Here is a 56,144-nt window from a genome sequence, read left to right on the forward strand (position 1 = left end):
CCGATACCAGGAGGCTGGTATCGGATTTTCTAGAAACCCCGACTTGGACTCAAATGCTTAAGTGAACAGCATTACGCCAAGTGGCGGGGTTTTGTTTGCGCGATCAGCGACTGCGGATCTTCTCGACGATGGCCGTGGTCGAGCTGTTCTCGACCAGCCCCAGCACCCGCACTTCGCCGCCGTAGGCCAGCACGATATCGGAACCGACAACCTGGTCGATACCATAATCGCCGCCCTTGACCAGCACATCGGGCTGCACCTGCTTGAGCAGGCGCTCGGGCGTGTCTTCGCTGAAGCTCACCACCCAGTCCACGGCGCCAAGACCGGCCAGCACCGCCATACGGCGATCCACGGCATTGATCGGCCGGCCCGGGCCCTTGAGACGGCTCACCGACGCGTCGTCATTGATCGCCACGATCAGACGGTCGCCCTGCGCCCGCGCCTGCTCGAGGTAGGTCACGTGGCCGGCATGCAGGATATCGAAGCAGCCGTTGGTAAAGACGATCTTCTCGCCATGGGCGCGCGCATCCTCGGTGGCCAGCAGCAGTTGCTCCAGGCTCAGCACACCACGCTCGGAGCCCTCTTCACGCTGGACCGCACGACGCAGCTCAGGCGTGCTGATGGCCGCGGTGCCCAGCTTGCCCACCACGATACCGGCAGCCAGATTGGCCAGCGCCACGGCCTGGGGTAGCTCCTCGCCTGCCGCGATGGAGGCCGCCAGCGTGGAAATCACCGTATCGCCCGCGCCCGTCACATCGAACACCTCGCGCGCACGCGCCGGCAGGTGCAGCGGCGCATGATCAGGGCGCAGCAGCGTCATGCCATGCTCGCCACGGGTAACCAGCAAGGCGCCCAGGTCGAGTTCACGCATCAGGCGCGCGCCACGGCTGACCAACTCGGCTTCATCCTCACAGCGACCGACGATCAACTCGAACTCACTGAGGTTCGGGGTGATCAGGCTGGCGCCGCGGTAAATGGAGAAATCCTTGCCTTTCGGGTCGGCCAGCACCGGAATGCCACGCTTGCGCGCCGCCTTGATCAAGGCCTGATGATTCTGCAGCGCGCCTTTGCCGTAATCGGACAACACCAGCACCTTGACCTGATCGAGCAACTGCTCGACCTGCCGGGCCAACGCCTCGGCGTCGGTCTGGAAGGGCTCTTCGAAATCCATGCGCAACAGCTGCTGATGACGGCTCATGACCCGCAGCTTGACGATGGTCGGCTGGTTTTCGATGCGCTGGAAGTAGGTTTTCACGCCAATGGCTTCCAGGCTCTGCTGCAAACTCTGTGCAGCCTCGTCCTCGCCGGTAACGCCGACCAGAACGGCTGGCGCACCAAGGGCGGCGATATTCAGCGCGACGTTGGCCGCACCGCCGGGGCGATCCTCGATCTGTTCGACCTTGACCACCGGCACCGGAGCCTCGGGCGATATACGCGAGGTAGCGCCGTGCCAATACCGGTCGAGCATGACATCACCCACCACCAAGACGGGTGCCTGATCGAAACGGGGCATGGATAACTTCATGCGGAAACTCCGGAATTGCAAAATCGCCGCGGAGAATAGCACATCAGCTATTGCGAACCGCCGCCGCGCGCTTCAGCACGGCTTAGCGGTCGAACGGGCGAACCCAGAACAGCTCATGGCGACGCACCGCCTTGCGGAAGAATTCGTCCTCTCCCGCCTGCGGCCAGCGGCGTGCAGCCAGGCACCATTGAATGAAACGACGCAGACGCTTCTTGAAGGGTAGCGGCGTTTGCAGATCGTGCTGCATCGCCAACGCCTGACTCTTGTCGAGCAATATATTGTCATCAAGTTGCAGACACCACAGCCGATCGGCCGGCAAGGGCTCGATACACGGCGGCAACGCCACGCCATTGCCTGCCGGCCCCATGGGCCAGCGGTCATTGTCAGCCAGGTGATTGGCGTAGAGCAGTTGCACGTCTGGCTGCCAGCCACTTTGCTCGATGGCCTGACGCAGCGCGCGCCCGGTCTGGATATGGTCGGGATGCGGATCGAGCTCGGGGTGCGGAAGCACGATGACTTCCGGTTTGAAATGCTGCAACAACGCCGCGAGATCGGCGATCAGGTTATTCCACGTTGGCGCTCCGTCCACATCGCCGGGGAGTTTCAAGGCATTGAAACGACGAACACTGCGGATATCGGAGTCGCCCGACTCACGCGACCCACAAGCCACGGCTGGCTCGGCCTCCATCTGCCGCAGTTGCATGCAGTAATAGCCAAGCTGCACACATCGACTGGGCTCGACTCCGCCCCACAAGGGTACCGTCTGGCTGCTCCAACTGCGCAGCCGCCCCTTGAGGCGCGCGGCGGCAGCATCGCTAAGACCAAGACGCCGATAGAAGTCGGCTTCGATCTCGCCCTGAGTCAAGGTGACGATAGACACCTCTTGGCTGCGGCTATAGAGACCGAATGCGGCAAGCTCGGCATCATCCGCGTGGGGAGCGAGCACCATCACGCGCTTGCGTGAGTAGTCGGGATTGCTGAAGCCATACAGGGTTGCTTCGCGCCCGAGCTTGCAGAACCGCCCGCGCAGCCTCAGTTGCCCACCACGCAATAATGGCAGGCAACCTGACAGGTTGAGAAACCGTACGCCATTGACGCCACGCTCGAAGTCCTGGCGGTCGAGACCTTCGCCCTCGCCGATCAGGACGTGGGGGTCGAGACAACGTCCCAGCCAACTGCTGCGTACATGCAAGGCCAGCACCAGTGTTTCAGCCTCCTCGGGCCACGCCCCACCATGAGGAGAAACCCTCCCGTCACGGTCGAGCATTACCGATAGGCTGAAGCTATCCGAAGGGAAGGCGTGGCGATAATCGTCACGGGGCGAGTAGAAAAGGTGGTCGGAAAACCAGGCTTCGTGGGCAATCCAGGCCAACACCAGAACGACGGGTGCCGTTCCCCACGAACCGAACCAGTCGAGCGCCACCAGAATCGGCAATGCCACGACCATGAGAATACGTTTGTTACGCCGATGCCGACGTACCAACCGCTGCTTGCGTGCTTCCATTCACTTACACCCGAAAAACAGGCTGGCGATTACACCAACGATCCTTGTATTCAACATCCGCTCTGCCGAACGAGTAGCGCAGCGGCTTTCCTCGCAGACGCGCATCTTCCCATGCGGACTGGGTATTGATAAAGCTGAGTACACTGCCGGGGCTGAAATCACGAGAGGCTGGATCCACTCCACCGTTGATATATTCGATGCTGATCCAGTCTGGCGATTCGACCCTGTACAAAACCTGAACGGCTATGGGCTTTCCATCGAGCTGCAGATAAACGCCCCAGAGAAACGCTTTCAGCGCCTCGAAAACCTCGACGAGATGCTGCTTGCCAGGCACGTCGAAGCCCCAGCGCTTTTCGAACAGCTCCGTATAAATTGCGGCCAGCGCGTGGGCTGACAAGCCGGAAACCGGCAGAATCTCGCCGCCAGCCTCTTCAAGCATCCGCAGTTCACGACGCTGGTTGTAACGAAACTTCTTGCCGTATTCCTCCGGCTGCCTAGCCAGGGCCAGCTCCTCGGCCTGTGTGCGCAAAGTCGATATCGCCCCCTCGTTCAAGGCGGATACATAACGCATACGGTGTCGCACCGGCACGGCCGCCCCTGCCGCGATCGGGAGTATCACCTCGGCATTGCCGAGGTCGAAGAGGTCTCGACAACCCTTGCGTTTGAGCACATCGCGAGAAAGTGCCAGCGCATTTCCCCAGACTGGAACTGCAGCCTGCAACTCGCCCTGCCGCGGCCAGCCCAGGTAGCGAACGGGAATGCCGGCCAGCGCCGACAGCCGAGAGACGACGTCCGGATGGGTCATGACACTGCCGCCGAACCGCGCCCACACCTGCGCATAGACGTCGGCGCTTATCGGCTGCCAGCCTCGCTCGCGCCAGCGTTGTAACGGGTTGAACATCAGGCATCCGGCTCGGGCGAAAAGGTTGTCAAGCTTATCACGCGGCCGCTGCCTACTGCCGGACGATGCTTTAAGATATGCCCTTTTTACCCATGCTTTAGGATCTCTGGTGCAGCTACTCTCTTCACAACCCGACGCCTTGCGTACGCGTCTTTTCGACTTTATCACCACACGCTGGCTGGTAGGCGGCTACCTGGTTTTATTGACAGGCCTGTTCTGGATTCCCGATGGCAGTCAGTACACGAAATTCTATTACGCACTGATCGCGGCACCTGCTCTTCTGGCGGTGATGCTCATGCCTCGCCAGATGAAACCACTGCTAAGTGAACCCGTGGTTCTCTGCTTTCTGCTCTTGAGCGCCTGGTTGCTCCTCACCATGGGCTGGAGCCGCGCCGAGGATAGCTTCGGCAGCCTGGCCAAGCGTCCGCTTTATGTATTCATGTTGTTCGTGGGCTGCGCACTGATCGCCCTGCGCAACGAAGAGCGGTTCTTGAAAACCTTGCGCATAGGAGCCGCCCTCGGCGCCTTGGCTGCGTTGATCAACGTCGCCTGGTTCATGCACATCGCAGCACCGGGCGAGCGACTGATCGGTACCGGAGCTCTGCGCAACCCGCTGCTCACCTCCCACGTTCTAGGCTTTTTATGCACCTATTGGGTCGCAGCCTGGCTGTCACGCAACGAACGTCATGACTGGCTACCGATTCTGATGGCACTTCCCTTGCTGGCTGCGCTACTGGCCACGGGTTCGCGGACGCCGCTGATGGGCCTGGCACTGACCAGTGTCTGGATGCTGTCGATGAGCGGCAAACGGGCCATGTACCTGGTCGCCGCGTTGCTGCTCGGCGCGGCTGCCGCCTATCTGGTCGCGCCCGAGATCATTCTGCAACGCGGTACGTCCTTCCGCCCCGAACTGTGGGGCGATGCCTGGCGTCAGGCCGGACAGCATCTTTGGCTAGGCGCCGGTTATGAGAGCAAGTTCGAATTCGACATCCCAGGCGTGGGCCATTTGTTGCACGACCCGCACAACGTCGAGCTGGCGGTTCTTCTCGAGCTGGGCATGATAGGCCTGGGTATCTGGGCCATCATGTACGGCTTTGCCCTGCTCCGCTGCCTGCACCTACGCGCCCTGCCGCAATTCCAGATCGCTTCGGCACTGCTGATCTATGGACTTTGCGCAGGGCTGACGGAGGGAGGCAACTACCTGTCGCGCCCCAACGAAAGCTGGTTTTTGATCTGGATCCCAATGGCGTTGCTCGGCGCGCTGTCCATCCGGCATCGGCAGGCTAACGCATGAAACGTATCGATGCGATACAGTTGGACGCCCTGCTGCAAGGCGCCAAAACCATCGAAGAAGATGGCCTTGGCGTCAAAGTGGCGCGACTGGGCAGCGGCGACTTTCTGAAGCTGTATCGTCGCAAGCGGCTGCTGTCCTCTGACCTCTGGGACTTGCCGGCACAGCGCTTTGCAGACAATGCCAGAGGCTTACTACGCCTGGGGGTCATCGCGCCGACCGTACTCGATGTTCTGATGATCAGCGAACGCCGCCTGAGCGCCGTTCTTTATCAACCCTTGCCAGGCGACACCCTGCGTAATCGATTACGCCAACTCGACGCAGGGCAGCGTCCGGCACTGGTAAGACGATTCGGGACGTTCCTCGGCGAGCTGCATCAGCTTGGCGTCTATTTCCGCTCGCTGCACCTGGGCAACGTTCTACTACTGCCCGACGACAGCTTCGGCCTTATCGACCTGTCGGACATGAAACTGGAAAGCCGCCCGCTCGCCCCCTGGAAAAGACGGCGCAATCTGCAGCACATCCTGCGCTATGCCGAGGATATCGACTGGCTGGCGCATCAGCACGTCGATAGCTGGCTAGAGGGCTATGCAGACAGCGCCAGCCGACGTGACACCGAGCGTTTCAGCCGCGACCTAAGAAAGTGGCTGCAAGCCCGGTAGTCCGGCCAACGAGCGTTACGACCGGCGCTCAGCGTTTGAGCCAGTAGCGCCAGAGCCCCTTGAGCGTCTTCAGATTGCGCGCGCGCCATGGGATCTGCGCCAGCAACTCGCCAGCCAGCGCTCGGTCCTCGTTGGCAACCTTGGTGAACATGGCGTTCAGGTAGCGCAGGCGCGTCGCCTCGTAACCCGGATGGTCACTGAAGCGCTGGTATATCGCCAACTCGGTTTCGATCATCAGACGACGGTTCTTGTAGGTGTTGCTGCCGTGCACGCGGTACAGCGCCAACGGCTCTTCGAGTATGTCGATAAAATAGCCGGCCCGGGCGATACGTAGCTCCACGAAATAATCTTCGATACGGATGGTCGGATCGAAGCCGCCCACCGCCTCCAGTGCCTCGCGGCGAAACAGCAAGGTCGGCGCCGGCGGGCCAGGCTTGCGATCCATGAACAGGTCATCGAAGTCGAGACGCCTGGCCGGGCGATGCCGCTGCTTCTTTTCGGGCAATGGCTTGCCGTCGCCGTCGATGAGCACGATGCCGCCCGCACAGATTCCGGTCTCCGGATGCTGCTCCATAAATGGAATCTGCAAGGAAAAGCGCTCGGGCAGCATCACGTCATCCGAGCCCAGCGGCGCGATGTACCGCCCCTTACTTCGGGCGATCATCTCGTTGAGCGTGGTGCATAGCCCTTTGTTCGCCTGGGCGACGAAGTCGAAACCGAGCTCCGCCTGCAATCGCTGAATCAGCTCGACACTGCCGTCACGCGAGCCATCATCGACCACCAGCAGCTCTATGTTGGGATAGTGCTGCGCATACACGCTGCGAATGCTGGCCTCGATGAAGTCCGCATGGTTGTAGGAGGAGATCAGTACCGATACCAGGGGCAGCGGGAGGGTGCTATCGGTCATTGAGACGATCCTGTCAGCGGCTGGTCGCCTTCGAGCAGCTCACGGTATTTACGGCGAAAATCCTCGATATCGTGCTCGCGCCGGAGGTAGCGATAAGCCCGCTCACCTTGCTCTGCTCGCTCGGCTTCGCCGTCGGCCAGACTAGCGCGCAGTTGCTCGGCCAGCGACTTCACATCGCCCGGACTGAACAAACGACCGCCAGCACCGTGCAACAAGGGACGCATCGCTGGGATATCCGAGCCCATTACCGGCAGGTGGCCGCACATGCCTTCGAGCAGGGCAAGCCCGAGCCCCTCCTGTAGCGACGGCATGGCAAAGATGTCGAACGCCCTTACATAGCGCATCGCATCGGGCTGGGTACCGCACAAATGCACACGCCCCTGCAAACCGGACTCGGCGATCAGCGCAGCGAGATTGTCCTGCTCGCGACCTCCACCGATGACGGCCAGGTTCGCCTGTGGGAACTCCTGACTGACGGCAGCGAAAGCCCGGATCAGATAGGTATGCCCTTTGATTGGAACCAAGCGCCCGATGGCACCGATGATCACTGGTCCCATCGGCAAACCCAGCGCCTCGCGCGCCTCTTCTCGCGACAGTTGCAGCGACTCGGCCAGGTCGATATCCAGCGCGTTGGTGATGGCCACCGTGTTCGCCTTCGTGAAGCCACAGCGCAGCGAAACCAGGTAATCGACCACTGCCGGCGAAACCCCGACGAAACGCCAGCATTCGTCGATCAAGCGCCTGGCCTGCCAGCGCCGATAGAATCTGTCGTACTCGCCGAAGCCATGGGAGACGCCAATGCAACGGGCGATGCGCAGCTTCTTGTTGAGGTGCATGAACAGGTTGACGGCCTTGAAGCGATGCAGCAACACCACATCGAAACCTTCCTCCCGACAAAACGCCAATAGGCGCGCACGCACCCTGCGGCGCAAACCGCTCATGTCCTTCTCACTGAACTCGAAGAATACCTGACGACGACCAGGCGGGAGCGGTGCACCGTCAGCCGGCCGCCCCTCGAGGTAGGCATTGACCACCTCGAAACGCTCTGCAGGCAGCCCTTGCAGAATCTGCTCGCCCAGGTCGGAGTTGGTATCGGCTGCGTTGTAACGGGTTTGCAACTGCAGGACTTTCAGCGGCTTAACCATCCAGGCGGCCCATCCACAGGCGGATCGCCTTGCGCAAATACGAGAGTTTGAGCAACACGCGCCAGTCGCTTGCCACCGCCTGGCGGTAGAACTGCTTGGCGGCACTTACGTCGCGAGCGATGTAGGCACTCCGAAACAGTGATAAACAGCGCTGCTTATGGAACGACGCACGTAACGACTGAAATTCGCTTGGCAGGCGACCGAAAACCTCATCGACCAGTCCAACCCCTCCAGCAAGGCTCGAGTGAAAATCGTGGCGCAGGCTGTCGCCGTGCTTATGCACGATGGCCAATGCCTCACGAAGCGTGCTGACCGAACCAAGCGCCATTGCCTGAGCGAAAACTGGAATGTCCTCGGCATTACGAAAGTGCTCGGGATACAGCCCTGCTGCAAATACCTCGCGATGTAGCAGGCTCGCACCGTTAGAAATGCTCAGGCTCTTGTCCAGCAAATAGCCACGTACACGGTCGAAGGCAGAATCTGGCAAGCTTGCTGGTAGATGCATGCGCTTATGGCCCGTCTCATCGACTGTCCAGTGCCCGCCAATGACCACTTTGGTATCCGTGTTCTCAAGAAGATGGTGCCGTATCAAAGACAAGGCGTTGGGCGTCATTTCGTCATCGGCATCGAGAAATATGAACCAGTCGCAGCGGGCCATCTCGATCCCCAGGTTACGGGCCGAAGCAGCGCCACCATTCTCTTTTCGCACGGCGCGGAATTGGTTACGGAACTCCCCCTGGAGCGCCTCTATGACCGCTGCAGTGGTATCGGTGGAGCCATCGTCGACGATCAACAACTCATCGTCGGCAGCCAATTGAGGTAAGACGGAACGAACTGCCCTGGCCAATGCATAGCCGTAGTTGTAAACAGGGATTACCACCGTAATTGCCATGAACCCGCTCACGTCCTAGCCCTTTTTACTTGCTCACGCAAAACATTGAAGCTACGCACTACACGTCCAACGCTTAAGAAACGCCACCATTGATTACGCAATATGCCTGGCGATACGGCTGGTCGCACCACCTGACCTTGCCCCCAGCCAGGCCGCCAGCAAAAACCATCTCGGCGCTTGCGGTAGATGGTGAGCACAGGAATACCCAGCATTGAGGCCAAGTGCCCAACGCCTGAGTCATTACCGATGACGTACCCCGACTCGTAAAGGTACGCCGCCAGCGCTTGAGCATCGGCAAACGCAGGAATCTCGAATTCCGTGCCAAATGCCTCAAGATGATCGCGGCGCTCCTTGGGAGACAGCACGAACTGCGGATCGTAACCGTCCGTGCGAAGCTGACGCGCCAAGGCCACGTACTTGTGTGCAGGCCAGTTCTTTTTTTCGTTGTAAGACAATGGGTGGAGCATCACGCGTCGAGGATAGTGTCGATACTTCAGTTCGAGCGGAATCTGTAAACCGACCCCGTCATGAGCGTCAACCAGCCCCATACGCATACGACAGAACGCCACAGCTTGATCGACCATGCTGACGCGGTCGTCGTCAAGGCAACGAAGCGGACCTGCAGCAGCCGCGAGAGGCGCCAGCAGCGATGCCTTGCAGGGTGATAACCTGGCCAAGGCGTCGACAGCGGGAAACTCGATGAAACGCGGATCGACCTTGAGAGTTCCTACGAACGCATAACGCCTGGCAAGCATGTCGGCGGCCTCGCCGTGACGAGTAACCATACTGCCGAGATCGGAAATGACTAGATCAAATTCATCCAACGCATTAAAGGTGCGCTCAGGCGGGGGAAGTGGCTGGGCATCGAATAGCTCAAACCAGTTGCTCAGGGCGCCCACATGGTTGCTGAACACGGTGACCTTGTAGCCCGCACGCGCGAGGTTCGCGGCCAAAACGAGGTAAATACATCCATCTCCCAAGCCCATGGAAGGAATCAGCGCCAACCGGCAATCGGAAGACGTCACGACGCCAGCCACTTCATGGTGTGTAGCCTCAGCCATTAAAGCTCCTTTAAACACTCTATCGTCCATGATCTATTACTGCGCCGAATGCCCTGTGGCAGACGGATCTGCATCGCCCTCTTCTAATCCCATGGCATGCAAACGAGCGTAGTAACCATTCTGTGCCAGCAGAGACTCGTGAGAGCCGCGCTCGACGATGCGCCCCTGATCCATCACCAGAATCAGATCGGCTTTCTCGATGGTCGACAGCCGATGCGCGATCACCAGCGTGGTGCGGCCTTCCATCACCTTGTCCAGCGCTGCCTGGATGTAGCGTTCGGATTCGGTATCCAGGGCCGAGGTCGCCTCATCGAGTATCAGCACAGGCGCACTCTTGAGCAACGCGCGGGCGATCGCCAAGCGCTGGCGCTGGCCGCCCGACAACATCACGCCATCCTCACCCACCTTGGTATCGAAGCCCTGCGGAAGCAGATCGATGAACTCACGCGCATAGGCCGCCTCGGCGGCCTGCTCGACTGCCTCGCGTGGCAAGTTACGCAGATCGCCATAGGCGATGTTATTCAAGACGGTGTCGTTGAAAAGCGAAACCTGCTGTGTGACCAGCGCGATATGTTTCCTCAGGTTTTCGACGCGATAGTCCTCGATCGGCGTGCCATCGAGCAGAATCTGCCCCTGATCATGCTGATAGAAACGTGGAATCAAATTGGCCAGCGTTGACTTGCCGCTCCCCGAGCGGCCCACCAGCGCCACCATCTGCCCCGGTTCGACGGTAAAGCTGATGTCCTGCAGAACGGTTTTCTCGGTCCCCGGGTAAACGAAACTCAGGTGTTTTACTTCGAGCGCACCGGTTACTCGCTCTTTCTCGACCGTTCCGTTATCGGGCTCGGTCACTTCGTCCAGTTGTTCGAAAATGCTCTCGGCGCCGGCAAGCCCCTTCTGGATGGTCGAGCTGACTTCCGAAAGCTGTCGAATCGGCTTGGGTAGGAGCCCTGCAGCCGTGATATAGGCCACCAGATCACCCACGCTGGCATCACCGCGCAGAAACAGCACAAGGAACATCAGGAACGCCATGGCGGCGTAGTTCACCAGTTGCAGGCTGGGCGTGTAGATCGCGCTGGTGCGGGTCATGCGCAGCTGCTTGCGGGTGCTGTCTTCGCTCGCTTCGTAGAAGCGCTCACGCTCATAGCGCTCGCCACCGAAGCTACGAACCACACGGTAATTCTGGATGGTCTCGGACGACACGTGGGTCAACTCGCCCATGGCACTCTGAATCTTGCGGCTCTGGCTACGAAATTTCTTGCTCGCGCTCTTAACCATCAGGGCAATGAGCGGCAGAATCGCCACCATCACCATGGTCAGTTTCCAGTTCATCCACAGCAGATAGCCAAACAGGAAAACCACCGTCAGGCCTTCACGCACCATGACCTTCAAGGCATCCGTCGCCGCGCCGGTAACCGAACCGACGTTGTAGGTGATGCGAGAGATGAGATAACCCGTGGAATGGTTATCGAAATAACGATTGGGCAGTGTCAGCAGGTTGTTGAAAAGCGCAATGCGCAGGTCCTGTACCAGCCCCAGCGATACCCGTGCCAGGTAATAGCCCCCGAGAAACGAGCCGATACCCTGCCAGAAGGTAATGAGTAAAAGTGCCAGCGGCACGCCGTAGAGCAGCTGCATGCTGCCCAGCAACGGCAACTCGACCATACCGGCTTCGGGAGCGGCAAGGCCGTCGACGAAGTACTTGAGCAGGCCGGCGAGCATTGGCTGGGTCGAGGCGAAGATGATATAGCCAATCATGCTGACGCCGAACATGAACCAGTAGCGCCTCATGTAGCTCAACAGCCGCATGTACAACTTGAAGCTGGAGATCGAAGGCGATTGGGCGCTTGAATCAGGCATAAGATGCTGGCTCTGGGATTAAGCCGGCGATTGTACCATCAGGCAACCCGCAACCAAATGCAGGCGCCGAGCCGGGGCGCTTCGACACGACTGCGGCTGCGCGAGAACGCCGTGTTACACAACGATTCGCTACAGCCGTCGACATATCGATAGCCAGCCGAACTACGATTCCACGCTGCCGGACAGATCGCCGCTCGACGCAACGACACCGTCCTTGACCACCAGAATATCCTCCATGATCAGGTACTGCAGATCCGAGCCGAAGAACATGTTCAGGGCGTCGGTCGGCGAGCAGATCATCGGTTCGCCACGGCGGTTCAGCGAGGTGTTCAGCGACACGCCGTTGCCGGTGAGTCTTTCCAGCTCCAGCATCAGGTCGTACCAGCGCGGGTTGTATTCGCGCTTGAGCACCTGGGCGCGGGAGGTGCCGTCTTCGTGGACGACTTCGCTGACGCGCTCTTTCCACTCGTCGTTGACTTCGAAAGTGAAGGTCATGAACGGGCTCGGGTGATCGACCTTGAGCATCTGCTCGGCGACGGTGTCGAGCATCGATGGGCAGAAGGGTCTCCAGCGCTCGCGGAACTTGATCTGTTCGTTGATGCGGTCGGCCACGCCGGGAATGCTCGGGCAACCGATGATCGAACGGCCGCCCAGGGCACGCGGGCCGAATTCCATGCGGCCCTGGAACCAGGCTACCGGGTTGCCATCGACCATGATCTGCGCGATGCGCTGCGGCATGTCGTCGATCTTCTGCCATTTCGGCGCATTCGGGTGGCGGGCGCAGGCGGCAATGACGTCTTCGTTGGAATAGGCCGGGCCGAGGTAGACGTGCTCCATCTTCTCCACGGGCACGCCACGCTTGTGGGAAACGTAGGCAGCGGCACCAACCGAAGTGCCGGCGTCACCGGAGGCCGGCTGAACGAACAGTTCCTTGACCTCGGGGCGAGCAATGATCTTCTGGTTGAGCTTGACGTTCAGCGCGCATCCACCGGCGAAGGCGATCTTGCCGGTCTCGCGGATGATGTCGCCCAGGTAGTAATCCATCATCTCCAGCGCCAGCTTCTCGAACAGCGCCTGCATGCTGGCGGCGTAGTGGATGTACGGGTCGTCGGCAATGTCGCCTTCGCGCTTTGGCCCCAGCCACTCGATCAGTTTGGGGGAGAAGTAGAAGCCCTTGCCCTTTTCCTTGTGGCGGCGCAAACCGATGACGTTGGCGTAGTCGGTATTGATCACCAACTCGCCGTTCTCGAACTTGGCCAGGCGGGAAAAATCGTACTTGCTGGCATCGCCATAAGGCGCCATGCCCATGACCTTGAACTCGCCATCGAGCATTTCGAAACCGAGGAACTCGGTCACCGCGCCGTACAGGCCGCCCAGGGAATCCGGGTCGAAGAACTCCTTGATCTTGTGGATACGGCCGTTCTCGCCATAGCCGAAGAAGGTAGTGGCGTACTCGCCCTTGCCGTCGATACCGAGGATCGCGGTCTTCTCGGTGAAACCCGAGCAGTGATAAGCGCTGGACGCGTGCGCCAGGTGGTGCTCGACTGGCTCGATCTTGACCTTCTTGGCATCGAAGCCCAGTTGCTCCAGGCACCAGACGACCTTCTTGCGATAGCGCTTGTAGCGGCGGTTGCCCATGAGAATCGCGTCGAGGGCGCGATCCGGTGCGTACCAGTAGCGTTTGGCGTAGTGCCAACGCGCCTTGCCGAACAGGCTGATGGGCGCGAAGGGAATCGCCACCACATCGACATCCGATGGTTTGATACCGGCCTGTTCCAGGCAGAATTTGGCCGATTCGTAAGGCATGCGGTTCTTCGCATGCTTGTCACGCACGAAGCGCTCTTCTTCGGCTGCTGCAATCAACTTGCCGTCGATGTACAACGCCGCGGAGGGGTCATGACTGAGGGCGCCGGACAGGCCAAGAATCGTCAATGCCACGGGTAAAGCCTCTTAACGCGGCTGCCTGACTCGACAACCGATACGGTTTGATTTCGCTGAGCCTTCCTCGGAAGGCTCAAATATATGTTGGCAAGCGCCGGTCGAGTTCACGATACAGAGCGCTGTCGGCGGCCCAGTTGCGCAGCAGGCGCGCGCGATCACGTGCATAGGCGGCCTTGAAGCTGCTGGCCTGGCCATGGAACTGCATGGCATCCAGATCGATCAGCGCCCAGCGGCCATCCTGCCAGAGAATATTGTTGCCCTTGCAATCGCCATGGCTGATGCGCTCGCGCAACAGCGCTGCGAACAATGCATCCAACGCCTGCAAGTCCGCCTCTGGCGGTAGGCCATCCGCCCCGCACGGCGCGAAACGGGCGATTATATCCATACCCGGCGTGTGTTCGGTAATCAGATAGGCCTGGCGGCGCAGCCACAGGGTGCGCCGCTCGAGCACCGCCAGCGGCCTGGGCGTGGCGATTCCGAGAAAATCCAGGCGGTTGCCTTCGCACCAGCTGTGCCAGGCCCGGCTAGGCCGCCAGAAGCGCCGCAGCCAATGGCCGAAGCCCTTGATGTTGTAGCGCTTGATGACCAATTGCCGACCAGCCTGCTGGACGCGCGCCACGGTCGAGGAGCCGCCCAGTTTGAGTGGCTCGCCTGCAGCGATCGCCGCGTCGGGGTCGGCCAGAAGAGGCGCCAGCGCCGCGTCCTCTTCACGCCTCACCACCTGCAGGCGCGACGGCCCACGCCAGACGCGAAAGGCCGTGCACTCACGCTGAATCTTGGCCATGAAAGAATGAAGACGCAGCCCGCGCGCCTTGGCCACAGCCTTGAGCAGGGCCTCAAGCGGCAGGGCATGTTCGCCGTTGACCAGCAGGTAGTGCACCAACAATTCTTCGATGAAGTCATCGATGGCGCGGGGAAACAGCGCGAAGAACAACCCCAGGTTTTCCAGCACGCGCGCTCGGGAGAGGGGCTGCCCGGACGTCTCGGCGCGAATGCCGCCGCCATCGATGAGATACAGATGGCCGTCATGGCGCAGCAAATTGTCCAGGTGCAGGTCTTCCTGCCATAGCCCACGACGATGAAGCTGGCCGATGACGCCAAGCGCCTCACCCAGCACCTGCTGCTGCGCATCGCTCAGCCAGGGCTGATCAGCGACGGCCTGCCAATCATCCGCCAGGCTGCGGGCGTCCTCCAGGAACTCGAACAACAGCCAGCCGCCCTCGCCCGCCGATACACCATGATCGAGCAGCAAGGGGGTGCACAACCCTTGTTCCGCCAGTAGCTGGGCACCTTGCAGCTCCCGAGCGAAGTGCCGCTCGGCCTTGCTGCCGACCAACATCTTGGCGAGCACCTGGCGCCCCTGCCATTGCGCCGCGCCGACATACCGCTGGCCCGGCAACACACGCAGCAGGCTCTGCAACTCGAGCGACGTACCGCCCGGCAGCTCGATCGGCAGCGGCAGCGCAGGGCTGCGCCCCGCCTTGTTGAGGTGAACCAGTTTCATGGGCGTTGGGCCTTGTCCTTCAACCGCGCCGTAAGACGCTGCGACCAATGATCCACATGTTGCCCGCTGCCCAGATAGGCCGTCAGGAAACCCAGGTGATCCGCTTCATTCCAGGGGTTGGTGCGTCGCAGCAACGGCTCGATGTCCTTGACCCTGTCACGCTCACCGAGAAACAGTGGCCGGGTCTTCTCCAGATCGATCAGCTGCGCCGCAAAACCCTCATCTCGGGGTTGCAGGAAGATATGTTTGGGGTAGAAACAGCCATGCACCTGTCCCTTCTCGTGCACGCGCCGAGCCAGACGTCCGCAAGCGCTCACGATCGCCTGGCGCTGCTCCGCTGCAAGCTGATGCCATTCGGGCAGCCAGCTGTCGAGGTCGCGCCAACCATCCAGCGCATGGGTCAGCAGAACGGCCCGTCGCTCACCGGCGATGCGCCGCTCGGCGTAGAACGCGGCGCTCATCGCCGGGATGCCGAGGCGCTGGTAACGGCGGATGTTGCGAAACTCCCGCGCCAGCGTCGGCTCACCCCAGGGGCGCTCCAGGCTGTGCGTCAGGTAATTGCTCTGGCGCTTGAGGTAATAGCCATGGCCTTCCAGATCAAGCCGGTAGACCGTGCTCCAGCCGCCGCGCGGCGCCCGGTTGGGCTCGTCGACCGCATGCAGCTCGAGCGTCCAGAGCGCCTCGAAACTGGCCAGCCCATGACGTTCGAGCAGCGCTTGATCATCGCGCTCGATGAAGTCCTTCATTCTCTTCCCTCGAAGTAACGCACGATCTGGCCGATACGCTGCTTGTCGCTGTCGTTGAGCCGTTCACGCCCTCGATACTGCAAGTAGAAACGCAGGCGCTGGGTGCGCGACAGGTGATATTTGGCCACCTTATCCAGACAGGCGAGATCCTTTACGATGCGCCGACGTAGAAACGGCCCTCGCCAGAATGCACCGGTCGGGCAGTCGATGAAGTACAGGCGGCGGTGCTCGTCGACCAGCAGATTGCGCCACTTCAGGTCGTTATGGGCGAAATGATGATCGTGCAGGATGCGCGTGGCACGGGCCAGCTGACAGCTGACATCGTCGACCCAGGCCCGATCACGCAGGCGCGCGTCACCCGAGGAGGCCAGCCGCCACATGTCCGTGGTGTCGACCAGTTCCTGGGTGATCAGTGCACCTCGGTGAAAGGCTGCACCCTTGCGCTCCAGCCCGTAGGCAGCGATAGGCGCAGTGGGAATCCCCCAACTCGCGAAGTGCTTGAGGTTCTGCCACTCAGCCTTGACCCGCGGCCGGCCAACGAAGCGCCGAGCGCCTTTGCCGGCACCGTGGTAGCGCTTGACGTAGTAACGCAGCCCATCGAACTCCACACGAATGACGTCCGACAACGGATCGTGAGTAATAGCCTCGCCTTGCAGGGCAAAGACCGCATCAAGCGAAGCGAATGCCCTGGCCGCCTCGGGCGTGGCCAAGGCGGTGACACGCCACTGACTCATGCTTGCCCCTCCGTTTCGTACTTGCGCGCATAACGCGCACGCAGGCGGTCGGCCTTGCCCTGCAACCAGTGCAGCAGGGCAGCCTCGTCCTGCAGGACCTGACGCAGGGGACGGCTGTCGACGAAGCCAAAGTAAACCTTGATGAAACGCAGCAGATCGCGCTTGGTGAGACCTATGTTCAAGGCCGAGAAATACAGACCGGCCAGATCCTTATCGCGCCAGCGTTTCGGCACGGCATTGCGTACTTGGGCGCGGTGCAGATCGATCACCGACAGGCGGAAATCATCAGCGTCGAAAGGCTTGTCGGTATGCAGCAGAAAGTGACAGATGTAGCAGTCCCGGTGGTTCACGCCCGCAGCGTGCATGCGCCCGGTCATTTGCGCCACACGGCGCAGCAGTGCCCGCTTCACGATGGGCGACGGCGGCTGCTCGCTCCAGGTCAGCGTCAATTGCTCGAGGTCGACGGTCGGCGCGAGCTCCTCGGTGACGATGAACGAATGCTGCTGCGCCGGGTTGCTGCCACGCTCGCCATAAGCCACCGCGGTCATGGTCGACACCCCGGCGCCGTTCAAACGCTGGATGGCTTTCCACTCTTGGCCCGCGCCCAGCACCGGCAGGCGGGCCGTGACCAGGTTCTTGACGATTTCCCCCCAGCCCACGCCACGATGAATCTTCACGAAATAGCCCTTGCCATTCACCTCTGTACGCAGCGTTCGACGCGCCTCCAGTTCGCGGTACACCTGCCCCTGCAGGCCCTCGACCGCTTCAAAGGCATCCTTGCCGTCCCACAGGGACTTGAATGGTTCAGCAAGAATCAGGCGCATAGGCCTCCCTGTAGGAGCCGCGGTCTCGCGGTGAATGCTGAAGGCAACGCGAGCCTTGTGGAACGGCCACTAAGGCATCGCGCCGTAGGCGACGCATTTAAAGGGCCCAAGGTTGCCAAAGCGGTTGAGTTGCTCACGGGTGCGCCGCCAGAATCACATCCGCAGCCCGCTGCGGCATGCTGTACAGATCGGCCGTGTCGGCATAGGCCAGGCCATTTTGCTTCCATCGCGCGCGCGCAGCGTCGTCGGCCAGCATCTCGGCCAGCAGGCGATTCAGCGCGGGCTGCTCGAATGGACTGGGCACCACGCGGCCGGCGTCTGCATCCTCGATGTAATGGGCGTAGCCGCATACATCGGTGACCAGCACAGGCAGCCCGGCGACCAGCGCCTCAAGCAGCACGGTACCAGTATTTTCGTTGTAGGCCGGATGGATCAGTAGATCGGCGCCAAGCAGAAAACGCGGAATATCGCTGCGTCCCTTGAGAATCTGCACCTGGTCGCTCAGGCCAAGGGCTTTTACCTGCAGCAGGAACGGTTTGGGGTCGTCCTGGCCGATGACCATCAACCGGGTGCGCTGCTTTAGCTCCGGCGGCAAGGCGGCCAGGGCCTTGAGGCTGCGGTCCAGGCCCTTGGTCTTGAAGCCCGAGCCGATCTGCACCAGCAGCAGGTCGCTGTCGGCCAGGGCGAACTCGCGGCGAAACTCGACGCGGATTTCGGCGGCATTGGCCGGCGCGCGGCGATCCAGGGCGATGCCCGGCGGCAGCAGGTGGAAGCGCTCGACTGGCGTGCCGTAATGCTTGACGAACAGCGGCTGCTGCACCTCGGAGATCATCAGAATCTCGGTGTCCGACTCGGGTGCGAACACAGCTCGCTCGTACTCGGCGAAATGCTTGTAGCGGCCCCAGCGGCGATACAGGGGGTTGCGCAGGGTCTGCGCCTTGTCTTCAAAGCAGCCATCGGCGGCGTAGTACACGTCCAGGCCCGGCATCTTGTTGAAGCCAATCACCCGGTCGACGGGGCGCTCGCGCAAGTCGGCCTGCACCCAGGCGGTGAGTTTCTCGTTGCGGTGATGGTTGAACAGTGCCTTGACCGGTACCACCACCACTTCGAAACCCTCTGGCACCTCGCCTTCCCAGATTGGCGTGTAGACGCGGATGCTGTGGCCGCGCCGCTGGCACTCCAGGGCGATACGCATGAAATCGCGCTGCAACCCGCCGTAGGGGAAGTACTTGTAGAGGATAAAAGCCAGGCGCATCGGCCCTCCGCTCGCTTGCATCAGTCCAGCCCCAGATCCAGCAGCAGGGCATGTAATTCGGTGAACACCCGCTGTGGTTTCAAATCATCGAAACAGGGTTTCTCGCGGTCGCCCTTGCCGGCATCCGGGCCGCTGGCGCACAGGTGCACCTGCGAGCGCCCGTAGGCACCCACCCGGCCCGGCAGGGTCGGGCCGTAGAGCGACACGGTCGGCACATCCAGCGCTGCCGCCAGATGGCCCAGACCGGTATCGACGGCCACACAGGCCTGGGCACCGGCGAGCACCTTGGCCACACCTGCCAGGTTGAGCTTTGGCAATACCGCAGCGCCATCGATGCCGGCGGCGATACGCTCGGCGCGCGCCTTCTCGGCTTCGTTGCCCCATGGCAGGCGAATCGCCCAGCCGCGCTCGGCAACCTGCTCGGCCAGTTCGCGCCAGTAGGCTTCGGGCCAGTGCTTGCTGGCCCAGGTGGTGCCGTGCAGGAACACTAGATAAGGGCTTGCGGCCGGATCTGCAAGCTGGGCGCGGCTCAACCCGTAGTCGCCCAGACCAGCGGGCACGCTGTAGCTCAGCGCCTGGCCGAACAGCTGACGGGTACGCTCCAACGCATGCTGAGCCCGCGGCACGCTGTAGGGGCGATCATAAAAGCGCGCAGCGATAGGCTCGCGGGCAGACTTTTTATCGAGCCCTGCCACCGGCGCCTTGACGTAGCGGGTCAGCCAGGCGCTCTTGAGCAGGCCTTGGGCGTCGATTACAAGGTCGTAATGACTCTCGCGCAGGCGCTGCTTGAACCGCGCCCACTCGCCACTGCGCAGGGTTCTCAGCGGGTGCTTGCGCCAGCGGCGGATGGCCACCGGAATCACCTGGGAGACGGCCGGATGCCAGGCTGGAATCTCGGCGAAGCCTTCTTCCACCACCCAGTCGAACCGGATGCCCGGGATCGCCCGGGCCGCGTCGGTCAGGGCCGGCAGGGTATGAATCACGTCGCCCAGCGATGAGGTCTTGATCACCAGCACGCGCATTCAGGGCATGACCTCGACGGGCTCACCCGCCAGGCGCTGCAGCGCGTCGACGGCGACCCGTGGCTCGAGCTGCACCAGGCAGTTGTAATGACCGAAGCGACAGGTGCGCTCGAAGCACGGGCTGCACTCGATACCCAGGCGGATGATTTCCACCTGCTCGGCCAGCGGCGGGGTGAACTGTGGCGAGGTCGAGCCGTACACCGCCACCAGCGGGCGATCGAGCGCCGCGGCCACGTGCATCAGCCCGGAGTCGTTGGACACCACCGAGGCGGCGCACGATAGCAGGTCGATGGCTTGCGCAAGACTGGTCTCACCGGACAGGTTGACGGCCTCCTCGCGCAGGCCGGGAATCAGCCGCGATCGGATATCCTCGCCCACAGGGTGATCCTTCTTCGAGCCGAACAGCCAGACCTGCCAGCCTTCACGGATCTTCGTCTCGGCGACCTTGGCGTAATGCTCGCTGGGCCAGCGTTTCGCTTCGCCGAACTCGGCGCCTGGGCACAGGGCAAGAACCGGGCGATCCAGGCTCAGGCCGAAATGAGCCAGGGCTGCGTCACGAGTCGCGGGGTCGATGCGCAGGGACGGGCGCGGATATGGCTGCGGCAGCTCCGCGCCAGCCGGATACGCCAGGGCCATGAAGCGCTCGATCATCAGCGGGTAGCGATCCTTGTCCAGCTTGCGCACGTCATTGAGCAGGCCGTAACGCATCTCGCCCTTCCAGCCGGTACGCAGGGGGATGCCGGCGAAGAACGGCACCAGCGCCGACTTCATGGAGTTGGGCAGCAGGATCGCCTGATCGTAACGGCCGGCCAGGGACTTGCCGATGCGCCGCCGCGTGGCCAGCTCCAGCACGCCATGGCCGAGGGGAAAGCTCAAGGCCTGGCGAACCTCGGGCATGCGCTCGAGGATCGGCCGGCTCCAGTCCGGGGCCAGCACGTCGATGGCGCAGTCGGGATGACGCAGTTTCAGACACTGGAACAATGTCTGCGCCATCACCATGTCGCCTACCCACGAAGGGCCGATGATCAGAATATTCATAAGCTCAGTTTCGGTAGAGAAGCCCGATGGCGAACGACAGCCATCAACTCAGGCCCAGCTCACGCCAGATGCGCATCACATTGCGCCGGTGCTCGTGAAACTGGTCGCCGCCCACGATCCCGGGCTGCTTCTGCAAAGCCTGCCGATGGGCTGCCGAGCGATAGGCCTTGTAGGCGTCCTGCAGCAGGGTCGCCTCGCCATCGCGGAGCAGACCGAGCCGGTCCAGGCCTTCCAGAATGCGGATGTTATCGGTGAATTCGAGCAGCGCCGGGTGCTGCTCCGACCACGCCAGGGCCGCGTATTGCACCATAAATTCGATATCGACGATACCTCCGGCGTCCTGCTTGAGGTCGAAGGGCGAGGCCGCGTCGAAGGCATTCTCCGCCGTACCGGCGGCGGTGGCACGGCTGCCCAGGTTGTCACGCATCTTGGCGCGCATCTCGCTGACCTCGGCCTGCAGCTTGGCCTGATCACGCTCGCGGCCCAGCACGGCGCTGCGCACTTCGGCGAATGCAGCGCCCACGCGTTCGCAGCCGACCAGCACCCGGGCGCGCACCAGCGCCTGATGCTCCCAGGTCCAGGCCTCACCCTCCTGGTAGCGGCGGAAGGCGCCCAGTGAGCTGACCAGCAACCCCGCCGCTCCGGAGGGGCGCAGGCGCATGTCGACGTCGTAGAGCTGGCCGGAGTTGGTCTGCGCGGTCAGCAGGTGAATGATGCGCTGGCCCAGGCGAGTGAAGAACTGCGCGCCGTCGATGGGCTTGGCGCCATCGGTCTCGGCCTGCGGGTCGCCGTCGTGGATGAACACCAGATCCAGGTCAGAACCGTGACCCAGTTCGATACCGCCGACCTTGCCGTAGCCGACGATGATGAAGTCCGGCGAGCACGGGCTGCCATCGGCGCGCAGCGGCGTGCCATGGCGGCTGACCATCTGCCGCCAGGCCAGGGCCATTACCTGGTCGAGAATGGCCTCGGCCAACCAGGTCAGGTAATCGCTGACTTTCATCAACGGCAGGCTGCCGGCGATTTCCGAAGCGGCTACGCGCAAGCCGTGGGCCAGCTTGAAGTGGCGCAGCGCCTCCATCTGCTGCTCCAGATCCTCCTCGGGAATACGCGTCAGCCGCTCCTGCAGCTCGCCAGCCAACTCCGGCGCATGGGGCGGACTGAACAGGCGCCCCTCATTGAGCAGCTCATCGAGCAGCAGCGGGAAGCGGCTGATCTGCTCAGCGATCCACGGGCTGGCGGCGCACAGCGTCAGCAGACGCAGCAAGGCACCGGGATTTTCGGTCAGCAGCACCAGATAGGCCGAACGACGCGCCACTGCCTCGATCAGCGGCAACACGCGCTCCAGTACCAGATCGGGCTTTTCCTGCTCGACGGTGGCGGCCAGCAGCCGCGGGATGAAGGCATCCAGGCGCTCGCGACCCAGGCGCTGCATCGCGCGTACCTGGTTGCCGTTGCGCAGCCCCACCAGCCGCTGCCAGGCCGCCGGCGCGTTAGCGAAGCCGGCCTCGGCCAGTTGGCGGCAGGCGGCCTCTTCATCCTGGTCGTCGTTCCATAGCGGCAGCCAATCGGCGCCGACCATGGGCTCCTCATCGCCCTCCTGATCCTCGTCGGGGTCAGCGATGACCTGGCGGAAGTGCCAGTCGACCCGGCCGCGCCAGTGCATCAGTTGCTCATGGAAGGCGTCCCAGCCATCGAAGCCGAGCATGAAGGCCACCCGCGCGCGATCCTGATCGCTGTCCGGGAGCATCTGCGTCTGCCGGTCGTCGATGGCCTGCAGGGCGTGTTCGGTGTAACGCAGGAAGGCGTAGCCGGCGAGCAACTCGTCGACCGCCTGGCCAGGCAGGTAGCCTTGGTCCTTGAGGGTTTGCAGCACCTTGAGCAAGGAACGCTGCTGCAGGCTGAGATCACGGCCGCCATGGATCAGCTGAAACGCCTGGGCGATGAACTCCACCTCACGAATGCCGCCGGAACCGAGCTTGATGTTCTCGGCCATGCCCTTGCGGCGCACCTCCTGCTGGATCAGTTGCTTCATGGTGCGCAGCGCGTCGATGGCGGAAAAGTCCAGGTAACGGCGATAGACGAACGGGCGCAGCATTTCCAGCAGTTGCGCGCCGGCCTGCTGGTCTCCGCCGACCACCCGCGCCTTGATCATCGCGTAGCGCTCCCAGTCGCGCCCCTGATCCTGGTAGTACTGCTCCAGCGCATTGAAGCTGAACACCAGCGCGCCGCTCGATCCGTAGGGGCGCAGGCGCATGTCGGTACGAAACACGAAGCCGTCGACGGTGATGGCGTCCAGCGCCTTGATCAGCTTCTGGCCCAGGCGGATGAAGAACTCCTGGTTATCCAGCGCACGCTTCACGCCCTGGGTCTCGCCGCCCTCCGGGTAGCCGAAGATCAGGTCGATATCCGACGACAGGTTCAGCTCGAAGGCGCCGAGTTTGCCCATGCCGAGAATGACCATGTGCTGCGGCTCACCGCTGCGGCGGCCGACCGGTGTGCCGAATTGCTCGCAGTGCCGGGGGTACAGCCAGTGATAAGACAGGTCGATGCAAGCATCGGCCAGGTCGGAAAGGTCGCGACAGGTTTCCACCAGATCCGCCTGGCGGCTGATGTCTCGCCAGATGATGCGCAGCTGCTGGCGGTTGCGAAAACGCCGCAGGCTGCGCGCCAGGCCGTTCTCGTCCGCGCACTCCTGCAACTGCTCGGCGAGCTGCTGGCGCAATTCGCCGCCCGCCAGGCACCGCTCCAGCTCGCCGCTGGCAGCCAGCTCGAGCAGCATCTGCGGGTCGCGCAGGCCCTGTTGCGTCACGAAATCACTGGCGGCCGTCACGCGCTGCAGGTGCTCCTTGCGCAGGGCCGGCCAGGCGGCGAAAGCGGCAGCGGCGTCAGCGGACAAGGCCGTGAACGCCTCGGCGAGCGATTGCTCGGCACGCTGGGCGATGGGGTGGAGCGAGGCAGGCAAAGAGACGAGCGCGGGCAAGCTCATGGTCTATCCTTTTCGGCGGGCTGCGAGCCTGGTGGAAAACCGGCGCAGACCCTGCGAAGGCTCGCCGCTTCTGGCTCTCGCCTGATTTGATTGTAGTTTCGCTACGACTGAATCGATCGAGAGAGCTGAAATCGCCGACGAAATGTAGTAAAACTACACGAAGCCGGATCTACCCAACCGGTACATCCAAGAATTAATGTGCCCGCCCAAAAAGCCGGCAACGCATCTGGTTTCCGATTCTGGAAGCCTTTCCGCTCTGGAGCAAGCCATGCAAGACCTCGATCCAATCGAAACCCAGGAATGGCTGGACGCACTGGAATCCGTCCTCGACAAGGAAGGCGAAGACCGTGCCCACTATCTGATGACGCGCCTGGGTGAGTTGGCCACTCGTAGCGGCACACAGCTGCCCTATTCGATCACCACTCCCTACCGCAACACCATTCCGGTCACGCGTGAAGCACGCATGCCGGGCGACCTGTTCATGGAACGCCGCATCCGCTCGATCGTTCGCTGGAACGCTCTGGCCATGGTCATGCGCGCCAACATGCAGGACCCCGATCTGGGTGGCCACATCTCCACCTTCGCCTCCAGCGCGACCCTCTACGACATCGGCTTCAACTACTTCTTCAAGGCGCCGACCGAAGAACACGGCGGCGACCTGATCTACTACCAGGGCCACGCATCGCCCGGCATCTACGCCCGCGCCTTCCTGGAAGGCCGCCTGAGCGAAGAGCAGATGCTCAAGTTCCGCCAGGAAGTGGACGGTGGCGGCCTGTCGTCGTACCCGCACCCGCACCTGATGCCGGATTTCTGGCAGTTCCCGACCGTTTCCATGGGCCTGGGCCCGATCACCGCGATCTACCAGGCACGTTTCATGAAGTACCTGGAAAACCGCGGTTTCATCCCGGCCGGCAAGCAGAAGGTATGGTGCTTCATCGGTGACGGCGAGACCGACGAACCGGAAACCCTGGGTGCCATCTCCCTGGCCGGCCGCGAGAACCTCGACAACCTGATCTTCGTCATCAACTGCAACCTGCAGCGCCTCGACGGCCCGGTTCGCGGCAACAGCAAGATCATCCAGGAGCTCGAAGGCGTGTTCCGTGGCGCCAACTGGAACGTCAACAAGGTCATCTGGGGCCGTATGTGGGACCCGCTGTTCGCCCAGGACGAAGACGGCCGCATGCAGCGTCGCATGGACCAGGCGATCGACGGCGAATACCAGAACTACAAGGCCAAAGACGGTGCCTACGTGCGCAAGCACTTCTTCGGTGCCGATCCAGAATTGCTCAAGCGCGTCGAGAAACTGTCGGACGAGGAAATCTTCAACCTCAACCGCGGCGGCCACGACCCGTACAAGGTCTATGCGGCCTACCACCAGGCGGTCAACCACAAAGGCCAGCCGACCGTCATCCTGGCCAAGACCATCAAGGGTTATGGCACCGGTGCCGGCGAAGCGAAGAACACCGCGCACAACACCAAGAAGGTCGATATCGAGTCGCTGAAGAAATTCCGCGATCGCTTCGATATCCCGCTGAACGATTCGCAGCTGGAAGAACTGCCGTTCTACCGCCCAGCCGAAGACAGCGCGGAAATGAAATACCTGCGCAAGTGCCGCGAGAAGCTCGGCGGCCACCTGCCGCAGCGTAACCGCGGCACCATCAGCATCCCGACGCCGCCGCTGGAAACCCTCAAGGCCGTTCTGGACGGCTCTGGCGACCGCGAAATCTCCACCACCATGGCGTTCGGGCGCATCCTCGCCTCGATGGTCAAGGACAAGGAGCTGGGCAAGCGCATCGTGCCGATCCTCGCGGACGAGGCCCGTACCTTCGGTATGGAAGGCATGTTCCGCCAGTTGGGCATCTACTCCCCCGTCGGCCAGCTGTACGAGCCGGTCGACCGCGACCAGGTGATGTACTACCGCGAAGAGAAGGACGGCCAGATCCTCCAGGAAGGTCTCAACGAGGCCGGTGCGTTCTCCTCCTTCATCGCTGCCGGTACTGCCTACAGCAACTACAACACGCCGATGCTGCCGGTCTACATCTTCTACTCGATGTTCGGCTTCCAGCGTATCGGTGACCTGGCCTGGGCAGCTGGCGACGGCCAGACCCGCGGCTTCCTGCTGGGCGGCACCTCCGGCCGTACCACCCTGAACGGTGAAGGCCTGCAGCACGAGGACGGCCACAGCCACATCCTCGCCAGCACCATCCCCAACGTGCGCAGCTATGACCCCACCTATGCCTACGAGCTGGCGGTGATCATGCGCGAAGGCACGCACCGGATGATGACCCTGCAGGAAAACGTTTATTACTACATCACCGTGATGAACGAGAACTACCAGCAGCCAGCCATGCCCGAAGGTGTCGAGGACGGCATCATCAAAGGCATGTATCTGCTCGAAGAGGACAACAAGGAAGCCGCCCACCACGTACAACTGCTGGGCTGCGGCACCATCCTCAACGAGGTTCGCGAAGCGGCGAAGATCCTGCGCAACGACTACAACATCGGCGCCGATGTATGGAGCGTCACCAGCTTCAACGAACTGCGTCGCGATGGCCTGGCCGTGGAGCGCAGCAACCGCCTGCATCCGGAACAGGAACCCAAGAAGAGCTATATCGAGCAGTGCCTGAGCGGCCGTCAGGGCCCTGTCATTGCCAGCACCGACTACATGAAACTGTTCGCTGAACAGGTTCGTCAGTGGGTTCCGGTCAAGGAATACAAGGTGCTGGGTACCGACGGTTACGGTCGCAGCGACAGCCGCCGCAAACTGCGTGACTTCTTCGAAGTGGATCGTCGCTGGGTCGTTCTGGCCGCGCTCGAAGCGCTGGCCGACCGTGGTCAGATCGAACGCAAGGCCGTGGCCGAGGCCATCGTCAAGTTCGGTATCGACCCCGAAAAACGTAACCCACTGGACTGCTGAGGAGACGCATTGTGAGTGAATTGATTCGCGTACCCGACATCGGCGGCGGTGAGGGTGAAATCATCGAGCTGTTCGTCAAGGTCGGCGACCGCATCGAGGCCGACCAGAGCCTGCTGACCCTGGAGTCGGACAAGGCCAGCATGGAAATTCCGGCCCCGAAGGCCGGCATCGTCAAGAGCCTGAAGGTCAAGCTCGGCGACACCCTGAAAGAAGGTGACGAGCTGCTCGAACTGGACGTGGAAGGCGACGCCGAAGCCGCGCCTGCCCAGCAGGAACAAGCCGCTGAGCCGGCAGCGCCTGCTGCCGCCGAGCAACCGGCCGCCGAGCCGCAAGCTCAGTCGGCTGGCAGTGCCGAGCCCCAGGAAGTCAAGGTGCCGGACATCGGCTCCAGCGCCAAGGCCAGCATCATCGAAGTGGCGGTCAAGCCGGGCGACACCATCGAGGTCGATCAATCGCTGATCACCCTCGAGTCCGACAAGGCCAGCATGGAAATCCCATCGCCGGCTGCCGGCGTGGTGGAGAGCGTATCGGTCAAGGTCGGTGACGAAGTCGGCACTGGCGACCTGATTCTGGTGCTCAAGGGCGCCGGCGGTGCCCAATCCAAGCAGGCCGCCAGCGCGCCAGCCCCGGCAGCTGCACCGGCCGAGGCCGAAGCGCCAGCACCTGCCGCAGCCGCAGCCGAAGAGCCGGCAGGTGAGAGCAGTGAGGAAGTGTGTATCCCGGATATCGGTGACGACGCTGCTGGTGTCATCGAAATGCTGGTCAAGGTAGGCGACAGCGTGGAAGCCGAGCAATCGCTGATCACCCTGGAGTCGGCCAAGGCCAGCATGGAGATCCCAGCTCCAAAGGCTGGCGTGATCGAAAGCATTGCCATCAAGGTTGGCGACCAGGCCAAGACCGGCGACCTGATCCTGACCCTCAAGGTCCAGGGCAAGGCTGCCGCCAAACCGGCCGCCGCTGCACAGGCGCCTGCCGCTGCTCCCGAGCAGGCCAAGCCGGCCAACGTGCAAGGCAGCGCACCCGCCAAGGCCGCACCGCAAGCTGCTCCTGCAGCAGCACCGAGCCGCGATGGCAGCAAGGTACACGCCGGCCCGGCCGTGCGTCAGCTGGCCCGCGAGTTCGGCGTCGAGCTGGGTGCGGTCCCAGGTAGTGGCCCGAAAGGTCGCATCCTCAAGGAAGACGTACAGGCGTACGTCAAGGCCGAGCTGCAGAAAGCCAAGTCGGCTCCTGCCGCTTCTGCTGCTGGCGCGACCGGCGGTGCCGGCATTCCGCCGATCCCGACCGTCGATTTCAGCAAGTTCGGTGAAGTCGAAGAAGTGCCGATGACCCGCCTGATGCAGGTCGGCGCCGCCAACCTGCATCGCAGCTGGCTCAACGTGCCGCACGTGACTCAGTTCGATTCGGCTGACATCACCGAGCTGGAAGCCTTCCGCGTCGCCCAGAAAGCCGTCGCCGAGAAAGCGGGCGTCAAGCTGACCGTGCTGCCACTGCTGCTCAAGGCCTGCGCCTACCTGCTCAAGGAGCTGCCGGACTTCAACAGTTCGCTGGCGCCAAGCGGCAAGGCCGTGATCCGCAAGAAGTACGTGCACATCGGCTTTGCCGTCGATACGCCGGACGGCCTGCTGGTCCCGGTAATCAAGAACGTCGACCAGAAGAGCCTGCTGCAACTGGCTGCCGAAGCCGCTGCGCTGGCCGAGAAAGCGCGCAACAAGAAGCTGTCGGCTGACGACATGCAGGGTGCCTGCTTCACCATCTCCAGCCTCGGTCACATTGGCGGCACCGGCTTCACGCCGATCGTCAACGCCCCGGAAGTGGCGATCCTCGGTGTCAGCAAGGCGACTATTCAGCCGGTATGGGATGGCAAGGCCTTCCAGCCCAAGCTGATGCTGCCGCTGTCGCTGTCCTACGATCACCGCGTGATCAACGGTGCGGCCGCTGCCCGCTTCACCAAGCGCCTGGGCGATGTACTGACCGACATCCGCACCATGCTGCTGTAAGCGAACCGTTTCGAGCGCCACGCTCGTATCCTCGACCCCGCCCGATCCGGCGGGGTTTTTTTTGGCTTGCTCGTTGGTATACAGCCGACCGTTCATCCCCTTTTTATCGATCTAATATCCTTTTCAAATCATACAGTTGAAATAAAGACATCACAATGCCATTAGACTTCTTGTCAGTCGCCACACCATGGTGCAACCTAGGCCACCACTACCGCCCCATGGTGGCTGGAGCAGATACGGTAATCCCCTCGTTAGCGCTATAGTGAAGTGGCCGGGCAGTAACCTGTGCCAGCCGATGGATACAGCCAGTCGATGAAGAGCCATCCCGATACCGCAGGCCGTGCCATGGCCGAGGTCGTGACGCAATTACCCGTGCCCTCGCGGCTCGGCATGATGCGTTTCGAGCGGATGAATGAGGCGAACTGGCTCCTGCTGTTCATCGATGCGACCTGCGAAAAGCAGTTCGGCATCCCGCCCAGCGATCTTTGCAACCTCGTGGAAACGCCCTACGCCAGCCTGATGGAGCCCGAAGCGCGTTACCGGCTGCACGACTCCATCCAGCAACAGCTCGTGGAAAACTCGCGCTATCTGGTGCGCTACACCCTGCACACGCCCCAGGGCCCACTGCAACTGATGGAGCTTGGTGAGCCCTTCAAGCAACGCGGCCGTGCCCTGCTGCGCGGCTATCTGCTGGTTACCAGCGACGAGACAACCGCTCCGCCATTCCAACAGCAAGACACGCTGGAAGACCTGCAGCGCAGCCAAGCTGAGTTGCAGCAGCAGCAAACGCGCGCCTTTGCCCAGCAGCAGCTCATCGTGCGCCTGGCCAGTCAGCGCTATCAGGGCAATGACCAGCGTCGCGAGGCCGCCGAGCTGATCACCCGCAGCGCCTGCGAGATCTACGGCGTGGCGCGTGCCGGCATCTGGCACATCAATGGCGATACGCTCGAGCCCGTGGCGCTCTACCTGCAGGAGCAGGGCCATCACGAAATGCCGCTGCCGATCGACGGCCGGCGCTACCCGAACTACCTGCGTGCACTCAAGGAAGGCCGTGCGCTCGACGCCCACGATGCCGAGAACGACGCCCGTACCCGCGAGCTGCTCGACGACTACCTGCGACCCAAGTCGGTGTCTGCGATTCTCGATGCCAGCATTCGGGTCGGCGGCGAACTGGTCGCCGTGCTGTGCCTGGAGCACACCGGCGGCCCCCGCGCCTGGCAAGCGGACGAAGTCGCCTTCGCCGGGGAACTGGCCGACCAGTACGCCAACGTGCTGAGCAATCAGGAGCGGCGCAACGCCACCAGCGCCCTGTACCTGTTCCAGCGCGCCGTCGAGCAGAGCGCCAGCGCCTTCATCCTGCTCAACCGAGACGGCATGGTGGAGTACGTGAACCCCAGCTTCACGGCCATCACCCAGTACAGTGCCGACGAAGTGCAGGGCCGTCAGCTCGCCGAGCTGCCGGCCCTGGAAAACCTCAGCGAGTTGCTGTTCGACAGTGCATCGGGGCTCGCCGAGCAGAACAGCTGGCAGGGCGAATTCAAGAGCCGGCGCAAGAACCTCGAACCTTACTGGAGCCAGTTCTCGATCTCCAAGGTGCATGCCGACGACGGCACCCTGACCCACTACATCGGCATCTACGAAGACATCACCGAGACCAAGCAGTCCCAGCAGCGCATCGAGCGCCTGGCCTACAGCGACAACCTCACCGGGTTAGGCAATCGCTACGCCTTCATCCGCGCGCTGGAAAAGCGCTTCAGCAGCGGCACCGCACCGGTCAGCCTGCTGCTGGTGGATATCGACAACTTCAAGCGCATCAACGACACCCTCGGCCACCAGACCGGCGACAAACTGCTGGTCAGCCTCGCCAAGCGCTTGCGCAACAGTTTCAGTGGCGAAGGCACCCTGGCACGCTTCGCCAGCAACGAATTCGCCATCCTGCTCGACAACTGCGAGAGCCCACGCGGCCAGCTGATCGCCCAGCAGGTTCTGGAGACCCTCGACAAGCCGCTGTTCGTCGACAATCAGTTGATCATCATCAGTGGCTCCGTGGGCCTGGCCTGCTCCCCGGAGCATGGCGCCGACCCGCAGACCCTTATGAAACATGCCGGCCTGGCGCTGCACAAGGCCAAGGCCAACGGCAAGCATCAGTTGCAGGTGTTCACCGATGCGCTGAATGCCGAGGCCAACTACAAGCTGTTCGTCGAGAACAACCTGCGCCGCGCCCTGACCCAGAACGAGCTGGAAGTGTTCTACCAGCCCAAGCTGTGCCTGAAGACCGGCCAATTGCTGGGCATGGAAGCGCTGCTGCGCTGGCAGCACCCGGAAAAAGGCATGATCCGTCCGGACCAGTTCATCAGCGTGGCGGAGGAGACCGGGCTCATCGTGCCGATCGGCAAATGGGTGGTACGCCAGGCCTGCCGCATGAGCAAGCAACTGACCGCCGTCGGGCTGGGCAATCTGCAAGTGGCCATCAACCTGTCGCCCAAGCAGTTCAGCGACCCGGATCTGGTTGGCTCGATCGCTGCCATCCTCGAAGAGGAGCAGCTGCCACCCGAGCTGCTCGAACTGGAGCTCACCGAAGGGCTGCTGCTGGAAGCCACCGACGGCACGCGCAGCCAGCTCAACGCCCTCAAGCAGTTGGGCCTGACCCTGGCCATGGACGACTTCGGCACCGGGTACTCGTCGCTCAGCTACCTGAAGAAATTCCCCATCGACGTGATCAAGATCGATCGCAGCTTCATCAAGGACATCCCCGAGAGCGAGGACGACATGGAGATCACTTCCGCGGTGATCGCCATGGCCCACAACCTCAAGCTCAAAGTCGTCGCCGAAGGCGTCGAAACCCCCGCGCAACTGGCGTTCCTGCGTCGCCAGCACTGCGACATCGGTCAGGGCTACCTATTCGATCGCCCCATACCGGGTCGCGATCTGGTAGAAAGTCTCAAGCGCTACTCGCGACGCCCGGCTGCCAGACGGTAAACAACCTCCGTCAGCCGCCGCGGTCTATCCCAGAACAACGATTCGGAGAACGGTCAACATGGCTCTACGCTCGGAAATTCTCGCCCACAAACTCGAACTGCCCAGCGCCGAGCAGGCGCTGCCGGGTCGCGAAACCCCGATTTCGGTGCCAGAGGCGCATTTCGTCAACGGCAACCCGCTACAAGGCCCCTTCCCCGCTGGCCTGCAGACCGCGCTGTTCGGCCTGGGCTGCTTCTGGGGCGCCGAACGACGGTTCTGGCAGCAACCCGGCGTGTGGAGCACCGCAGTGGGCTACGCCGGCGGCCATACGCCGAACCCGACCTATGAAGAGACCTGCTCGGGGCTGACCGGTCACGCCGAAGTCGTGCTGGTGGTATTCGATCCCAAGCTGACCCGCTACGAAGACCTGCTCAAGGTATTCTGGGAAGTGCACAACCCGACCCAGGGCATGCGCCAGGGCAACGACATCGGCAGCCAGTATCGTTCGGCCATCTACTGCGTCGATGAGCAGCAACTCGCTGCCGCCAGGCACAGCCAGCAGCAGTTCCAGGAGGAGTTGGGCAAGGCCGGCCTGGGCGAGATCACCACCGAAATCGCACCCGCGCCAACCTTCTACTACGCTGAGGCCTACCATCAGCAGTATCTGGCCAAGAACCCCGAAGGCTACTGCGGGCTGGGCGGCACGGGTGTGTGCCTGCCACCGCAGGCCTGATATAGGAGCAAGCGACCGTGGAACTGAGCAGCATTGCCAGTCAGGTATCGAGTCAGGCATCGGCTCAGTTTTCTGCGCAGATGTCGCTCCTGCTGCTGCGCAAGACGCTCGAACTGCAGGCCGCCAGCGTCAGCGGCCTGGTGCAGGCCGCGTCACCTGCCAGTGCCCCCGTCAATCCACCAAACCTGGGCAACAGCATCGACGTGATGGCCTGACGAACTACTGCCATCCCATCGTCAGCCCGACTAAACTTGTGGGCAATTAGCCAGTAATCGACGAGCACCGGATGCCCGCCAACCTGCCCTACATTTTGCCCGAGCAACTCTGTGTCGGGCTGTACATCCAGCTCGACTTGAGCTGGTGGGAACATTCGTTCGCGTTCAGCAATTTCAAGATCAAGGACGACGGCCAGCTCAAGCAGCTGCGCGCCCTGGGTCTCAAGCGCCTGCGTTATGACCCGGCGCGCAGTGACTGCGCGCCCTTGCCACTGGCCGAAGCGCCGGTCGAGCAGCCTGCCGCGCCACCACCGCCCGATCCCCAGGAGCAGGCACGCCAGGCGCGGGTCAAGCAACTCAGTGTGCTGCGCAAACGCCTGTCGGAGGTCGACCGCGCTTTCGTCCAGGCCAGCCAGCGGGTCAAGGCCCTCAACCAGAGCCTGCGCAACCAGCCGGAGGAATCGGTCAAGCAGGCCGGTGCGCTGGTCAACGAGCTGGTTACCACCATGCTCGGCGAAGACGGCGTCGCCCTGCACAGCATCAACGGCAAGGCCGCCGATGACTCTTACCTGCACTCGTTGAACGTTACCGTGCTGTCGATGATGCTCGGGCGCCAGCTGGGCCTGGACGCCGAGGCCAGCCACATGCTCGGCATGGGCGCACTGCTGCATGACATCGGTAAGCTGGAACTGCCCAGCAAGGTGCTGCTCAAGCCGCCACCGCTGACCCGCGCCGAGCAACAGTTGCTGGAAATGCACACGCTGTACGGCAAGCGCATGGGCGAGAAGCTGATGCTCGACGACGATGTGCTGCGCATCATCTACGAGCACCATGAACATTGTGACGGCAGCGGTTATCCACAGCAGCTGCGCGAGGCCTCCATCGGCCGTCTGAGCCGCATCGTGTGCATCGCCAACCACTTCGACAACCTGTGCAACCCGGTCGACCCGCGGACGGCCCTGAGCCCCCACGAGGCGCTGGCGCGGATGTTCCTGCCGCAGTATCGGGTACGTTTCGACGATGTCGCCCTGAAGGCCTTCATCCGCTGCATGGGTGTCTATCCGCCCGGCAGCCTGGTGCAGCTCGAGGACGAACGCTACGCGCTGGTGCTGGGCATGCATCCGACCTTGCCCCTGAAGCCGACCCTGATCATCTACGATCCGGCTGTGCCAAAGGAGGAAGCGCTGATCGTCAACCTAGAAGCCGAGCCGAAACTGGCCATCGCCGCCAGCATTCGCCCCTCGCAGCTACCGCCCGAGGCGCTGGAGTACCTCAACCCGCGCCAGCAATTGACCTACTTCGTCGACCCGCGGCGTCGCTAGGCAGCGGCGGGTGAGAACGTAGGAGGGGCTTTAGCCCCGAGCTTTATGAGGGCGTAAAGAGCTCGGGGCTAAAGCCCCTCCTACAAAAAGCACGCATTCACCAGCCGCTTCTGCCACTCAGCTGCCAAAAGGCTGAAAGATCGCAAACAGGCTCCTAGGCCTGCTGCTCGGCGATCAGCCAGTCCAGCCGCCAGTCGCCCTGGCTTTGCGCCAGGCGCTCGGCCAACCACGGCAGCAGCGCCCGCAGCTCCTCTTCCAACCCCCATGGCGGATTGCTGATCAGCAGGCCCGAACCATTGAGGCGCCCGGCGTCGTCGGCCGGATGGACGAACAACTCGGCACGCAGCAATTTCGGGGCGGCGCTCTTCTGCATGTCGCGGTAGAAGCGCTTGAGCTGGCGCTCATCCTTGATCGGGTACCAGACCGCCACGATGGTCTGACGCATGCGTCCGATCGCCTCATTGAGAGCAGTCACGCAGCGCTCCAGCTCATCGGCCTTTTCGAACGGCGGATCGATCAGCATCACCGCGCGCTTCTCGCGAGTCGGCAGCAAGGCACGTGGCAGATGCCAGCCTTCGCCCAGGTGTACGGCCACGCGACGGTCGCCGGCCATGTTCTCCTTGAGCGCCTGGCCGTCGTCCGGGTGCTTCTCGTTCAGGTGCAGGCGGTCCTGCTCACGGGTCTGCAGGCGGGCCAGTTCGGGCGAGCCGGGGTAATGACGCAGCACGCCATCGGGGTTCATCGCGCGAATCACTTCCAGGTAGTCGAGCAGCGCCTCGGGTGCGTCAGTGGCTTCCCACAGCCGACCGATACCTTCGCGCCATTCACCGGTACGGCTGGCCTGGTCGCCTTGCAAGTCGTAGAGGCCGACGCCGGCGTGGCTGTCCAGATAAGCATAGGGCGCGTCCTTGCGCGCCAGCAGCGCGAACAGGCGGCAGAGCACCAGGTGTTTGAGCACATCGGCGTGGTTGCCGGCGTGGAAGGCGTGGCGGTAATTCATCATCGGCTCCTGAGCAGGGGACGAATTGTAGCCGGCCTGGCCGCCTGGCGCAGCGCCCACCGGACGCCGTCCGGCTTCTCCCCGGGTATCACCGGTTTCGATGATGCTGGCCTCGTGTGGTGCGGCCCCTAGACTGGCTGCATTCCACCGGAGAGCCACCATGTCCGATACCCTGCTCAGCGCCCGCAACCTGGCATTCGAACTCTACGAAGTGCTCGACGCCGAGGCACTCAGCCAGCGCCCGCGATTCAGCGAGCACAACCGGGAAACCTTCGACGCCGCGCTAGGCACCGCACGCAGCATCGCCGAACACCTGTTCGCCCCGCACAACCGCAAGAACGACGAACACGAGCCCAGATTCGTCGATGGCGGCGCGCAGCTGATCGCCGAGGTCAAGCCGGCGCTGCAGGCCTTCAACGAGGCCGGCTTCCTTAACGCCACGCGGGATTTCGAGCTGGGCGGCATGCAGCTGCCCAACCTGCTGTCCCAAGCCTGCTTCGCGCATTTCCAGGCGGCCAATATCGCCACGGCGTCCTATCCCCTGCTGAGTATGGCCGCCGCCAACCTGATCGAAGCCTTTGGCGATGACGTGCAGAAGCGCCATTTCCTGCAGCCGATCATCGAGGGGCGCTTCTTCGGCACCATGGCGCTGACCGAGCCCCACGCCGGCTCCTCGCTGGCCGATATCCGCACCCGCGCCGAACCGACAGGCGACGGCAGCTACCGCCTCAAGGGCAACAAGATCTTCATCTCCGGTGGCGACCACGACCTCAGCGAGAACATCGTCCACCTGGTGCTGGCCCGCCTGCCCGACGCGCCAGCCGGTGTGAAGGGCATTTCACTGTTCATCGTGCCGAAATTCCTGGTCAACGACGACGGCAGCCTTGGCGCTCGCAACGACGTCACCCTGGCCGGCCTATTCCACAAGATGGGCTGGCGCGGCACCACGTCCACGGCGCTGAACTTCGGCGATCAAGGCAGTTGCGTAGGCTATCTGGTTGGCAAACCCCACGCCGGGCTCGCCTATATGTTCCAGATGATGAACGAGGCGCGTATTGGCGTCGGCATGGGTGCGGTGATGCTCGGCTATGCCGGCTACCTGTACTCGCTCGACTACGCCCGCCAGCGCCCCCAGGGGCGCCTGCCCGATGCCAAGCAGGCCGGCGGCCAGGTGGCGATCATCGAGCACGCCGACGTGCGCCGCATGCTGTTGGCACAGAAAGCCTACGTGGAAGGCGGATTCGACCTGGTGCTGTACTGCGCCCGCCTGGTCGACGACAGCCAGACCCTCGACGATGCCGAGCAACGTGAACAGGCGCGCCAGCTGCTCGACCTGCTCACGCCGATCGCCAAGTCGTGGCCGTCCGAGTACTGCCTGCAGGCCAATGCCCTGGCGATCCAGATTCTCGGCGGCCATGGCTACACCCGCGACCACCCTGTGGAGCAGTACTACCGCGACAACCGCCTCAACCCGATCCACGAGGGCACCCACGGCATCCAGTCCCTCGACCTGCTGGGCCGCAAGGTCGGTCAGCACGGCGGCGCGGCGCTGCAGGTGTTGGGCCAGCGGATCACCGACACCTGCCAGCGGGCCGAGCCGTTCAGCGAGCTCGACGCCCTGCGCCAGCCCTTGCAAGCCCTGCTGGCACGCCTGTCCGAGGTCACCCAGGGCCTGCTCGGGGATCTGCAACAGGGTCGCATCAACACCGCACTCGCCGACTCGGCGCTATACCTCAAAGCATTCGGCCATCTGGTGCTCGGTTGGCGCTGGCTGGAACAGGCGGTGCGCGCCGAGCAAGGCCGCCTCGCGGGCAATGGCGCTGATACCGACTTCTATGACGGCAAGCTGCAGGCCGCGCGCTACTTCCTGCTGCGCGAAGTGCCGAGCTGCCACCACGACCTGGACATCCTGGCGCGCCGCGACGATACCTGCCTGGCGATGCAGGACGCCTGGTTCTAGGCCCTGCTCGAAAAGTCCACAACGAAAAACGGGCCCAGAGGGCCCGTTTCTCATCCAGCCGATCAGCGCGCGGTGATCACCGGTGCGCTGAGCTTCTCCAGCAAGCTGGCTTGCGCGCTGCGCGAGTTCTGGTTGCCGGTTGGCGACAGCCGCACGTAGCGGCCATCGGGCTGCAGCACCCAGGCGTGGGTGTTGTCGGTGAGGTACGCCTCCAGCTCCTTCTTGACCCGGGTGATGAGCTTCTTGCCCTCCACCGGGAAGCAGGTCTCCACACGCTTGTCGAGGTTGCGCTCCATCCAGTCGGCACTGGACAGGTAGATCAGTTCGTCACCGCCATTGAGGAAGTAGTAGACGCGGGTGTGCTCCAGGAAGCGGCCGATGATCGAGCGCACCTGGATGTTGTGCGACACGCCGGGGATGCCTGGGCGCAGGCAGCACATGCCGCGCACCACCAGGTCGATCTTCACGCCGGTCTGGCTGGCCTTGTACAGCGCGCGGATGATCTTGGCGTCGGTCAGCGAGTTGAACTTGGCGATGATGTGCGCCGGCTTGCCTTCGGCAGCGCTGGCCGTCTCCTTGGCGATCAGGTCGAGCAGCGTCTTCTTCAAGGTGAAGGGCGCATGCAACAACTTCTTCATGCGCAGGGTCTTGCCCATGCCGATCAGCTGGCTGAACAGCTTGGAAACGTCCTCGCCCAGCGCCACGTCGGCGGTCAGCAGGCTGTAGTCGGTGTACAGCCGCGCGTTGCCGGCGTGGTAGTTACCGGTACCTAGGTGCGCGTAACGGCGGATCTCGCCGTTCTCGCGGCGCAGAATCAACATCATCTTGGAGTGGGTCTTGAAGCCGACCACCCCATAGATCACCACCGCGCCGGCAGCCTGAAGGCGGCTGGCCAGGGCCAGGTTGGACTCTTCGTCGAACCGCGCGCGCAGTTCGATCACCGCGGTGACTTCCTTGCCGTTGCGCGCAGCTTCCACCAGCGCATCGACGATTTCCGAGTTGGCGCCCGAGCGGTACAGCGTCTGCTTGATCGCCAGCACGTGGGGATCCTTGGCCGCCTGACGCAGCAGATCTACCACGGGGGTGAAGGACTCGAAGGGGTGCAGCAGCAGAATGTCCTGCTTGCTGATCACGTTGAACAGGTTGTCGCTGTTCTGCAAAAGCTTGGGGATCACCGGGGTGAAGGGCGCGTGCTGCAATTCCGGGTGGCTATCGAGGCCGGTGATGCTGAACAGGCGGGTCAGGTTGACCGGCCCGTTGACCTGATACAGCTCGCTTTCCGACAGGCCGAATTGCTTGAGCAACTGGTCGGTCAGGTGTTTCGGGCAGCTGTCGACCACTTCCAGGCGCACGGCGTCACCGTAGCGGCGGCTGAACAGCTCGCCACGCAGGGCGCGGGCCAGGTCTTCAACGTCCTCGGTGTCCACCGACAGGTCGGCGTTACGGGTCAGGCGGAACTGGTAGCAGCCCTTGACCTTCATGCCGGGGAACAGATCGTCGGCGTGGGCGTGGATCATCGACGACAGGAACACATAGTTGGCGCCCGGGCCACCCACCTCTTCCGGCACCTTGATGATGCGCGGCAGCAGACGTGGCGCCGGGATCACCGCCAGACCGGAGTCGCGGCCGAAGGCGTCGACGCCTTCCAGCTCGACGATGAAGTTCAGGCTCTTGTTGACCAGCAGCGGGAACGGGTGCGTCGGGTCGAGGCCGATCGGGGTGATGATCGGCGCGATCTCGTCACGAAAATAGCGGCGCACCCAAGCCTTGTGCTTGGTCGTCCAGTAACGGCGACGAATGAAGTTGATGCCGTGCTTGGCCAGCTCGGGGAACAGCACATCGTTGAGGATGGCGTACTGGCGGCCGACCTGCTCGTGCACCAGTTCGGAAATGCGCGACAGCGCCTGGTGCGGCTGCAGGCCGTCGGCACCGGCCTGCTCGCGGGCGAAGTTGATCTGCTTTTTCAGGCCGGCGACGCGAATCTCGAAGAACTCGTCGAGGTTGCTGGAGAAGATCAGCAGGAACTTCAGGCGTTCCAGCAACGGGTAGGACTCGTCCAGCGCCTGTTCCAGCACGCGGATGTTGAACTGCAGCTGCGACAGCTCGCGATGGATGTACAGGCTGCTGTCATCCAGGCTGGGCACGACCACGGGCGCTGCCGCGGCTTCGACTACGGGTGTTTCCACGACTGTTTCCACCGGCGCTTCGTCGATCACCGGCAGGCTGAGGGCCGGCACATCGAGCTGTTCGTTCTCACTGAGTCCTTCGTTGCTCATTGAATTACCCTGGAGGGGCTACTGCCCCTGTCGTATGAGTTCGGCCGCACGCACGGCGAAGTAGGTGAGGATGCCGTCGGCACCCGCTCGTTTACAGGCGGTCAGCGATTCGAGAATCACCGCCTCGCTCAGCCAGCCATTCTGGATGGCGGCCATATGCATCGCGTATTCACCACTGACCTGGTAGACAAAGGTCGGCACCTTGAATTCGCTTTTGACCCGGGAAACGATGTCCAGATAGGGCATGCCCGGCTTGACCATGACCATGTCGGCGCCTTCGGCCAGATCGCTGGCCACTTCGTGCAGCGCCTCGTCACTGTTGGCCGGATCCATCTGGTAGGAGGCCTTGTTGGCCTTGCCCAAATTGAGCGACGAACCCACCGCATCGCGGAACGGGCCGTAGTAGGCGCTGGCGTATTTCGCAGAGTAGGCCATGATCCGCACGTTGACGTGATCGGCCAGCTCCAAGGCTTCTCGAATCGCCTGGATGCGCCCGTCCATCATGTCCGACGGAGCGACGACTTGGGCGCCGGCTTGGGCATGGGAAAGCGCCTGCTTGACCAGCGCATCGACGGTAATGTCGTTCTGCACGTAGCCGTCTTCGTCGAGAATGCCGTCCTGCCCATGGGTGGTGAACGGGTCCAGCGCCACATCGGTGATCACCCCCAGTTCAGGGAAACGCTCACGCAATGCGCGGGTGGCGCGCTGGGCAATGCCGTCCGGGTTCCAGGCCTCGCGGCCATCCAGGGTCTTCTTTTCCGCCGGGGTGACCGGGAACAGCGCCAACGCCGGAATGCCCAGCGCCACCCACTTTTCCGCTTCCTGCAGCAGCAGGTCGATGGACAGCCGCTCGACGCCCGGCATGGACGTCACCGCCTCGCGCTGATTCTCGCCGTCGAGCACGAATACCGGCAGGATCAGATCGTTGGTGGTCAGCACGTTCTCGCGCACCAGACGCCGCGAGAAATCGTCGCGACGATTGCGACGCAGGCGGGTGGCAGGGAACAGGCGGTTGGCGGGGGTAAAGCTCACGGCAGACTCCTGGGCCCGCTCGAGCGGGCGAAGTGTGACAGTTATAAGCCGCCATTATGACTAAATGATGACGACCACAACGAATACTGCGACGGTGCGTCGCAGCCAATAAGGCACATCGCAACGCGCAAAAGCTCGCCGAACCCCGTATGCATGAACGCCACCGAGGCCAGCGGATATTTCACAGGTTTTCGACAAATGCTGTTTTAGAGTGTCGAACGGCGTAGCCTTGCCTCCCCATTTTCTACGGTCATCTGTAATGCTGGAAAATCTGCTGCAGCACTTCGGTTATCCGGCCCTGGCGCTGGGTACCTTTCTCGAGGGTGAAATGTCGCTGCTGCTGGCGGCCTACCTGGCGTTGCGCGGCATCCTGCAGATCGAGCTGGTGATGCTGTTCGCCTTCATAGGCACCTATGCCAGCGACCAGCTGTGGTTCCACCTGGGCCGCCGCCATGGCCGGCGGATACTCGAACGCCGGCCGAAGTGGCAGGCGCTGAGCGACAAGGCCCTCGTATACCTGCGCCGCCACCCGGACTTGTGGGTGCTGGGCTTTCGCTTCTTCTATGGCATGCGCACGGTAATGCCACTGGCCATCGGCATTTCCGGCTATCCGCGACGCCGCTATGTGATTCTCGACGCCATTGGTGCGGCCATCTGGGCCATCGCACTCGGTACCCTGGCCTACAAACTCGGCCGCGCGCTGGAGGGGTTGCTCGGTGAGTTGCACCAGGTGCAGTTCTACCTGTTCGGCGCCCTGCTGGTCATTGGCCTCGGCGTCTGGTTGTACCGTCGTAGACGGCGCGAGAGCTAGCAAGCAGTGGCTTGACGAACGCGCCCGAGACGTTCAAAAGGCTGTAACAATTGGCTGACTGGCCAGTCATATCATCAAGCAGGTTTTTTCCAAGCGAGCGCCTCGCTCCAGTGCCACGCGAGGCTCGCCCTTCATCAGGAGTTGGTCGATGAACAAGAAAGTTGCAGTGATCCTTTCCGGTTGTGGCGTCTACGACGGCTCGGAGATCCACGAGAGCGTCATCACCTTGCTACGCCTCGATCAGCGTGGCGCCCAGGTGCAATGCTTCGCGCCCGATATCGACCAGGCCCACGTGATCAACCACCTCAAGGGCGAGGAAATGCAGCCGGCCCGCAACGTACTGGTGGAATCGGCCCGCATCGCCCGAGGCAACATCAAGGACGTGCGCGAACTGCGTGCCGACGACTTCGATGCGCTGATCGTTCCCGGCGGTTTCGGCGCGGCCAAGAACCTCTCCGACTTCGCCAGCAAAGGCGCCGACTGCACCGTGCAAGCGGACGTGCTGGCCGCCGCGCAATCCTTCGTGAGCGCCGCCAAGCCGGTCGGCCTGATTTGCATCGCCCCGGCCATGGCCGCACGCATCTTCGGCGCCGGCGTGACCTGCACCATCGGCAACGACGCCGATACCGCCGCCGCCCTCGGCAAGATGGGCGCCGAGCATGTCGACTGTCACGTCGAGGACATCGTCGAAGACACCGAACGCAAGCTGGTCACTACCCCGGCCTATATGCTCGCCAACTCCATCGCCGAAGCGGCCTCGGGCATCAACAAGCTGGTGGACCGGGTGCTGGAGCTGACCCACGAGTGAAAGCGCCAGCCCAGGACGGCGATGGGCGTGAACACCTGTCGTAGCCTGGGTCGAGCGCAGCGACACCCGGGACTCTGCCCTGGGTATCGCTACGCTCAACGCCAGGCTACAAAAGCGATTAGGCGCGCGATAGACGCGTCAGCAAGCGATCCAGCGAATTGGCGAACGCCTGGCGATCCTTGTCGCCATAGGCCGCCTGGCCACCACCGACCTGCCCCTGCTCACGCAGATCGGTAAACAGGTTTCGCACCGCCAGGCGCTCGCCCATATTGCGCTCATCGAACTCGCGCCCACGGGGATCCAGCGCCAGCACGCCCTTCTTGACCAGTCGATCGGCCAGCGGCACGTCGCTGCAGATCACCAGTTCGCCCGGCACGGCGTGCTCTACCAGGTAATCGTCCGCCGCATCGGGGCCACTCGGCACCACGATCAGCTTCACGCAGGCGAAGTTGGGCCGCGCCACAGCCTGGCCAGCGACCAGCACCACCTCGAAACTACGCTTGAGGGCGAACTTGACCACCTGATCGCGGGCCAGCCGCGGGCAGGCGTCGGCGTCGATCCAGACACGCATGTTAAGAACCTTCTCAAAGGCTAGCGAGCTAGAGCCATGCAAGGCAAAAGCAGGCGAAAAAGCAGAGTGTACTTTTGTACATGAGCATTTTGAGGCTGCTTTTAACGCAGCAGGGCCGACGCGCAGCAGTCTTTGGGCAGATTCTTAGAGCGGTGCGCGGCGGACGGTAGCCAGCAATGCCGCGGCACCGACAAAGAGCGCGCCAAAACTGCGATTCATGATGCGCTGCTGACGCGGCGTGCGCAGCAGACGCAGCACCCGCACGGCCAGGCCGGTGTAGCCGGCCATGACGATCAGGTCGACGGTGACCATGGTCACGCCGATGATCAGGTACTGCTCGGTCAGCGGCGCATGGGGATTGATGAACTGCGGCAGCACCGCGAGCATGAACACGATGGCCTTGGGGTTGCCGAAATTCACCAGAAAGCCGCGCAGCACCAGGCTCAGCGGTCGACCGATGGGGCGTTCGCCATCCACGTTCATGTCCGCTGGCACGGCGCGCCACTGGCGCCAGCCCAGGTAAACCAGATAGGCCACGCCGAACCATTTGATCAGGCTGAACGCCAGGGCCGAGGTGGCGAGCACCGCGCCGACGCCCGCCGCGACGATGGCGATCTGCAGCGCCAGGCCCAGCTGCAGGCCCAGGGCATTCCAGTAACCGCGCCAGAAGCCGTATTGCAGCCCCGCCGACATCGAGGCGATGGCACCGGCACCTGGCGACAGGCTGATCAGCCAGCAGGCGACGAAGAAAGCGAGCCAGGTTTCCAGAGCCATGATGGCGACCTCGGTGAGGGATTAGCGAAACGTCGAAATTACCTGAATTGCCGCACCAGCGGCAGGGGCTGCAGATGCTATTTCACAGGCGGCGCACACGGCCTCAAGTGAGTGCCGCAGCGCCTCTGATCAAGGCTCTATCTTGCGCGCCGTCGGCAGCTCGCCGTTGCGCCAGCGGCGTACCGCCTTCTGGAAGAACAGGCTGTTGGGAATCTGCAGCCAGGTGCCCGGCGCATCGCCGGTCAGGTCTTCCAGAGTGGTGTAGAACAGGTTGATGGCCAGCACACGGCCGCGCACGCCCGGCTTGTCGGCGCTTTCCAGCACCTCCACACAGTCACCGATGCGAAACGGCCCGAGGGCGAAGATCAGCAGCGTGCAGAACATGTTGGAGAGCACGCTCCAGATCGCGAAGAAGGCGATCGCCGCCACCGCCACGAAACCGGTCAGCGCGCCCCACAGCACCTGGGCGGACACGCCGAGGCGCTCGAGCACCAGCATGATGGCGCTACCAAGGATCAGCCAGCGGGTCAGGCCGCGCAGCGGCATCAACAGCTCCGGTGGCAACTGCGGGTAACGCTGGCCCAATCGGGTGATGCCGCGGGTGAGGATGCGCTGGGCGACCCAGGCCAGGATAAGGATCAGCAGCACCTGGCCGGCGCGCATCAGCGGCTGGCTCCAGGACACCAGCCAAGCCCAATCGATCAGCTCCAGGTTCAAACCACGGCCTCCAGTTCACGTTGCAATGCTTCGAGGGTTTCCAGGGCTTCGAGCCAGCCCTCCTCCAGTTCGGCCTCGCGCGCCTTGAGCTGCGCCTGTTCGGCCAGGGCCTGGCGCAGCTCGTCCTTGCGGGCGGCTTCGTACATTGCGCTATCGCCCAGGCGTTCTTCCAGCGCCGCGAGCTTGGCCTGCACCTGGCCGAGCTCGGCTTCGAGCTTGTCGGCCGCCTTCTTGTGCGGCGCCAGTTGCTGACGCAGGGCCGCGGCGGCCTGTCGCTGGCCACGCTTGTCGTTGCCGGCACCGGCTGCCGGTACGGCGGCGACCGGCGCGGCCTGACGCTGGCGATAGTCGACCAGCCAGCGGGCGTAATCCTCCAGATCACCGTCGAACGGCGCCACGCGGCCATCGGCCACCAGCAGGAATTCGTCGGTGGTGCTCTTGAGCAGGTGACGATCGTGGGACACCACCACCACGGCACCGGCGAACTCCTGCAGGGCCATGGTCAACGCCAGGCGCATTTCCAGATCGAGGTGGTTGGTCGGCTCGTCGAGCAGCAGCAGGTTGGGCTTGCCCCAGGCGATCAGCGCCAGGGCCAGGCGCGCTTTCTCGCCACCGGAGAAATTCACCACCGGCTCGTCGCAGCGCGGGCCGCGGAAATCGAAACCACCGAGGAAATCGCGCAGGGTCTGCTCACGTTCGGTCGGCGCGATGCGCTGCAGGTGCAAGAGCGGGCTGGCCTTGTCGTCCAGGGCATCGAGCTGATGCTGGGCGAAGTAGCCGATCACCAGGTTTTCGCCGCGGGTCAGGCTGCCGCTCAGCGGCTGCAGCTCGGCGGAGAGGTTCTTGATCAGCGTCGACTTGCCCGCGCCGTTGGGGCCGAGCAGGCCGATGCGCGCGCCCGGCACCAGGCTCAGTTTGACCTGCTGCAGGATGGTCTTGTCGCCATAACCCAGGCGCCCTTCGCTGAGGCTGAGCAGTGGCGTGGAGATCTTGTCGGCTTCGCGGAACACGAAATCGAAAGGCGAATCGACGTGGGCCGCGCTCAGCTCCTCCATGCGCTCCAGGGCCTTGATGCGGCTCTGCGCCTGGCGGGCCTTGGTGGCCTGGGCCTTGAAGCGGGCGATGTACTTTTCCATGTGCGCGCGCTGCGCCTGCTGCTTCTCGTACGCCTGCTGCTGCTGAGCCAGACGCTCGGCGCGGGTGCGCTCGAAGGCCGAGTAGCCGCCGCGGTACAAGGTCAGCTTGCGCTGCTCGACATGGGCGACGTGATCGACCACCGCATCGAGGAAGTCCCGGTCGTGGGAAATCAGCAGCAAGGTGCCGGGGTAGCTCTGCAGCCAGCCTTCGAGCCAGAGAATCGCATCCAGATCCAGGTGGTTGGTCGGCTCGTCGAGCAGCAGCAGGTCGGACGGGCACATCAGCGCCTGGGCCAGGTTCAGGCGCATGCGCCAGCCACCGGAGAAGTCGCCGACGCGGCGATCCATCTGCGCATTGTCGAAGCCCAGGCCGGCCAGCAGCTTGCGCGCCCGGGCGTCGGCCGTGTAGCCGTCGGCGCTGTCCAACTCGCTGTGCAGGCGGGCGATCGCGGCGCCGTCATGGCCCTGCTCGGCCGCGGCCAGCTCACGCTGCACCCGACGCAGGTTGTGGTCGCCATCGAGCACGTAGTCCACGGCCAGGCGGTCGAGGGTGTCGACCTCCTGGCGCATATGGGCGATGCGCCAGTCGCCGGGCAGCAGGCAATCGCCGGAATCGGGCGTCAACTCGCCGCGCAGCAGCGCGAACAGGCTGGACTTGCCGGCGCCGTTGGCACCGATCAGACCGGCCTTGTGGCCGGCGTGCAGGGTCAGCTCGGCGTTCTCGAGCAAACGCTGAGGGCCACGCTGTAGGGTAAGATTCTGGAGTCGGATCATAATGGCGGCGGATTCTACCAGAGTCCCCCGCCGCATACTCGGAGCACGCATGAGCCCTGACCTGTGGACCTTCGCCACCACCCTCTACGCCCGCCCAGGCGTCGAGGCCGCGTGCCTGGAACTGCAGGCCGCCGGCGCAGACGTCTGCCTGCTGCTCTGTGGCCTGTGGCTGGACAGCCGAGGCGTGGCCCATAGCGCGAATCGCGAAGCGCAGCTGCGGCACATCGCCGATCCCTGGCAGCAAGAGGTGGTGAAACCGCTGAGGGCATTGCGCCAGCGTTGGCGCGAAGCGGCTGGCCAGGATTCGGCCCTGAGCGGTCTGCGCGAGCGGGTTAAGCAGCTGGAGCTGGAAGCGGAGCGGGAGCAGCTGGAGCGGTTGCAGGCGCTGGCTGAGGGGTGGGGTCATAAGCCGAGTGACCAAGATCGGCGGTGGCTGGACGTTTTTTCGCCAATGGGGCACGAAGAGCCACGGGCGGCACTACATGACGCCCGCTCGTTCTGAAACGCTGAAAAACGATTAACCCTCGACCGCAGGCTGGGGTCGAGGATCGGGGGAAAGAGGCAGACTTTTAAATCTCGCCCTATTCATCAAACCAGGGCATTAAACACCCATCCAAAACATGAATTACAGCCATTACCAGCCGATACAGCCCTACTCAAAAACGCCTAGGTTCTCCATTGAAGCGGGGACTTTTCCGCTCTCATCAACCAGATCAATTGTACAGCCCTTAGCAGAGCGCCTTTGGGTAAGCGTATATGTAGCACCCTGCACTGGTATAAAACTTATGCCAGCAGAGCACTCGAAATTGAGACCATAGTTGTTATAGCTGGATACAACATAGCTGGCCTTGAAATATTTACGCTCACCTGCCGGCACATACACCGACGTTGACTGTTTTACAAAATGTCCGTGCTCGATAAGGCGCCCCGATCTTTCAGTCATCTCAAAGCGCGGATTATCGAACATCCTCAGCGCCTGAAGCTCACCGAGATTTAACGCCATTCTTGTATAGATTATTTTGGCAGCATCGGAAGTATCCGCCATAGGAGGAATCACTTTTACGCACCCCTGCAAGGCAGCCATAGCAATCAAAATTACGCAAACTATCTTCATACAACTACCAGAGCAACCCCAAAAAATTCAATAAGCAAAAAAGTAAACAGACTTATCGTGTGGCGACCATACGCCCCATCGCTTGCATAAATACCTCCTTTCATTGAGGCTTTCAGCTTAGCCAATCAGGAGGAAAGTAAATCTGTCCCCTGTTCTCGGTCCCCTTTCCTCGCCTTTTCCGTTCGCATAGCAGCAGCTGGGGTGAAATAAAGCCTAATGGCTAACGCCCTCAAAATCCATGAACGAGCGATATTTGCTAAACACACCGACTGTCGCTTCATCGCCGTCTATGAGCTTTTCATAAAAGGCTGGATCGTCCGCCCACTCCTTAAAAACTAAAGAACTGGCAGACCGCCCACCACCTTGAGGTAAATATGAAAGAGCCCAACATTTTGAGAGTGCACAATCAACAAGCTCAAAAAAATCCATTGGCACTGGCTTAGGATATTCATCATCCTCATCCAGAAAAACATAAACTAGCGGGGCATTGTCCCAAAAAACGATTCCATAAACCGTATATTCTCTACCCAACACAAGGCCAAAATCACCGGCAGGATAATTAATATAAGTCTCAAGCCTGAGTAAAACATCTGGATCCTGGATGCCATATAGATTATCTATCTTACAAACAACTTTCATAATTAATTAGAACCAGCTCGATAACGTGAAGGGTCTATAGGAGGATCTATAGATGGAACTGAAGGATCATTGCCCCATGGTTTTAAATTTTCAACACTATGCTTTTTGAACTTAAAATCCATCAGCTCGCCGGTTTTCGGGTCGCGCACATAATGCACCACTGAGTCCTGCCCATTTGCCGACTTAACTTTTAGCTCAATCTTCTCCATTCCAAAAAAATTTTTATCGTTAAGACTTTTTATAATTACTACCCCTTGGCCCTCCTTAGCCGCTTGTAGAGCCATCTCATCCTGAATACTTTTAGGCTGACGACTCCATTTATCTGCCTTGGAGGAGCCCGCCGGTTCTTTCGCACCGATAATCCCCAGAGCGACTGGCGGCTTGCCGCGGATTACTGCCCCAGCTCCTATCGCTTCGACTACTTCTTTGACAGTTAGCGCGGTTTTTACATAACCAGGCATCGCTTCGTAAATTGCTTTGGCGCTTTCTGCGTTTTCTGCCAAAACAAAATCAGTGAGCTGTGCCCTCTCATCGCTGCTCAACTCAGAGAATATTGGCAATCGGTTGATGGTGTTGGCAACATCCGACCCTGCATCTGCCATGGACAAAGCTGCATCAATACAGACCGGATTATTAGAACAGCTTTCAGCAATTGCCTCTTCACGGTTCTTCTTACTAATCTTTGCATACTTCTCATAAATTGGAAGTTTGTCGGCACCAATTTTATCAGCCGCCTCAAGCTCCTTATGCATATCTCTAACATTTTTTGAACTGAGAGCGTTATTAGCACTTTCAATCTGCGCCGCATTCGCCGCAACCGCAGCTTCGCCACCCGCAGCAGCCGTAATACCCGCAACAAGGCTACCAATGAGATTCAGGCGATTCTGCTTCTGTGCGTCCGTCATGCCCTCAGTCGTTTGATTGCTCAACTGATCAATCAAATTGTTCAGCACCACGCTCGCGCTGCCGCCCAAGGCGCCTGCTCCGCAACTCTGGCTTTGTGCTGCCGCACCGGCGCAACCGACGATGGCATGCAAAGCTGCGCGTGCTGTTTCGGATTTCAATTCATCAGCAATGCCTTTGACCTTTTCAGCTGCTAGGCCTTGGAGATAGCTGACAGCCGCGCCTTGCAGAAGCTGTGATCCCCCACCGGTGACATTGCCGCCAGCCGCACCAGTGATAGCGGAAACCAGAGTCCGACCTAGCCCACCAATCTCCCAAGTGGCATTGCTGTCAATGATGTTCTGGAGCTGAGCGATTTTTACTGGGTCACGCTGTTCAGCAGGCTTAGCGTTCTCCTCGGCCAACATCTTCTTGGCATCTGTAGAAACAGCCGCGCGCTGCTCTAAGAATGTGCCCACATTGCGCACGAACTGCTCGGTGATCTCAAAGCCAGCTTCGATCTCCTTGCGATCAAAGATCGGTTTGAGGGTGTTGCTGCCATCTCTATCACTGGAGACATCACGATTGACATCGGCTACGGCCTGCTCAGCGGTCTGGCCAGTGAGCGCTTGCTGCTTCGCCTCATCGGTGATGGTGATGGCGCCACCGCTGATACCGCTGTGGGTCGTGCTCTTGTCCTTGCCGCTGGCACTGAGCGCGATGGGTGTACCTGCACTCCCAGCCGCCTCTTGCTTGATGTTGTTGTCCTTATCCCTCTCTATCTCACCTTTTTCCTTGTCGCGAGCAGCAGTACTGTAGCTACCGCTCAGGCTGATGCTGGAGGCCTTGTACTCGGCTTTGTTCTCGATATCGGAATGGGTCAGGGTGCCGGTGGTAAGACTGTTCTTGCCGTCTGCGACTGCCTTGTCGTTGCTGGCAATAATGGCGCCCTTCAGATCGGTATTACCGCCAACCTTGATCTGGAAGCCGTCGTCGCCCGCTTTAATCCCCGTCTGTTGGCCGACGCTTGCATATTCACTGTTGATTTTCTGTTGGCTAACGCTGCCAGAGACAGTGGACACCCCGCCGCAGATCGGCGGAATGCAGAGGCTCAAACCAACCCCTGCGTTTTGTTGCTTGGATTTGTAGTTATCGATGTCCTGCTGGCTGGCCAGATTCAGATCGCCACCAATCTCACCAGTAACTTGCTTGGCAGTAACCACAGCGCCTTTCAGATTGGTGTCGCCACCACTGTTTAAAGCGACTTTTTCACCGGCATTTACCAACGTGTTGGCATGGGTGATCGCCTCACCTTCGGACGAGCCTCGGCCTTTGTTCGCAGCCAGTTCGATAGTGAAGCCGTTCTGCTGACCTACACCGAAACCAACGCCAGCACTCCAGCCGCTGTTACTGTTCTTGCCCTCCTGATTGGCCGTGTTCTGCGCAGAAACCAGATTGATGCTGCCGTCAGCATCGAGCGATACGTTGCGCCCGGCATCGATGGTGCTACCCACCACGTTCAGGTTGCTGGCATTGCCATCGCCTGTTGCCTTGATGGTGACATCGCGGCCCGCGGCCACGCTGCTCGCAACCACATTCTGGCCGGACTGGGTGCCCCCGCTCTGGCTTTGACTGTTACTCAGATTGACGCTGACCTTGATACCCGCGAAGTTGCCGGTCGCCAGGGTTTGAGCGCTCTGATACGCCTGATAACCACTCATTGCCGTATTGGCAGCTGCAAGTGCGGTCAGGCGGCCATCCTTGGTATCGCCGGCAGCATCGATCATGCGTTTGGCGCCTTGAACGGCCTCGATCAGCGGCACGCTAACGGTGCCGCCAACAGCAGTACGGTTGTAGCTTTGCTTCTGGCTGGAGCTCAGTAGGTCATAACCTGCTTCGATGTCGACACGCTTTGCCGTAATCGAAACATCACCCTTCGGCGCAATAACCTGGCTGGCCTGCTGGCGATAGGCTTCACCGGCCTTCAGGTCGACATCCCCGCCCAGCGAGGCAATCTGGCTACCGAGCTGTTGAGTGGTGCTGTTCTGGCTGCTTTGCTTGACGCTGACCACGCCGGTCGCACCCTGCCACCAACTACCGATCTCACCGGACTTCTTGGAGTTGGAGCGCGCGCTGGAGTCATCCTTGGCTTCACCGCTGGTGATCAGCAAATTGCGCCCTGCCGCTACGGCAACATCGCTATCGGCGACCAGGGTACTGCCACGCACCGCAGTGTCGCGGCCGCTGATCACATCGATGGTGCCACCGCTGAGCGTGCTGCCAACCTCCTGGGAGGATGACGACTGAGCACCTTTGGATTTCTGCTCGAGCGTAAAAGAGCCACTGGTGGCGAGTGAATCGAACACATGCCACTTCAAGGAACTGGACTTGCTGGCTTGGCTCGATTGCTGCGAGGCCACCGCAGTGCCTACGGAAACATCACGGCCGGCATCCAGGAGGATGGCATCGTCCGCGCGCAAGCTTGCGGCACGCAGAGCGATATCGTCCTTGGCTTCGATGACGACATTCTGACCGTCCAGGCGAGTACCGGTGAGCGTTGTGGCTTCGGAGCTGCTGCTTTTCGCCTTGCTGGAGAACAGGCCACTTTTGGCCTTGGCGTTGGCCTGACTGCTGGCGTTCTGAGCTGCATCCAGCACGACATCGCCACTAGCGCGCAGATAGATATCCGAATCGCTGATCAGCTGGGCACCGCGCGCAGCGACGTCGTTATCAGCACGCAGCGTCAGGTCACTTCCGGAAGTGATGTAAGAGGAGACAGCCTGGCTATTGGAAGACTCGGCCATCTGCTGCTTACTGCTGCTGAACATGCCGCCTTTTTTCTTCTTGTAGTAATAGCTGTAGTCGTAGTTCTGAGCAGCATCGAGGTCGATGTCGCCACCTGCGTAAAGGTAGGCCTCTTCGCCTGCGTGAACCTGGCTCGCGATAAGGGTAGTGTCATTGCCGGAAGCGCTTGTGAAATCACCGCCTGCTTCGATGACCGAGGCGACTTGCCGTACCTGCTGATTGCGGATATCGACTGTCTTGCCGCCGCTCTTGCGATACGACTGGAAGCTGCTTTCGTTGGCCGCCGACACCACCGCGATATCGCGATCCGCATTAAGGTCAACATCCTTGCCCGCCTTGACCTTGCTACCTACGACCAGAAGATCGCGCCCGGCTTTGGCTTGAAGATCTCCTCCGATCTGCACATCGCTGCCGTGCTGGGTCGTTTGGGAACCGTTGACCCTCAATTTCTTGTATTGGGAGTTGTAGGTATCCACCTCACTGACAACACCGAGGTTGATGTCTCGTTTGGCGCTCAAGGTGGCATCACCACCAGCCTTCAACACGCTACCCAGGTTGTTCAGGTCTCTACCGGCGTTCAGCTCGAGGTTGTTGCCCGCCTCGATTCGCGCAGCGTTATCAACGGATGCATGGCTGAAACTGAAACGACCGCTTTGCTCGGTATATCCAACGGAGCGCTCGTTGGTGATGTCGCCATTGACGGCAGTGAGGCTGACATCCTTGCCATTGATAATGCCGCCTTGGGCATTGCGAATGCTGTCCGTGGCCAGCAGTGCAAGACGGTTACCGGCCTGGATCAAACCCTGGTTACCGATATTGCTGGCACTCGCCGTAAGGTTACCGCTAGCACGCAGAGTGCCTTTGTTTGCAAGGTCACCACCGCTGATCAGGCTGACTTCGCTACCCTGAATAAGCGCCCCTGTAGGCGCGAGGCGGCCGCTCGCCTGAGCGAGGTAAAGCACTGGAACAAGTACCTTTTCGCCGTTCACTTCCTGCTCTTGCATCCACACGATGTCGTGGGTCAAGGCAGCGACCTGTTCGGCACTCAAGCCAACGCCGGGGACAAGGCTCAAGGCATCCTTGCTGGCAATGGCGTTGTCCATCAGATAGCGGTACATGGCCTCGTCGCTATCCAGCCCCGCGATAAATCGCTGACCGGTGCGTGCGACGACAGCGTCGCGTATCAGGCGTTGCTCATAGAGCCCGTCGCCTAGGCGCTTCTGAGCGGTATCCGGGTCGAAACCCAGGCGGCTCAGCAGGTAATCCGAATTGAGGAAGTTGCCCAGGTCAGCGAACGCCGGGTTGGTTTCGATCAGGTAGCGGTGCCCTGGCTTGGTACTGACCTGGAACAGGCCATTCTGCCCTTGAGGCAGACTGAAGCCAGGTTGAGCCAGTGGATCAACGGCCTGCTGCTTAACATCAGGCGGCAACTGGGCGTTGAGTGTGGCAGCAGGTTTGACGTCGCTGCTGACAGTCGTTTGGCCAACGCGGCTTGGGCCTTGCTCGATCTGCTCACCAGGGCGCAACAGGGTATTTTCGAGCGTTTGAGTGCCACTGATGTTAACGCGCCCGACAGCCTGAATAACCGAGTTGGCAACTTCACCACCATCAGTGGTTTTCACGATATTTGAATGACGAATACTGCCAATAGCAAATGAACCCAGCGGCATGGCAGTAGGGTTGTAGCTGGCGGAAGCAGGATTGTGATAGGCGTTATAGCGGTCAATATTGGTGAGAAGGCCATAGTAGTCAGGTCTGCTCTTTGTATAAACGTAGAAGTCGTAATAACGGGTTTCACCACCAGCGGCCCCGACACTTTTGAAGCTGACAGTATCGAGCTCGATGTAACCGCCAGCGGAAACCGTGCTGAAGCGGTTATCGAAACTTCCGCCGATGAAGTTCAGATTCCCACCGGAAATCAGGTTCGCACTTGCAGAATCCTGAGTGATTTTCAGTCCGTAAACTTCGTTAACAACATAAGATGCTTCGCAATGCTCGCCCTTACAGTTATCAGTACCTGTAAGCACTGCACGCCCACTGAGTTGGCTGACTGTTGAGTTGAAAACATCCTTGCGGTTAATCAACGCAGAGGCCGCCAGGCTCATATCGCCCGCGCTCTCGATCGTTCCGGAGATGTTCTCCAGTGAGGCTAATTGGCCAAGCGATTCATCCGTCGCAATGCTGAGTGCACCAAGGCTGTAAATATCACCTTTGTAGTTGGTAAGAGCGCCTACACGCAGGGCCATATCCGAGCCACTGAAGACCAGCCCCTGCTCGTTACGCAGCGAGTCACCCTCGATACGCAGCAGGCCTGCACCACCCAGCGTGCCGCGGTTGTCGAGGCTATCCAGCTTGAGAGACATGTCCTGCGCCGCGGTCAGGCGGCCACGGTTCAGCAACTGGCCGATTAGATCGAACTGGCCAACGCCACCACTCTTGACCTGGGCATCGGTACCGAACTCGGCGCTGGCAGCCTTGAAGGTCAGATCGCCCAGGCTGCGCAGGGCGCCATTGCCTGTGTAGCTGCCGGCGAGTGTCACGCCGAGTGTGCCATCGGTGGCGATGACGCCGTCGTTTACCCAGCTGTCGCCGGTGGCCACGATGCTCTGCCGGGAGATCAACTGCCCGGTGGCCGTTTGGGTGAACTGGCCAATATTCAGGGTCAGGCGTTCGGCCTGCAGCTCGCTGGTGTTGGTCCAGTCGGCAACATCCAGGGTCAGCTCACCATTGGTGATGAAGCGCCCACCGGCGCCGCCCAGGTCGGACAGACTCAGGTCGAACCCTTGGCTGCCAAGATGACGAACCGTGCCGCCCACGTTGGTCAGTGAGCCGCTGGAGAGACTGAAGGCGGCGTTGCCGATTTCCACCAAACCCTGACCGTTGTCGAACAGGCTGCCGATCTGGAAGTCGCTTTGGCCGGTACTGGCCAGCGCGCGCAGGCGCCCATTGTGATTCTGGGCGCTGTCAGCATCGAGTTTGAGGGACTGAGTGGATTCGATCAGGCCCTGATCGTTGGTCAGGGCACCCGTGAGTTTCATGTCAATGGCGTTGGCCGCCAGTGTGCCGCCCTGGTTGTCCAGCGCAGCGCCATCGACTTGCAGTCGGCCGGCCGTTACGACCTCACCTGCATGGTTGGTGACGTCACCGCCTTTGAGCGTCAGGTTCTTCTGGGCGATGAGCTGGCCTTGGCTGTTGTCGAGCTTTGCAGCCTGGATGGTGGCATCACCGGCACTCACCAGCTTGCCGGTACGGTTATCCAGCTCGTCAACGGTCGCATTCAGCGTACCGCGGGCGATCAGTTCGCCCCGGTTGGTAACGCGCTCGCTGTTGAGCACCAGTTGGCTGTTGGTTACCAGCGTGCCGTCTGCCTTGACGCCAGCTTCGACGATGCCCTGGTTCTCCAGCTCACCACCACCGACTTCAACCTTGCTCCCCGCTGCCAGGCTTTCCTTCACCACCGTTTTGTCGGTAGCAGTCACCGTCGCATTACGCCCCGCATAGGTATCGGCATTGAGCTCGACGCCCTTGGCCACCAGCGTGACGTCATTGCTGGCCGCCATGCGATTGGTGGTCAGTTGCCCGTTGGCATCGATCCGAATATCCCCGGCGCTGGCGGCCATATCACCGGCCAGTTTCACGCCTACACCGGCTTCGGTACCGACCAGGCGGATCGCACCGGCGTACATGCCGCCCAGGGCCGAGCTGTCGATGGCCAGTTGCGGCTGCGAGGAGCCGTCATCGGCCTTGGCGGTGGCCTGCAAGGTGGCAACATCGACCTCGTTACGGCCGGCGATGACGTTCAGGCGCTTGGCGTGGATCTCGGCGTTGATCTGCGCGCTGCGGGTGATCAGGTCGAACTGGTCGACGTTGCCCGCATTGAGGCCAGCGCCTTCGATGGCGATGTCGCCGCCGTTGACGTCGAAGCCCTGCAAACGACCGTTATTTACAACTGGAGCACCGGTGCTCAGGGTCGCGCGCGGGGTGTTGATGAAACCGCAACCATCGCAGGTGATGCCATGGGGGTTGGCGACGATGACGTGCGCTGCCTGCCCGGCCACTTCCGTGTAGCCCTTGAGCTGGCTGCGATTGCTGCCGGTCACTTCGTTGAGAATGACGCCCGCGGCGCCGCCGTGCAGATTAGGGTTACCGGTGATGTAGCCGCCCTGCTGGGTGGGTAAGAAAGCCTGGGTACCGTTGTTGAGGATCAGCCCCTGCCCGCCGACGTTGTAGTCGGTGAACTTGTTGTGCGACAGGCCACTGCCATTGGGCGTGGCGATATTGACGATGGGCACGCCATTACCGGCCTGGCCGATGCTGGTGTTGCCGCCCGCCTGGGCATCCACGGCCAGCTGCGCCGCCGAAGCGACGATGGGATTGAGGAACATCACGCCGGCAAGGATCAGGGCGATGTTCTGGAAGAAGGGGCTGCGAACGTCCATGTCAGGGTGCTCCAGGGCGTAAACGAATCAGAAAATCAGAAGAAAAGGTCGACGCGGAAATACACCGGGCGCTCGCCCTCGGTGATCACGTCGGGGCGCTCCAGGGAATGGGCGAAGGTCACGCTGGCGGCCAGGTGCTCGCCACGGGCACTGAACTCCAGGGCATGCCCGCTCAGGCGGCCGCTGCCCCCCGAGTTGTGCTCGTCGTGGCTGATCACGCCGACGTCATAGGCCAAGGCCGCGCCGTATTGCTGCACGAAGGGTTGCAGCGGCGCCCAGGTGACCGGCCGCGTCCAGCGCAGTTGGTTGCGCCAGTAACCGCCGCTGTCGCCGGACAGGCTCTGATCCTTGAAGCCACGCACCGAGTTGAGCCCGCCGATGCTGATGCGCTGGGAGCTGAACAGCACGTCTTCGCTCTTCTGGCCGGTGGCCAGGCTGTCGAAACTGAAACGCTCGCCCCACA

The 56,144-nt window shown here is 61.8% G+C and carries 40 protein-coding genes; 12 read left to right on the forward strand and 28 right to left on the reverse strand.

Annotated features, from left to right (window positions below; translation table 11 throughout):
- Positions 1–103: 103 nt before the first annotated feature.
- The 3 genes from hldE to BVH01_RS07125 form a co-directional block, all read right to left on the reverse strand.
- Entirely contained in the window at positions 104–1,525 is a 1,422-nt protein-coding gene (gene hldE, locus BVH01_RS07115; RefSeq protein ID WP_075929673.1) for a bifunctional D-glycero-beta-D-manno-heptose-7-phosphate kinase/D-glycero-beta-D-manno-heptose 1-phosphate adenylyltransferase HldE, read from the reverse strand.
- Positions 1,526–1,607: 82 nt separating this feature from the next.
- Positions 1,608–3,029: a PIG-L deacetylase family protein gene (locus BVH01_RS07120; RefSeq protein ID WP_075929674.1), complete on the reverse strand. Its 1,422-nt coding sequence runs from the start codon at positions 3,027–3,029 to the stop codon at positions 1,608–1,610.
- 4 nt (positions 3,030–3,033) lie between these two features.
- Positions 3,034–3,930, reverse strand: a complete 897-nt coding sequence (locus BVH01_RS07125; RefSeq protein WP_075929676.1) for a GNAT family N-acetyltransferase — start codon at positions 3,928–3,930, stop codon at positions 3,034–3,036.
- 25 nt (positions 3,931–3,955) lie between these two features.
- Between BVH01_RS07125 and BVH01_RS07130 the strand changes: the two genes are divergently transcribed.
- Positions 3,956–5,224 carry an O-antigen ligase gene (locus BVH01_RS07130; RefSeq protein ID WP_256562729.1) on the forward strand — a complete coding sequence of 423 codons (1,269 nt, stop codon included), beginning with the start codon at positions 3,956–3,958 and terminating at the stop codon, positions 5,222–5,224.
- Positions 5,221–5,883 (forward strand): lipopolysaccharide kinase InaA family protein, encoded by a 663-nt coding sequence (locus BVH01_RS07135; RefSeq protein WP_075929680.1) that lies wholly within the window; start codon positions 5,221–5,223, stop codon positions 5,881–5,883. The genes BVH01_RS07130 and BVH01_RS07135 overlap by 4 nt, the downstream gene beginning before the upstream one ends.
- Before the next feature lie 28 nt (positions 5,884–5,911).
- Here BVH01_RS07135 and BVH01_RS07140 read toward each other — a convergent pair whose 3' ends face one another.
- The 14 genes from BVH01_RS07140 to glnE form a co-directional block, all read right to left on the reverse strand.
- Complete coding sequence (locus tag BVH01_RS07140) at positions 5,912–6,790, reverse strand: glycosyltransferase (RefSeq protein WP_075929681.1); 879 nt, start codon at positions 6,788–6,790, stop codon at positions 5,912–5,914.
- Positions 6,787–7,935, reverse strand: coding sequence for a glycosyltransferase (locus BVH01_RS07145; RefSeq protein WP_075929683.1), 1,149 nt, complete (start codon positions 7,933–7,935; stop codon positions 6,787–6,789). The genes BVH01_RS07140 and BVH01_RS07145 overlap by 4 nt, the downstream gene beginning before the upstream one ends.
- Positions 7,928–8,827, reverse strand: coding sequence for a glycosyltransferase family 2 protein (locus BVH01_RS07150; protein ID WP_075929684.1), 900 nt, complete (start codon positions 8,825–8,827; stop codon positions 7,928–7,930). The genes BVH01_RS07145 and BVH01_RS07150 overlap by 8 nt, the downstream gene beginning before the upstream one ends.
- Positions 8,828–8,835: 8 nt before the next feature.
- A complete protein-coding gene (locus BVH01_RS07155) occupies positions 8,836–9,888 on the reverse strand; it encodes a glycosyltransferase family 9 protein (RefSeq protein ID WP_075929685.1) in 1,053 nt (350 codons plus the stop codon).
- A gap of 36 nt (positions 9,889–9,924) precedes the next feature.
- Positions 9,925–11,748 carry a lipid A export permease/ATP-binding protein MsbA gene (msbA, locus tag BVH01_RS07160; RefSeq protein WP_075929686.1) on the reverse strand — a complete coding sequence of 608 codons (1,824 nt, stop codon included), beginning with the start codon at positions 11,746–11,748 and terminating at the stop codon, positions 9,925–9,927.
- Between the two features lie 162 nt (positions 11,749–11,910).
- Positions 11,911–13,686: a carbamoyltransferase gene (locus tag BVH01_RS07165; RefSeq protein ID WP_075929687.1), complete on the reverse strand. Its 1,776-nt coding sequence runs from the start codon at positions 13,684–13,686 to the stop codon at positions 11,911–11,913.
- Positions 13,687–13,762: 76 nt separating this feature from the next.
- Positions 13,763–15,193 carry a lipopolysaccharide kinase InaA family protein gene (locus BVH01_RS07170; protein ID WP_075929689.1) on the reverse strand — a complete coding sequence of 477 codons (1,431 nt, stop codon included), beginning with the start codon at positions 15,191–15,193 and terminating at the stop codon, positions 13,763–13,765.
- Complete coding sequence (locus BVH01_RS07175; protein WP_075929690.1) at positions 15,190–15,939, reverse strand: lipopolysaccharide kinase InaA family protein; 750 nt, start codon at positions 15,937–15,939, stop codon at positions 15,190–15,192. Before BVH01_RS07175 ends, BVH01_RS07170 begins: the two co-directional genes overlap by 4 nt.
- A complete protein-coding gene (locus BVH01_RS07180) occupies positions 15,936–16,673 on the reverse strand; it encodes a lipopolysaccharide kinase InaA family protein (protein WP_075929691.1) in 738 nt (245 codons plus the stop codon). Before BVH01_RS07180 ends, BVH01_RS07175 begins: the two co-directional genes overlap by 4 nt.
- A complete protein-coding gene (gene rfaP / locus BVH01_RS07185; RefSeq protein ID WP_075929692.1) occupies positions 16,670–17,497 on the reverse strand; it encodes a lipopolysaccharide core heptose(I) kinase RfaP in 828 nt (275 codons plus the stop codon). Before rfaP ends, BVH01_RS07180 begins: the two co-directional genes overlap by 4 nt.
- A 133-nt stretch (positions 17,498–17,630) precedes the next feature.
- The gene (locus BVH01_RS07190; protein WP_075929693.1) at positions 17,631–18,752 is read right to left on the reverse strand and encodes a glycosyltransferase family 4 protein; all 1,122 of its coding nucleotides are present in this window, start codon (positions 18,750–18,752) and stop codon (positions 17,631–17,633) included.
- 20 nt (positions 18,753–18,772) lie between these two features.
- Positions 18,773–19,774, reverse strand: a complete 1,002-nt coding sequence (gene waaC, locus BVH01_RS07195; protein ID WP_075929694.1) for a lipopolysaccharide heptosyltransferase I — start codon at positions 19,772–19,774, stop codon at positions 18,773–18,775.
- Complete coding sequence (gene waaF / locus BVH01_RS07200; RefSeq protein WP_075929695.1) at positions 19,775–20,812, reverse strand: lipopolysaccharide heptosyltransferase II; 1,038 nt, start codon at positions 20,810–20,812, stop codon at positions 19,775–19,777.
- Positions 20,813–20,855: 43 nt separating this feature from the next.
- The gene (gene glnE, locus BVH01_RS07205; RefSeq protein ID WP_075929696.1) at positions 20,856–23,801 is read right to left on the reverse strand and encodes a bifunctional [glutamate--ammonia ligase]-adenylyl-L-tyrosine phosphorylase/[glutamate--ammonia-ligase] adenylyltransferase; all 2,946 of its coding nucleotides are present in this window, start codon (positions 23,799–23,801) and stop codon (positions 20,856–20,858) included.
- A gap of 268 nt (positions 23,802–24,069) precedes the next feature.
- Between glnE and aceE the strand changes: the two genes are divergently transcribed.
- The 6 genes from aceE (at position 24,070) to BVH01_RS07235 (ending at position 33,943) form a co-directional block, all read left to right on the forward strand.
- The gene (aceE, locus tag BVH01_RS07210) at positions 24,070–26,718 is read left to right on the forward strand and encodes a pyruvate dehydrogenase (acetyl-transferring), homodimeric type (RefSeq protein WP_075929697.1); all 2,649 of its coding nucleotides are present in this window, start codon (positions 24,070–24,072) and stop codon (positions 26,716–26,718) included.
- An 11-nt stretch (positions 26,719–26,729) separates the two neighbouring features.
- A complete protein-coding gene (aceF, locus tag BVH01_RS07215; RefSeq protein WP_075929698.1) occupies positions 26,730–28,715 on the forward strand; it encodes a dihydrolipoyllysine-residue acetyltransferase in 1,986 nt (661 codons plus the stop codon).
- 312 nt (positions 28,716–29,027) lie between these two features.
- Positions 29,028–31,694 (forward strand): bifunctional diguanylate cyclase/phosphodiesterase, encoded by a 2,667-nt coding sequence (locus BVH01_RS07220; protein ID WP_075929699.1) that lies wholly within the window; start codon positions 29,028–29,030, stop codon positions 31,692–31,694.
- Positions 31,695–31,752: 58 nt separating this feature from the next.
- Entirely contained in the window at positions 31,753–32,406 is a 654-nt protein-coding gene (gene msrA / locus BVH01_RS07225) for a peptide-methionine (S)-S-oxide reductase MsrA (protein WP_075929700.1), read from the forward strand.
- 17 nt (positions 32,407–32,423) lie between these two features.
- Complete coding sequence (locus BVH01_RS07230) at positions 32,424–32,621, forward strand: putative motility protein (RefSeq protein ID WP_075929701.1); 198 nt, start codon at positions 32,424–32,426, stop codon at positions 32,619–32,621.
- A gap of 71 nt (positions 32,622–32,692) precedes the next feature.
- Positions 32,693–33,943 (forward strand): HD-GYP domain-containing protein, encoded by a 1,251-nt coding sequence (locus tag BVH01_RS07235; protein WP_075929702.1) that lies wholly within the window; start codon positions 32,693–32,695, stop codon positions 33,941–33,943.
- Positions 33,944–34,097: 154 nt separating this feature from the next.
- On the opposite strand, the gene BVH01_RS07240 is transcribed toward BVH01_RS07235, so the two are convergent.
- The gene (locus BVH01_RS07240) at positions 34,098–34,943 is read right to left on the reverse strand and encodes a 23S rRNA (adenine(2030)-N(6))-methyltransferase RlmJ (protein WP_075929704.1); all 846 of its coding nucleotides are present in this window, start codon (positions 34,941–34,943) and stop codon (positions 34,098–34,100) included.
- 160 nt (positions 34,944–35,103) lie between these two features.
- On the opposite strand from BVH01_RS07240, the gene BVH01_RS07245 reads away from it, so the two are divergent.
- Positions 35,104–36,903, forward strand: coding sequence for an acyl-CoA dehydrogenase (locus tag BVH01_RS07245; protein WP_075929705.1), 1,800 nt, complete (start codon positions 35,104–35,106; stop codon positions 36,901–36,903).
- Positions 36,904–36,965: 62 nt separating this feature from the next.
- Here the strand turns inward: BVH01_RS07245 and ppk1 are convergent, their stop codons facing one another.
- Both ppk1 and hemB read right to left on the reverse strand, forming a co-directional pair.
- On the reverse strand, positions 36,966–39,179 hold the full coding sequence (gene ppk1, locus BVH01_RS07250) for a polyphosphate kinase 1 (protein ID WP_075929706.1): 2,214 nt from the start codon (positions 39,177–39,179) through the stop codon (positions 36,966–36,968).
- Between the two features lie 18 nt (positions 39,180–39,197).
- A complete protein-coding gene (gene hemB, locus BVH01_RS07255) occupies positions 39,198–40,211 on the reverse strand; it encodes a porphobilinogen synthase (RefSeq protein ID WP_075929707.1) in 1,014 nt (337 codons plus the stop codon).
- Between the two features lie 259 nt (positions 40,212–40,470).
- On the opposite strand from hemB, the gene BVH01_RS07260 reads away from it, so the two are divergent.
- Both BVH01_RS07260 and elbB read left to right on the forward strand, forming a co-directional pair.
- Positions 40,471–41,022: a DedA family protein gene (locus BVH01_RS07260; RefSeq protein ID WP_075929709.1), complete on the forward strand. Its 552-nt coding sequence runs from the start codon at positions 40,471–40,473 to the stop codon at positions 41,020–41,022.
- 148 nt (positions 41,023–41,170) lie between these two features.
- Entirely contained in the window at positions 41,171–41,830 is a 660-nt protein-coding gene (gene elbB / locus BVH01_RS07265) for an isoprenoid biosynthesis glyoxalase ElbB (protein WP_075929710.1), read from the forward strand.
- Positions 41,831–41,948: 118 nt separating this feature from the next.
- On the opposite strand, the gene BVH01_RS07270 is transcribed toward elbB, so the two are convergent.
- The 4 genes from BVH01_RS07270 to BVH01_RS07285 form a co-directional block, all read right to left on the reverse strand.
- The gene (locus BVH01_RS07270) at positions 41,949–42,401 is read right to left on the reverse strand and encodes a YaiI/YqxD family protein (RefSeq protein ID WP_075929712.1); all 453 of its coding nucleotides are present in this window, start codon (positions 42,399–42,401) and stop codon (positions 41,949–41,951) included.
- A 144-nt stretch (positions 42,402–42,545) separates the two neighbouring features.
- The gene (gene rhtB / locus BVH01_RS07275) at positions 42,546–43,175 is read right to left on the reverse strand and encodes a homoserine/homoserine lactone efflux protein (protein ID WP_027908590.1); all 630 of its coding nucleotides are present in this window, start codon (positions 43,173–43,175) and stop codon (positions 42,546–42,548) included.
- 129 nt (positions 43,176–43,304) lie between these two features.
- On the reverse strand, positions 43,305–43,838 hold the full coding sequence (locus BVH01_RS07280; protein WP_111542222.1) for a mechanosensitive ion channel family protein: 534 nt from the start codon (positions 43,836–43,838) through the stop codon (positions 43,305–43,307).
- A 50-nt stretch (positions 43,839–43,888) separates the two neighbouring features.
- Positions 43,889–45,802 carry an ATP-binding cassette domain-containing protein gene (locus BVH01_RS07285; protein ID WP_075929713.1) on the reverse strand — a complete coding sequence of 638 codons (1,914 nt, stop codon included), beginning with the start codon at positions 45,800–45,802 and terminating at the stop codon, positions 43,889–43,891.
- 49 nt (positions 45,803–45,851) lie between these two features.
- Here BVH01_RS07285 and BVH01_RS07290 point away from each other — a divergent pair, with 49 nt between their 5' ends.
- A complete protein-coding gene (locus tag BVH01_RS07290) occupies positions 45,852–46,304 on the forward strand; it encodes a TIGR02444 family protein (RefSeq protein ID WP_075929714.1) in 453 nt (150 codons plus the stop codon).
- A 150-nt stretch (positions 46,305–46,454) separates the two neighbouring features.
- Here the strand turns inward: BVH01_RS07290 and BVH01_RS07295 are convergent, their stop codons facing one another.
- The 4 genes from BVH01_RS07295 to BVH01_RS07310 all read right to left on the reverse strand — a co-directional run.
- Positions 46,455–46,916, reverse strand: coding sequence for a hypothetical protein (locus BVH01_RS07295; protein ID WP_075929715.1), 462 nt, complete (start codon positions 46,914–46,916; stop codon positions 46,455–46,457).
- Between the two features lie 213 nt (positions 46,917–47,129).
- Positions 47,130–47,555 (reverse strand): hypothetical protein, encoded by a 426-nt coding sequence (locus BVH01_RS07300; protein WP_075929716.1) that lies wholly within the window; start codon positions 47,553–47,555, stop codon positions 47,130–47,132.
- A gap of 2 nt (positions 47,556–47,557) precedes the next feature.
- On the reverse strand, positions 47,558–55,681 hold the full coding sequence (locus BVH01_RS07305) for a hemagglutinin repeat-containing protein (RefSeq protein WP_075929717.1): 8,124 nt from the start codon (positions 55,679–55,681) through the stop codon (positions 47,558–47,560).
- A 35-nt stretch (positions 55,682–55,716) separates the two neighbouring features.
- Positions 55,717–56,144 (reverse strand): ShlB/FhaC/HecB family hemolysin secretion/activation protein (locus BVH01_RS07310; RefSeq protein WP_139317837.1); only part of this gene is annotated, 428 nt, incomplete at its 5' end.

It is taken from the genome of Pseudomonas sp. PA1(2017) (assembly GCF_001945375.1).
Lineage (GTDB): Bacteria > Pseudomonadota > Gammaproteobacteria > Pseudomonadales > Pseudomonadaceae > Aquipseudomonas.

Coding starts and splice junctions, on each gene's coding strand:
- BVH01_RS07180 (WP_075929691.1), bottom strand. CDS start 16,673: ATGAGTCAGTGGCGTGTCACCGCCTTGGCCACGCCCGAGGCGGCCAGG.
- msrA (WP_075929700.1), top strand. CDS start 31,753: ATGGCTCTACGCTCGGAAATTCTCGCCCACAAACTCGAACTGCCCAGC.
- BVH01_RS07140 (WP_075929681.1), bottom strand. CDS start 6,790: ATGACCGATAGCACCCTCCCGCTGCCCCTGGTATCGGTACTGATCTCC.
- BVH01_RS07300 (WP_075929716.1), bottom strand. CDS start 47,555: ATGAAAGTTGTTTGTAAGATAGATAATCTATATGGCATCCAGGATCCA.
- rhtB (WP_027908590.1), bottom strand. CDS start 43,175: ATGGCTCTGGAAACCTGGCTCGCTTTCTTCGTCGCCTGCTGGCTGATC.
- BVH01_RS07220 (WP_075929699.1), top strand. CDS start 29,028: ATGAAGAGCCATCCCGATACCGCAGGCCGTGCCATGGCCGAGGTCGTG.
- BVH01_RS07145 (WP_075929683.1), bottom strand. CDS start 7,935: ATGGTTAAGCCGCTGAAAGTCCTGCAGTTGCAAACCCGTTACAACGCA.
- BVH01_RS07135 (WP_075929680.1), top strand. CDS start 5,221: ATGAAACGTATCGATGCGATACAGTTGGACGCCCTGCTGCAAGGCGCC.
- BVH01_RS07285 (WP_075929713.1), bottom strand. CDS start 45,802: ATGATCCGACTCCAGAATCTTACCCTACAGCGTGGCCCTCAGCGTTTG.
- BVH01_RS07260 (WP_075929709.1), top strand. CDS start 40,471: ATGCTGGAAAATCTGCTGCAGCACTTCGGTTATCCGGCCCTGGCGCTG.
- hldE (WP_075929673.1), bottom strand. CDS start 1,525: ATGAAGTTATCCATGCCCCGTTTCGATCAGGCACCCGTCTTGGTGGTG.
- elbB (WP_075929710.1), top strand. CDS start 41,171: ATGAACAAGAAAGTTGCAGTGATCCTTTCCGGTTGTGGCGTCTACGAC.
- BVH01_RS07170 (WP_075929689.1), bottom strand. CDS start 15,193: ATGAAACTGGTTCACCTCAACAAGGCGGGGCGCAGCCCTGCGCTGCCG.
- rfaP (WP_075929692.1), bottom strand. CDS start 17,497: ATGCGCCTGATTCTTGCTGAACCATTCAAGTCCCTGTGGGACGGCAAG.
- waaC (WP_075929694.1), bottom strand. CDS start 19,774: ATGCGCGTGCTGGTGATCAAGACCTCATCGCTGGGCGACGTGATTCAT.
- glnE (WP_075929696.1), bottom strand. CDS start 23,801: ATGAGCTTGCCCGCGCTCGTCTCTTTGCCTGCCTCGCTCCACCCCATC.
- BVH01_RS07290 (WP_075929714.1), top strand. CDS start 45,852: ATGAGCCCTGACCTGTGGACCTTCGCCACCACCCTCTACGCCCGCCCA.
- aceE (WP_075929697.1), top strand. CDS start 24,070: ATGCAAGACCTCGATCCAATCGAAACCCAGGAATGGCTGGACGCACTG.
- BVH01_RS07240 (WP_075929704.1), bottom strand. CDS start 34,943: ATGAATTACCGCCACGCCTTCCACGCCGGCAACCACGCCGATGTGCTC.
- BVH01_RS07120 (WP_075929674.1), bottom strand. CDS start 3,029: ATGGAAGCACGCAAGCAGCGGTTGGTACGTCGGCATCGGCGTAACAAA.
- BVH01_RS07295 (WP_075929715.1), bottom strand. CDS start 46,916: ATGAAGATAGTTTGCGTAATTTTGATTGCTATGGCTGCCTTGCAGGGG.
- BVH01_RS07190 (WP_075929693.1), bottom strand. CDS start 18,752: ATGCGCCTGGCTTTTATCCTCTACAAGTACTTCCCCTACGGCGGGTTG.
- BVH01_RS07150 (WP_075929684.1), bottom strand. CDS start 8,827: ATGGCAATTACGGTGGTAATCCCTGTTTACAACTACGGCTATGCATTG.
- waaF (WP_075929695.1), bottom strand. CDS start 20,812: ATGAATATTCTGATCATCGGCCCTTCGTGGGTAGGCGACATGGTGATG.
- ppk1 (WP_075929706.1), bottom strand. CDS start 39,179: ATGAGCAACGAAGGACTCAGTGAGAACGAACAGCTCGATGTGCCGGCC.
- BVH01_RS07235 (WP_075929702.1), top strand. CDS start 32,693: ATGCCCGCCAACCTGCCCTACATTTTGCCCGAGCAACTCTGTGTCGGG.
- BVH01_RS07245 (WP_075929705.1), top strand. CDS start 35,104: ATGTCCGATACCCTGCTCAGCGCCCGCAACCTGGCATTCGAACTCTAC.
- BVH01_RS07175 (WP_075929690.1), bottom strand. CDS start 15,939: ATGAAGGACTTCATCGAGCGCGATGATCAAGCGCTGCTCGAACGTCAT.
- BVH01_RS07155 (WP_075929685.1), bottom strand. CDS start 9,888: ATGGCTGAGGCTACACACCATGAAGTGGCTGGCGTCGTGACGTCTTCC.
- BVH01_RS07280 (WP_111542222.1), bottom strand. CDS start 43,838: ATGCGCGCCGGCCAGGTGCTGCTGATCCTTATCCTGGCCTGGGTCGCC.
- BVH01_RS07270 (WP_075929712.1), bottom strand. CDS start 42,401: ATGCGTGTCTGGATCGACGCCGACGCCTGCCCGCGGCTGGCCCGCGAT.
- BVH01_RS07125 (WP_075929676.1), bottom strand. CDS start 3,930: ATGTTCAACCCGTTACAACGCTGGCGCGAGCGAGGCTGGCAGCCGATA.
- msbA (WP_075929686.1), bottom strand. CDS start 11,748: ATGCCTGATTCAAGCGCCCAATCGCCTTCGATCTCCAGCTTCAAGTTG.
- BVH01_RS07305 (WP_075929717.1), bottom strand. CDS start 55,681: ATGGACGTTCGCAGCCCCTTCTTCCAGAACATCGCCCTGATCCTTGCC.